Here is a 57,671-nt window from a genome sequence, read left to right on the forward strand (position 1 = left end):
GCTTTTTTCGGTACAGTTTCAAGTCCAGGATCTTCGAAACATCGTTCGATCTAGTAGGCATACACCCAGATGGAGGTAACTGCATACACTGCCGATAAGCAATCGCAGAAGATGTTGTTCTTCCATTCACGTCTGTGAAAAAAAGAATAACACATAATCCGGATTCGTCCACATAACCATTTACAGAATGGACATGAACGTCTTGTCCGATCACCGGAATGGGTCCGGTTATTAACGAAAGGAGGAGGATCGGTTTGTCATCCACCCCAGAAGGGAAATGGACTGCGGAGCATGGAAAATGGGTCAAACGAAAGTTCAGATTTACGCGCAATGACTGGATGGGCTATCTATTCAGCGCCCCTCTGATTATCGGCGTCATCGTATTTGCCATCTATCCCATGTTCGCCGCACTGTTTATGAGTTTTCATCAGACATCCGGGCTCAATTTATCCGGCACCTGGGTGGGTCTGAGTAACTACCGTTACGCATTAGAGGATTCATTATTTTGGCAAGCGCTTACAAATACGTTTGTCATGGGGATTTGGTCTGTACTGCTTGGAATTGCACTATCGTTTATTCTGGCGAGCCTGATTAATAATCTGAAATGGCATCTGGGACGCAATTTTTTCAAAGCGGTATATTTTCTGCCCAATGTCGTGTCCGGCGTTGCTACAAGCCTGTTGTTCTCCTTCTTGTTTTTTCCGTCCAAGGAAGGGCTGATCAACTTTGTAATTGGTTTGTTTGGTATCGATCCTGTCGGCTGGTTCACGAACCCTGAAGTCGCGCGTTACAGTATTGTGCTCATGAGCTTGTGGGGTGCGCTTGGGTATAACACGATTATTTTTCTGGCTGGTTTGCAAAGCGTCCCTCGGGATCTCTATGAAGCTGCAGAGGTGGATGGGGCTGGCACCTACCGGAAATGGTGGTACATTACGATACCATACTTGCGTCCGATCTTTGTGTTCATGCTCATCATGGGTACCATCGGCGGAATGAAACGGTTTACGGATGTATGGTTAATCGGCGGAACCGCAGGTAATCCTGGGGGAAGCTTGATGACCGTGGTGCTGTATATTTACCGAAATGCGTTTCTCTCTTCGCAGATGGGGCTGGCTACGGCTGTATCCTATCTGTTATTCGTCATCATACTCATCCTAACCGTGTTCCTCATGCTGCTCAACCGCCGCAAAGACAGTTTGGACTAATGCCATTATCCATTTTTCGGGTCCGTAGGGGAACCTTATTCCAGAAGACAGGAGGGTAACTATGAGCAGTTCAGCCTTGCCCAAGGAGCCTGTGCGCCGTAAACGAATCACACTTCAACAGCTGATACTAACGCTGGTTCTGTTGGTAGGTTCATTCATCATGATTGTGCCATTCTTATGGATGCTGGTAACGAGCTTCGATTGGGCTGCACGATTAAATATTTCATTCCCACCGAAAATATGGCCGGAGGAGCCTTCGATCCGAACATATGAAGCCGCTTTCACCAACATTAATATGTTTCGATATATCGGCAACTCCACGCTTGTAAGTGCAGGGGTCATTATCATCAGCTCATTGTCCGCACTATTATCCGGTTATGCCTTATCCAAGCTCCGTTTCAAAGGAGCAAACTTCGTCCTGCTGCTAGCGCTAAGTACGATGATGATTCCGTTCGAAATGACAATGATTCCGCAGTATTTGCTGTTCAGTAAACTCGGACTGGTCGATAACTACCTGGCTTTTTATTTGCCGGCCATGAACTATGCGTTCGGTACTTTTTTAGCTAAAGCCTTCTTTGATCAATTGCCCAGCAGTCTAAGGGAAGCTGCCGTTCTGGATGGCGCCAAGGAAATCACCGTATTCAGCCGGGTATATCTGCCGCTGTGTACGCCCATTATCGCCACCATGGTCATTCTGCTGTTCTTAGGCGTATGGAATGATATGTTGTGGCCGCTGCTGATCTTAAAATCGGCTGCCAAATACACGATCCAGATTGGATTGGCCATGTTTACGTATAACAACGGAATCAATCAGCAGCCATCGATCATTATGGCAGCAACGACTACGAGCCTCATTCCGGTTATCGTCGTTTATATGTTCCTGCAGCGTTATATCATCGAGAGCATTGCGCTATCCGGTATCAAGCAGTAATTCAGAATGGAAGCTAAATTTATGCGGGGGTGTTTATGTGATGAAAAAAGCTGTGCTGCTTATTCTGTCATTCGTGCTGGTGTTTACATTGGCCGCTTGTTCAGGCAGTTCGGGAAAAGATGTGACAGGCGGCGTGAAGATTGAAAAAGTATCGGATATGAAAGGCACGGTTCGCGTTGCGCTGGCAGGCTGGCAGCTGGATAACGGGATCGATGCGCTGACAGGCAACCCGACCATCGGACTCAACGAATACTTGGATAAAACGTTCAAAAAAATGTATCCGAACATCAAACTGGAGGTTTATCAAATCCCCTGGGAGAACGTAAAAGCCAAACAAACGGCGATGCTGCTTTCCGGCGACGCAGACATCTTGTATACCGGCGGAGCCTTTGCATCGCAATGGTACCAGGAAGGGCTGCTGCGTGACCTGGACGACTTGATCGAAAAGGACACTACGTTTGACAAGGGCATCTACCTGGAAGGCATTATGAACAACTCCTACAGCACCAAGTCGCCCGACGGTAGCAAGCAGTTTGGAATTCCTGCTGTTCTTGGCCGCCGGATGACGATTTATGATAGGAAGCTGTTTGAAGACTGGGGCGTTGAAACCCTCTCGGCACAGCCAGGACCGGATGAAATTCTGGAGAAAGCCAAGCAAATGACCGGCAAAAACCCGAAAACCGGTGAAGACAATTTCGGTCTGTATTGGAGCGGCAACTCATTAAACGGATCTACCTTTGTTGCGTTAACCCTTGCTTATGGCGCCAAAGGAGCGGAAGGATCGCTGAAGGATATCAAAAGCATTAAATGGCATCTGAATTCACCGGAGATGGTCAAAGTGCTGGAATGGCTGAAAGAAGCCGCACAGCTGCCGCCAGCTGGTTTCGTGAATGCCCAGGGAGCTGAGAATTTCGGACTGGAGAAGAACAATATCGCTATTGCCCTCGATTCCACCGGCGGCTCAACGATGAGTGAATACCGGTCGAAGCAAAACAAAGAGCTGCTGGACCGTTATGAGCCTGTGCTGAACATGGGGCCTAAAGGCGAAGGCTGGGTTGCGGTTGACCCGTTCATCATGGCGAAGAATGCTAAAGATGTGGATGCATCATGGGAAGTATTAAAATTCTTGACCAACTACATGACGCAAAAATATATGTATGAGAACTTCTCCAGTACCCCGACACTTAAAAACGCTGATTTTGTAACACCGGAAGATAAGTTTGTGAAAAAAGCACTCGAAATCGCAGATGTTGGCCACTCGGAGCTCATGGATGAAGCCAATCCGTTTTATATGAGCGATATCGCTCCAGCTATTAACGGATTCATTAGCCAGGCTGCATCCGGAAATGCTCCGGATATTCAGAAGTTTCTGGATGATCTGCAGGCACGTGCTGAGAAATGGTCGGCAAATCTGAAGTAAATCAGGAGGGGACTGCACTAGAGACGGGCTTAATCATGATGATTATATGAGTCAAACAACTCAATATATTCCAATATTATGTAAAACGTGCTTTGTCCCGATGATACCTGGATAAAAAGCAGCTTTTATGGTGGCATTATCCCCTCAAAGTAGACACTCGAAAAAACTCATGTTTTCATGAGAAGCGAGCGAACTTGGAGGGGATCTTTTTATGGCTAAAAAAGGGACAGGTTTTTCAATCGTATAAAAATCTCATTATCATTAGATAATAGCAAGGATATTGAAATCCATTGGAGCGTGATATTTTGGGAAAATATGTGAAATCAATTACATCGCCAAAGAGATTTATCGTGGGGCACTATTTACTGAAGGAATTAGCTACCTATACTGGTACTTATGGTGACCATGCGTATGTTATTTGCGATGAATTTATTTTGGATCGTGCGCGTAGGGAAGCCGGTAAATCTTTTGAAGAGGCCGGACATCAAAGCGAATTTGTAAAATTCAACTATCAAATCACTCAAGATGAAATCGACAGACACCGCCAAGCGGTACAAAAATCAGGTGCCAATATCATAGTCGGTATTGGCGGCGGGAAAACATTGGATACAGCTAAGGCTACCGCATATTACACACATCTGCCTGTTGCGATTTTCCCGACAATTGCTTCAACAGATGCGCCGTGTACTGCACTTTCCGTCATTTACAATGCAGACGGTTCATTTGACCGTTACCTGTTTCTGCCGACAAATCCTGACATCGTGCTGGCAGATCCCAATATTCTGGTAAGCGCACCGACACGGTTTTTTGTGGCGGGGATAGGGGATGCTCTTGCGACTTATTTTGAAGCGCGAGCATGTTATCAGAAAAATGGAGATAATTTAGTGAATTTAAAGCCATCCCTAGCCGGCTTAGGTATTGCAAAAATGTGCTATGACACCATTCTAGAATATGGCCTGCAGGCTAAAATCGCCGTGGATCAGAACGTCTCGACCCCTGCCGTTGAAAAAACAATTGAAGCCACGATTTATTTAAGCGGTGTTGGCGCTGAATCCGGCGGCTTGGCCGCTGCCCACGCAATCCATAATGGAATGACGGCCGTTCCATCGCTGCATCATGCGCAGCATGGCGAAAAAGTGGTCTTTGGTTTATTAACGCAGCTTGTTCTCGAAAGTGCCCCACGAGAGGAAATCGAAACGGTTATCCGTTTTATCAAGGAAGTAGGGCTGCCGCTAACCTTAAAAGACCTGGGTCTGGATGAATTCATAGAGGAGGAATGGCGAAAAGTAGCAGAAGATGCGTGTGCCGAAGGAGACACGATGGGCAATATGCCGCACCCGGTAACGCCTGAAGATGTGTACCAGGCCATCATTGCTGCAAATGCATTGGCAGAACATTATTATAACTAACAAGGCAGGAAATCAGAGACAGTAAGCTAAAATCATAACAGCCAGTCAGCCGGAATGAATCGGATGACTGGCTGTTTTATATTTACAATGTAAACTATGAGTATTAGGAAATGAGCCTTTTTTTTCTCTGAGTTGTTAACTTTATATATTAGAGTACAAGAAAGGTGGAGAGCCAAGTAGAGTCTACAGAATTGGATGGAGTTGATGTCGGGTGACAAAAACATAGTAACATTAGAAGCCGCTGATTATGCGGCTTTTTATTTTATGTTATCAAGTTCTGTATAGAGGGGATTGTGGCAGGCATTAGACCCGGTTCGTTTTCCGGTAAGCGGAAGGACTGACTTTCATCAGCTTCGTGAACACGCGGCTGAGGTAGAAGCCATTGTTGAAGCCGCAAGCTAATGCGATCTGCTCTAAATTCAGATGGGTATCGACGAGCAAGGACTTTGCTTGCTCCAGCCTAATATGGCTTAAATAGCGCGAAGGAGTCATCCCCACGCTTCGTGTGAATCTGCGGGTAAGCTGAACAGGACTGATGCCCAGCTCGTCCGCAAGCACCAGCATGCTCATGTCCTTATAGGCGTTCTGCTGGATATAGAGCCGTGCCTGTTCCATCAGAGGATCGGCAGGTTCTTTGTCTTCGCCAACCACGCCGGCCGCTATCGACTGCAAACAAAACAGCCAAATATCGTTCAGCGCATGGTTTTGCCAATAGCTTCGCTGATCGATCTCCGCGGCAGCTTCGTCCTGCCTCTTGAAATATCTCAAATTATCGGCAAACCTCTCCTTATGCGTGACGGCGGGCTTGTAGGCAGAAGCCGCCAAACGAAGGTGGACGTTTTGCTCTGCCTCTTGCCCTGCAACCGCCTCTCCCGAAATAGAGCCTAACGAAAATCCGATGAAATGAAAGGACGGCGCATGGATAACGTCGCGATGAAAATCGACGCCCGGCGGGCAAACGATGACGTCGCCCATCTGCGCCATTCCCTCGATATCGCCGATCCCATAACGGAAGCTGCCGCCCTCCACCGCAAATAGAACCCAATGTCCGTAGGTGTCCACGCTGTATTGAAATTTCTTCTTATGATTCCAAAAGACATGATGCATTAGACTGGGATATAGGATGGAGCTTCGATTCGACATCGTCACCGCAATCAGCCTCCAGAATGAAATAAAGTATATGCCAATATGATAGCGCAGTGCATGTTAAATAACGACCCCCTCGATTAAGATGATAGTAATTCTAGATTAGGGGGGATACGATTGAAGTTTGAATTAGTAAAATCCGACATTACCGTTATTGGCGGAGGCTTGGCCGGCGTATGCGCTGCCGTTGCAGCCGCACGTCTCGGCCAAACCGTGTCGCTCGTGAACAACAGACCCGTACTCGGAGGCAATTCTAGCAGCGAGGTACGGGTGTGGGTATGCGGCGCTACGGCGCATGGCACGCAGCGTTATGCGAGAGAAACCGGCATCATGGGAGAAATGTTCGTCGAGAATCAATTCCGGAACCCGGATGGAAATCCTTATTTATGGGATCTCGTAGTACTCGAGACAGTCCGAGCAGAGCCGAACATTGCCTTGTTTCTCAATACGGATGTGCACGAGGTCGAAGCGGAAGGCGCGGAGGAGGAGCGCATCATTAAGTCGGTCACGGGCTGGATGATGGGCTCCGAGCGGAAAATCCGGTTTGAAAGCGATATGTACATAGATTGTACAGGGGATGGCCTTGCGGGTTTTCTGGCAGGCGCTAAATACCGGATCGGCCGCGAGGCAGCAAAGGAATACAACGAGGACTGGGCGCCGGAGACGGCGGACGATATTACGCTTGGCAGCACGCTCCTGTTCTATACGAAGGAGGCAGATCGGCCGGTCAAGTACATTCCGCCGAGCTTTGCGAAGGACATTACCCAAACGGCGATCCCGATGAAGCGGGTCATTCGCAGCGGCGACTCAGGCTGCCACTATTGGTGGATCGAATGGGGCGGCGAGCTGGATACGGTGCATGATAATGAACGAATACGCGATGAGCTCTGGTCGGTCATTTACGGGGTATGGGATTATATCAAAAACTCAGGCAATTTCGATGCCGATCGCATGACGCTGGAATGGGTCGGATCGATCCCTGGCAAACGGGAGTACCGCCGATTCACAGGAGATTATATGTTGAACCAAAACGATATTATCGCGCAGGAGCCCTTCACCGATCGCATCGCCTTCGGAGGCTGGTCTATAGATCTTCATCCGCCGCAAGGCATGTATTCGACGGAAAGCGGTTCGAAGCATTTATTTTCGGACGGCATCTATCATATTCCATTTCGGTGTCTGTACTCCAGCAACGTCAGCAATCTGATGTTCGCAGGCCGCGATATCAGTGCAACTCACGTCGCATTCGGCACGACGAGGGTAATGGCAACCTGTGCCGTCATCGGCGAAGCAGCGGGTAGCGGCGCAGCACTGTGCGTGCAGAAAGGGATATCGCCGCGTGCGCTGCACCGTGACCATATGAACGACCTGCAACAGACGATGCTCCGGCAGGATGCGTCGATTATCGGGATTGCGGCAGACGATCCTTACGATCACGCCAAGTCGGCCCGTATTACGGCATCCAGCACAATGACCAAAGTTTCGCTGACGGACTCAACCTATACGCACCCGTTGGACAAAGAACTGGGTATCCTGTTTCCAGTGAATCCCTCGCTTGAATCAGTGGCACTGCTGATCGATGCGGTAAAGGCTGCTACTCTTGAAGTGGAGCTGTGGCATACTGATAAAGGTGAAAACTACGTGCCAAAGCAGATGGTGGCTGAAGCATCGGTGTCAGTAGCCGAAGGTACCGGGCAGTGGGTTAAGCTGGACCTAGTTTGGCAGCCCAATACAGCCTGCAATGCATTCCTTATTATTAAGGCGAACGAAGCGATTCAGCTTCACGGATCGGATCGTCCGATGACCGGCGTGCTGTGCTTTGAGAAGGGGCCAAAGCCGATCGTCTCTACTCTTTTAGAGGATCGTCAGCCGGATCAGCCGGTCGTACAGTGGAGCATGCGCCGTTGGAACCGCAAGCCGCTATGTCTGCAGGTTACGCCAAATACGGAAGCGTACGCTGCCGCAGCGGTGACGGACGGGTATATTCGGCCGTTCGCCGGTCCGCATTTGTGGATGTCCGAGCCGATGTCTCCAGGCAATCCGGAATGGCTGCAGCTGGAGTGGGCTGAAATGCAATCGATCGCCGAGGTCCACGTCACCTTTAACGACGACGTTAATGAAGACTTAATAAATTTGCACCATCATCGCACCGCTTTCGAAGCGATTCCCGAGCTCGTCCGAGCTTATCGGATAGAGGCGCTCATCGGTGAGGAATGGGTCACGCTGGCTGAAGAGAAGCACAACCATAAGCGCAAAAAAGTGCATAAGCTCAGCCGTTCCATCACGTCACATACGATTAGACTATGGATCGACGAAACGAACGGAGGACCACGCGCGGAGGTTGCCGAAATAAGAGTCTATGCTCTATAATGGAATAAAATAAATGACAGCGCTTTCATTTTATGGGCATTAAGGGAGAGGATATCATGGCCATAGAGCCGCTTGGCGTATTGATCGTCGAAGATGAAATTCCTCTGCGGCAAGAGCTTCGGATATTTCCATGGGAGGCATGCGGAGCCGAATGGATAGGGGAAGCGAGCAACGGCTCGGAAGCGATGCAGCTATGTGCTGAACGCACGCCAGATGTCGTGATAACGGATATTACGATGCCGGTTATGGACGGCATTGCTCTCATTCGGGAACTCCGGAAGCGGCACCCGAGCGTACAGATCATATTGTTAACCTGTCACAGCGATTTTCATTACGTACAAGAAGCGCTCCGTCTTGGAGCGCTTGAATATATTTTGAAGGTGTCACTAGAGGAAGAAGAGCTTAAGCAGGCGATGGACAAAGCGAGAGCTGCGGTCGTCAAGGAGCGCATGGTGCAGGAGCATGCGAGAAGGGAACAGAGGCAGCTGCAAGCCGCCTTATTCGGCAAGCTGCTTCACGGGCAAGAGCCAGCCGGCTCCGATTGGCAGCTGATGACGCTAAGTGTAGATCGTCCGATTCGACTGGTACGGCTTATGCTAGACATTCCTCCATTAGCCTATCTAGCTGTGAAGGAAACGGTTCAGCAGAGGCTGACCGAGCAGGAAAAAAGGGATTCAAACTGGCTGACTTGGCTGACGGTAAGGGAGCGGGAATATTTTGTTCTGCTTGAAGGCAGAACTCCTCCCAATGCTGTTCTTGAGTCACTCCGCACGGTTGTTCAACATTTGACGGAGCTGTTGAATCGGGAAGAGACCAAGCAGGAGCGGTGGGCGACAGCATATGCCCTTTTTAGCAAACCGGTCACATCGAAGGAAGAAGTTGCATCAGCGCTCGCCTATTCGAACGAGTGGAAAGATGCGCTGTTTTACGACCGATGTCCCGAGGAAAGCGCTGTGTACGCTCAGCATTCGTTGCCTCTATCGGATCTGACGGAAAAGAAAACGAAGGAATTAAACGAGCTGCTGAGAAAAGCATCATTGTCTCCTGCGAGCTTGAAGGAATACTTGCTTGGCGAGTTCAGAGACTGGTGCATCGCAGAGCGAGTGAAGCCAAGTCAACTAAAGGAGCGGATACTCAATTGGCAGGTTAATTGGCACAGGCAGCAAGAGGGCGATGAGCTGAGCGCAGCCCGTATGGGGCTATTAATGGACGCAGGAACGTTAGCTGAGATGATCGTCAATATTGTTCAGGATATGGAAGCTGCCGAGCTTGGGAAGTCGCGTTCGCGCTTTGAGATCCGCTTGGCCGTGCAATGGATCAAAGACCATCTCAAGGAGCCGATCTCGCTGCCCGTTATTGCGGAGCAGGTAGGGCTGAGCCCACATTATATCAGCAAATTGTTTCGCGAGGAAACGGGGAGTACGGTCAATCAGTATATTACCCGTCTTCGTATGGAGAAGGCGATTGAGCTTCTTAGGCATTCGAATAAGAAGGTATATGAGGTCGCGGAAGAGGTCGGCATTCCGAGCTACCGCTATTTTACCGTTACGTTTCGAAATTGGACCGGGGTATCGCCGACGGACTATAAACGGAATGGCTGAAAGCACGGAAGAGTGAGAACGAGCGCGAAGGAAGAGTGGAAATGACGAAACTGTTTCATTGGTATGCCAGCCTTGGTCTCGCTTCCAAGCAGTTTATTTATTTGTTCATCGTGACGCTGCTGCTCGTTCAAGTGCTTGCATGGCGCAACCTCCACGAGGCGGAGAATCTGCTTCAGAATCAAGTCATTCGCGATGCAGTGCTGCTCGTCAGCCGTACGAATCAATATATCGATGCAAGTTTGGACAATGTGGAAAATATGCTGCTACTACTCTCGACCCGCGCCGATTTGCTGGAGGAAGGGAATGAGGAAGCAGCCGTCGAGACGCTTCGCAAGTTCGCGGGGATTAACAACTCCATTGCCAGAACGTTGTACATGATACGAGCAGACGGCCAAGTATTTGCAAGCTCGCAGGTCGCTTATGACATCATCGGCAATCCGAAGCTGAATCAGCTCTATGAGCTGGCGCTTATTAACTACGGGGCTATTAACGTGAGCGAACCTTATGATTCGCCAATGTCGGGGCGAACGCTTGCTTACGTATTGCCTATTGCGGATGCAGGCAATAAGGTGAAGGGTGTCGTGGTCGTAGAACTTAATCTCGATTTGCTCACGGAGCGTATTGCGCCGATGATCTATCAATCTTATATACTGTTCACGAAGGAAGGCAACGTCATTAATCGGCTGGATTCCCGTGATAAGCTGCTCCCCTTTCAAGCGTCCTCGTATCCGCCGAAGCTGGAGGAGAGCTTTCGCGGGCAGCTCGCCTTGCTCAAAGTCGGAGTCAGCGGCATAGAAGGGGATTCCTTGAATCCGCTCGTTGCCGTGAAGTCGACCAAAAACCGTCTAGGCTGGTCGCTTGCGGCGTTCATCGAAGAGGATTATTTCTATCAGGACCTGCAGAAGCTGAACAATAACTACCGGACCGCGAGTATCGTATGGATCATTATGCTACTGATCAGCGCGTATGTGCTCAGCCGATCGTTCACGCTTCCGATTCGCCGATTTGTCGAGAAGATGGACCGTCTTAACAACTTTCAGGTCGTGGCGAAGCTGCCTGTCACGAGAATGGACGAAATCGGCAGGCTAACGCAGAGCTACAACGCCATGCTCGAGAGGATTCAGAGCCTGCTCCAGAAGACGAAAAATGCGGAGGAGCAGAAGAAGGAATACGAGCTGAAGATGCTGCGAAGCCAAATTGCGCCCCATTTTCTGTATAATACCCTTGCCTGCATAAGCAGCTTGGCAAAGCAGCAGCGGATCGACGAGCTGCGCGATACGATTCGTTCGCTGGTCAAGCTGTTAAGCTTCAGCTTCGACAAGCAATCGGAATACGTATCGCTTGAGGAGGAGCTGGAAGGGCTGCGAATGTACATGCATATTCAGCAGGTACGCTATGGGGAACAATATCAGTTTATGATTGATATCAATCCTGACCTTCTGCAGTATCGCATACTTAAGCTTACGCTGCAGCCACTCGTAGAAAATGCACTCTTCCATGGACTAACGCCGAATCACGGCGGGCTTATCGTCGTGAAAGGCGGGCTGAGGAAGGGGATTCTGAGACTCTATGTGCGCGATAACGGGATAGGCATCAAACGGGAGAAGCGCAGCAGGCTGCTGTTGGAAAATCAGGACGGTGGGCAGCGCTCCATGTACCGGTTTACTGGCATCGGGCTGCGGAACGTGCATGAGCGGATTCGGATCCATCACGGCGAGACGTACGGCTTGCGGATCGGAAGCGCGGAGGGGGCAGGAACTGTTGTCCGCGTCGATATGCCCATCCTGACGGAAAGCGACGAACGATTAGGTGTTTGGCGTTAACCAAAAACGATACCAAGGCTGTCACGTGGTTTCTTCAGACCATTCGTGACAGCCTTTACTCATTAATCGTTGATAGATTCGTTTACCGCGTGGCGACATTTGTCCCTGAGCAGATCAAGTCGCCGTCGGCCGCAAGCTTTCAGGAAATTGCTGAGATTCGGCGTGACCGTTGTTCCAGGACGTATTATTCGTCATGACGATCGAGCCCTGATTGCTGTTGTAAGTGAAACCGTGCTTCTTGTTCTTGAACGCGATGCTGTTCTCGGCGATATGGTTGACGGCGATTTTCTCGCCGCAAAGCTTGCCGTTGCCGCCGCTTTCGTCGCGGACGTGCCATCGGACGGTTGGCCGAACGGAAAGCTTCACCTCCTCATGCCTCGAATTATAAAAACCGGAAGCGATTACAACAATAATCATCAACTCATATCAATTTCAAAATATGGATATTGATGCAGATGGATCCATATTCGAGGCTAATGATTATGAAGGAAATGCGTACATTTTTTACGTTTTTGTGTATATCGAGAAGATGTCAGGACCTTTATACTTGCCTTATTGGAAGCGCATTCAAACTATGGAGGGATACGATGGAAGCCAATCAAAGCCTAACGCCAGCCCCTCGGATACGGCCTTCTCCGCGGACAAAGCTGCTCATGATTTTAAAATTGGCATGGCGGTTTAAAGCCTTTTACGTCATGCTGCTGCCCGGCATTATTTATTTTGTCATATTTCGGTACTTCCCGATGTACGGAGTCATTATCGCCTTCAAAGATTTTGCGATCCTGGACGGCATAACGGGCAGCTCGTGGGTCGATCCGTGGTATAAGCATTTTCAGAGCTTTTACGAGTCGCCTTACTTCAGCCAGCTGCTGACCAATACGCTGTTGATCAGCCTCTACAAGCTGTTATGGGGGACGCTGCCGCCGATCATGCTGGCCGTACTGCTGAACGAATGCCGCGTTCGCTGGCTGAAGTCGATCGTACAAACGCTGACTTACATGCCGCACTTCTTGTCTTGGGTCATTATTTTCGGTATTCTTTTGACGCTCTTCTCCCAGAACGGCGGTCTCATAAACCGCTGGATTGTAGAAGCGGGGGGAAGCTCGATCCCGTTTCTGACCTCGACGGAATATTTCCGCAGCATACTGGTCGGATCGGAGGTATGGCAAAATCTCGGCTGGGGAGCGATTATCTATTTAGCCGCGATGGCAGGCATCGATCCGACCCTCTACGAAGCGGCGAAGGTGGACGGTGCGAGCCGAATGCGAATGATCTGGCATATTACGCTTCCTGGCATTAGAAGCATTATCGTCCTGCTGTTCGTTCTGAAGCTTGGTCATCTGCTTGACGCAGGCTTTGATCAAATTTACATTCTGTACAATATTCAGGTGTACCCGGTTGCGGACATCATCGACACATGGGTTTACCGAACCGGTCTGCAGCAGCTTAATTTCAGCTTGGCGTCGGCAGTCGGATTGTTCAAATCGGTCATCGGACTCATCCTTGTGCTTGGTGCTAACCGCGTGGCGAAGAAATGGGGTGAGGGCATATGGTAAGAGGCCTCGATGATAAAATTTTTAACACAATCATATACGTTATTCTCGGACTATGCGGACTTATCGCCATTCTGCCGATCCTTTATGTTGTATCCGTATCCATCACTCCGTTCGGAGAAGTGCTGCGTAACGGCGGATTCATATTGTTTCCGAAGGAAATTACGTTTTCCGCTTACCGCACGCTGCTGACGGAGTCCAATATTCCGAAGGCGTTCCAAATAACCGTTCTCATTACGGTGATCGGAACAGCGGTCAATCTCGTCTTGACGGGACTGATGGCGTACCCGCTCAGCCGTCGGAATTTGCCGGGAAGAAACTTTTTTCTGCTCATGATCGTGTTCACCTTGTTGTTCAGCGGAGGGCTTATTCCGACCTATCTGGTCGTTAAGTCGATGGGGCTGCTCGATTCTATCTGGGCGATGATTCTGCCAAATGCAGTCTGGAGCTTTAACGTTCTTATTATGAAAAGCTTTTTTGAAGGACTGCCGGAGGAGCTGTTCGAGTCGGCCCGAATGGATGGAGCCAAAGAGTTCCGCATCCTGCTGCAAATCGTTACGCCGCTTTCCCTTCCTGTATTGCTGACGGTTGGATTGTTTTACCTGGTCGGCCATTGGAACGAGTTTTTTCAAGCGATTTTTTATGTGACCGATCGCACACTCTATCCGCTTCAGGTCGTCGTCCGGGAAATTCTGATGCAAAGCCAGCAGCCGCTTGAGAACGCGGAAAATATGATGCCGACGCAGACGATGCAGATGGCATCCGTCATGATTGCGAGCTTGCCGGTCATCGTGATCTATCCGTTTCTTCAAAAGCATTTTACAAAAGGGATGCTGCTTGGTTCGATTAAAGGTTAACCGATGAAACCATTCAGAGAGGGGTTAAGATCATGAAGAAATTAGGGACTTTGCTAGTAGCCGTTTCATTAGCGGGGGCTTTGCTTACGGCATGTTCGGGGGGGAATGGCAATGATAACCCGGAAAATAATTCGGGCGCTACCGCCAAGCCCGGAGCGGAAACGACGGAGCAGCCTAGCGGCAAACCGGTTAAGCTCGACATTATCGAGACGGGGAACAATCTTCCATCGCCCGATAAAGACATGATTAAGCAGGAATTGGATAAGGCACTGAATATCGACCTGAACTTGACAGTGTATCCAGCAGCGGACGATTACAACAATCAACTAAACGTTCGGATGTCCTCGGGGAACTTTCCCGACCTGTTCATGGTCGACCGGCAGCAGCTAATTCAATTTTCCAAGCAAGGGCTGCTGCTTGATCTGACGCCGTATATGGATAAGCTGGAGCAAACGGTAGCGTTCATCGGGGAGGACAGCGTCAAGAAGGGGATGGTCGACGGGAAAGTATATGGCATCTCCAAATCTCCGCAAATCCCTTACAACACCTTATGGATCCGCAAGGATTGGCTCGACAAGCTGAAGCTGGAAGTGCCGACGACCGTGGAGCAGTTGGCTTCCGTAGCGGAAGCGTTCACTAAGAACGATCCGGATGGAAATGGCAAGCCGGACACCTTTGGTCTAACGGGCGGCAAGCTGAGCGCATTCTCGACCGTTTTCGGAGCCTTCGGCGTCGGAATGCCAGGCAACTTCTACGAGAAGGACGGCAAAGTCGTCAATGCGCTGCATGAACCGGCAATGAAGGATGCTTTGGTCTTTATTAAGGACATGATTGGATCAGGATCGGTTGATCCGGAGCTGCTCGCCAATAGCGGATTGCAGCATCAAGAGAAGGCGATCAAAGGGCAGGCGGGCATCGTCTATATTGATTGGCCGAACATGACGAAGGAGCAGTTCGTGGAACAAATCAAAACCGTTAATCCGAATGCGGAATGGCTGCAAATCGCCGCTCCTTCGGGTACAGGAGGACAATTCGACGGTTCATGGGATATCGGCGCGGCGCCTGGGAGATATGCCATTCCGAAAGCGCTTGAGAAAGACCCGGAGAAACTGCAGCGGGTGTTCGATCTGCTCAACTATATTTCGAATCCGGACGGAGGCTCGCTGCTCGTGCAGTTTGGGGTGAAGGATACGCACTTCACACTTGAGGACGGCAAGCCGAAGATGACGGACAAAGCGGGCGAGGTCGGCCATTCTTGGCTGTACCAATTCACCGGCAGACCGGAAATGGAGTATTTGCAAGCGAAGTTCGCCGGACAATCGGCTGCAATCGAATTCGCGAACGATCAACCCCGTATTGAAGCATTGAACGGATTTATCGATAATCCAGAGGGATATAACCCAGCCGATGCGAACCGGTACATGGAAGAGGAGATCGCGAAGTTTATTTACGATAAACGTCCATTGACCGAATATGATGACTTTATCAAGACGCTGGAAACGTCTATGAACTACAAAGCGTTAGTGGACAGCGCCATGGAACAGCTTAAGACGCTCGGTTACGGGAACTAAATAACGGGAACGAAAGGCCGACCTCATTCGATGCAGGTCGGCTTGTTCTATCATACGCTATGTGTTTTTCGGTACGACGAAGGATTGACGCCGCACAGTTTTTTGAAGCTTTTGCTTAAATGATGTTCGTCGGTAAATCCGCAATGCTCGGCGATTTGGGCAAGGGTAAGCGAAGAATATATAAGGAGTTGCTTCACCTTGTCCATTCTAAGATTAGTCGCGTAGGCGCTTGGCGTTATGCGGAGCTCGCGTGTAAACAGTCTTGTCAGTTGCACCTGGGTTAGACCAAGCTCCACAGCGATCGACTTCAACGATAGGCCGAATTCTGCTTGCTGCTGAAGCAGATGCAGGGCTCGCCCAAGGGTCGGATCCTCACTGAACAAGGTCATCGTATGCTGCTCGGATTGCTCGATCTGAAGCAAATAGAGCAGATCCCTGAGAAGATGTTTCTTGTACATATGACCAATCCCTGCATGCAAGTATTGGGCGTCGCGAAATTGAGAGAGGGTGGATTGGAAGCGTTTGTTGTTCAATAGCCGAAGCTTGCCGAAAGTCGGGAAATTCGCCGCACGCGGCGGCTCCTCTAGGGAATGGATCCATTGAAACCCCATGAGATGGAACGATAAACCGTCCGTTTGCCGGTAGAAGGTTAGATCGGGCGGGCATAATACGATGTCATCCTTGACCGCTCTTCCGCTTTGGCTGCCCATTCTGTAATTAAAAGCGCCTTCTTCGACGATGAACAACGCCCAATGATCATACGTATCATGCGTTTTCTGAAATTGAGGGGTATTCTTCACGTAGACATGGTAATGCAGATCGGGATCCAGAAATCGGCTGAACTCCATTGCATGACAACACCTTTTCATAGAATGAAATTATTTACAAGGGAAATCGATTTTTCTTACATTATAACATGATGGTTCGCCAAATATAATTAAATTAAATACAAGTAGGAGGTATAAAGGATGAAGACAGCCAATTTGGAAATACCGAAATTAATGGAGCAATTTCATGAACAGGGGTATTTGGTTATACCAGATATTTTGTCGCAGAAACAGGTGAGCCGGCTGAATGCCGCGATCGACGAAATTGTTTTGACGGAACCAGAAGCGCTTTCGCATAATATTTATAACAGCGTAGAACGCCATGCCGAGATCGCTGCATTAATCGATCAGCCTGCCATTCTTCCGTTAATCGTTAATTTGCTTGGCCACAACATTCAGCTTCACATCTCCCACCTCACGATCAGACAACCGAATCCAAGCGAAGCCCAAACGTCCACGCACAGCTTTATCGATTGGCATCAAGACGGTCCGCATCCGCAGTTTCCTGTCATTAACGGCTTGACGGCAACCTATTATATTAAAGTTTGCTATATTTTGAGCGATATGTCGGAGCCGGATCGCGGCAATACGAAAGTGATTCCGGGCAGTCACAAGCAGCCGTACAATCCGAATCACAAGGATGTGCGCCAGCAGCTTGACGGAGAGGTACAAGTGTGCGGAAAACCAGGTGACGTCTTCGTGTTCGCCCAAAACTTGTGGCATGCTGGCTCGCCGAATCGCTCCGCATTCACAAGAAGGCAGCTGTTCCTCGGCTACAGCCCGATCTGGATGCGTCCTATCGACTATCATTCGGCGTCTGTGAGCCTGCTGAAGGACGCCGATCCGATACGCCGCCAGCTGCTTGGGCAGATCAGCGACAACAAATTCAATTATTACGTTCCGGAGGATTCGATGGTGCCTCTCAAATCCATGCTGATCCATCCATCCTCGCAGTAGCTATCACTATCCATTCGAATGGGAAGAATGAACGAGGAGGCATTGGCGGAGGAGGAGATAATGTCACCGTTGTTATCAAGTTCTTGTCCCCGATGTCGAGGGACAAGAACATAGTCCCCATTGAAAGTCGCTATTTTAGCGACTTTTTTGTTTATCGGCACAAGTTCTTGTCCCGAGCCAAGGAACAGATTGATGAAAAGCAGCAATGATGGTTTTTGAGGCCAAAGATTCTAGTTAGGATCCTGAATACCACACGCAATAATTACGTAAAATAATAATTTGACGAATAATTATAAATAAGTTACTCTGGAAACAAGGGAGGTTGGCAATAAGTGGATAAAATTGCGAAGCTGCATTATATGAAACGCGTGGAAGCCAAGAGTGCTGAGCTCCCGTGGTACGTGACCGAATACATCGATGGCCGAAAACGCAAACTGTCGCATACGACGCTGCTGAACTACTGTCACGATTACCTCATCTTTTTTGATTGGCTTGTATCAGTTAAATCGAACATCCATGATCGCAAAAACATTGAAATGTCCGTACTCGAATCGCTGACCGTCCGTGAAGTCGAAAATTTTCTGTATTATTTGGAATATCAATTGGATAACAACAAATATACGATCAACCGGAAGTTGTCCGCATTAAAATCGCTGTTTGATTATCTTCAAAACAAGGCCGAAACTCCGGAGCTTAAGCCATATATTCAGCGTAATGTCATGGCCAAAATCGACTTTAATCCAATTAAGGAAAGCCAGGAAACGATCGCTTACCGAATTGAAGGCAAAATTTTGCGGGAAGACGATCTCGAGAAGTTCCGTCAGTTTGTGGCTCATGATTTTGGGGAACTCCATAAAACCAATAAACGTTTACAGCGCTTTCATGAATTTAACCGGGAACGGGATACGGCGATCGTTTCGCTAATTCTCGGCTCCGGACTGCGTTTATCCGAAGTAGCGGGAATTAACATCGAGGATTTGGATATGAACAAAGGCCAAGTGCGTGTGCTGCGTAAAGGCAATAAAGAGCAATATGTATACTTTAGCCAGCAAGCATTGTTGGACCTGGAGAGCTATTTGAAGATCCGTGAAGCTAGGTATAAACCGGAAAAATCGGAAAATTACCTGTTTATAGCAGCGCCGATCGGACGCAAAGGCCAAAGCCGGCGGTTGACGCCAAGGTCGATCGAAAAGCTGATTGAAAAATACGCTGCAGCGTTTGGTAAGCCGGCATTGACGGTGCATTCCTTGAGACACTCATTTGCAACACGTTATCATCGTGAGAACAACGACGTGCCGAAGTTGAAGAATCAGCTGGGACATTCGTCGATTCAGACAACGATGATTTACACGCATTTAACAGATGAAGAGATGAGAAAAGCCGTCAATAATATGGATAAGATGAAATTATACGATTGATGCAAAAATGGCCGTTGCACGGTCGTTTCTTTAACACTTTTACACAAAACTCGTATTTTGTACATATGTCAAAGAATCCGGAATCCGCCTTTTAATAAGTGCTTCTTTATGGATTGTGTCACAATTGGCGTGTTTGCTACGATCAATCGATTTATCACTCTCCTTCTCATTTAAACAAAAATTTAAACAAAAAAATAAAAAAGCCGCTGATAGCAGCTTTTTTATTATGGTTGAAGGCGAAGTAATCAAGTTCTTGTCAATTTCGGCAAAGTATATAAGTTCTTAGTCATGGAATTATGACAAGAACTTATATACTTAAAACAAAAAGACAGCAACTTATGCGGCTGCCTTCTCTTGTCTTCTATTGAACTAACGTTTCCCGTTAGTTCAATGAATGATTAACAACATGAAAACCACTCACTTTGTATCCGTCAAAATTAGCTTTAAAAGTAATTTGAACTATATCCGAGTAAGAATTTGTAGTAACTCGTCCCTCTAGTATGAACTCATGTTGAGGATAAGAGTTCGATTTCCTCAAAGGTAAGATATGCTGTCTATCGATGAGAAAGTTACTAGCATACTCTTTCCTAAGTACGTCCATGATCTTTGGACGAAGTTCAAAAATAAGAACTTCTTCCAAGCTCTTATGTTGAATGTCGACATTATTCATAGTTGGCGACTCATCGCTGTATGCATCAACACTATCCAATATTGTAAAGTTGATTACCCCTATGAGCCAAATCAAAATAATACATCTCCACCACATGAGAAATATCCTCCATTATTTTTGGCTATTTTGCCCATACAGTTATCAAACTATACTGCCCGTTAGTGTAACAAGGAAGAAATTGCTTTTGGGTTTTATGTTTTTGCGCTGATTTCTTATAACGTTCCAGCATTCACAAACCCTCACTGGCTTAAGCCCCAAAGGGGCAGCCGCGATGCGGTTAGCCAGTGCAGGGTTGTCGCCTGAATCCTCTTCTACAAAATCCCTCTGGACAGCTTGCTGGCCCGCCGCGTGAATGCACTGTTATCTGATGGCATGGCCTTCTCCGAACTACCTTCAAAATCATATTTTTATATTTCCTTCTCGAAGAACACGACATTCATGTCACCGAATTTCTTTTGGGTATACTCTCGATATCCATTCTTCTTGAAAAGTAATATTGCTGGCTCCTGATTAGTGGTTGTATCCAAAATAATTCTTCCAAATCCCTTTTGCTTGGCCGACTTCTCTAACGCAGTCAATATATCTTGACCATATCCTCGCCTTTGATAAGCACTATCTACTCTTATTCTCTTAACTTCTGCGGTCAAATAATCTCGTTTACGGTATGCGCCCATGCATACGATCATGCTATCATGTATTCCAACTAAGAAATCACCATCATTGTCAATATATGTTGTCAAAATGTTTTGCATATCCTTATCCATACACGGGTCACCGATGCTTGCATTGTGCTGTCTAAGTCCTTCAATGTGCAAATGCATTACTCGTTCATGATCGGTTTCTCGATATTTTCGAATTGCTAACTCCATCACTTCACCGCCCAAATTGGTTTTGCCATGCTTTCAGATAACGTTCTTGTATTCACGACGCCCCACCACCCTAAAGGAGCGAAGTGACTGGCCGCGATGCGGTTGGGTGGTGCGGGTGTGTCCGGCAGATTCCGCTTCCTTGCTACTGTAATTGCCTCCTTGAAACCTCTTCTAACTTCGGTACGGACCGAGGCAGCTTGTCTGCCGAAGCGTGAATACGGTGTTATATGATGGATCGGCCCACTTCCTCGAATTAAGACACGATGTCGACCCACATAAAAATATTAAGCAGCTACATTCTAACTGTAGCTGCTCTGTTCTATGGCTTATGCTTCTGGAAAGAGAGCATTTATTGAGAGATATCGCTCGCCTGTATCTGGAAGTAGTATAACAATTTTTTTATCTTTATTTTCTGGTCTTCTAGCAATTTGTAATGCAACAAATGCGGCAGCACCCGAGGAAATCCCTACCAGTAATCCTTCGCTTTTCGCTAACTGCCTTGTAGTTTCAAAGGCATCTTCATTTTTTACTTGAATAATCTCATCTACTACTGATCTATTAAAATTATCTGGTACGAATCCTGCTCCGATTCCTTGGATCTTATGTACTCCTTTGTTTCCTCCAGAGAGAACCGGCGAATCAAAGGGTTCAACTGCAATAATCCTTACTGTAGGCTTTCTTGCCTTTAGTACTTCTCCAACTCCAGAAATTGTTCCTCCTGTGCCAACACCACCGATGAATATATCAATGTCTCCATCTGTATCTCTCCAGATTTCTTCAGCAGTTGTTTTCTTATGTATTTCTGGGTTAGCTGGATTATTAAATTGCTGAGGTATATATGAATTAGGAATTGTAGCAGCTATCTCTTCGGCCTTCTTGATTGCACCGGACATGCCTTCCTGGGCAGGGGTTAGAATTAATTCTGCACCTAAAGCAGTTAAAAGCTTTCTACGTTCGACACTAAAACTCTCAGGAAGAGTAATCATTAATCTATATCCTAAAGCTGCTGCAGCAAAGGCAAGACCCACGCCAGTGTTCCCACTGGTAGGTTCTATTATTACTGAATCCTTATTTATATATCCTTTTTCTTCAGCGTCTTTAATCATAGCGAATCCAATTCTGTCTTTAACACTTCCAGCAGGATTAAAGTACTCCAATTTAGCAATGATTTTTCTCTCAAGTTGATGCTTCAGCGAAAAGTTGGTTAGCTCTAATAATGGGGTATTACCTATAAGATCTGTAAGGTTCTTTGCAATTCTAGACAAAGTTATCCCTCCGCCAATGTCAATTCCAACTGAATTAGTTGGCTTTATGTTTTTAACATAACACTTATGGAAAATAAATACAACAATAACTTCAGCCCCATGGACGGGGCGATTGATTAGCTTCCACAATGGTATTCTGGGCCGATCTTTCATATAACGTCTTATCTACGAACTTCGTAAATAATTCCATATGTAGAGTATTCGTGAATTTATTGAACTAAACTGCCCGTTAGCTTAATGAAAATGCATGGGAACATAGTTAGATACTTATCTAATCGGTAATCGGCTCATGTTCTTGTCCATTACGGCAATCGGTACAAGTTCTTGTCCTCGACTCGGGACAAGAACTTGTACCGATAAAACAAACAAAGCCGCTATTTTAGCGACTTTATATGGGACCATGTTTTTGTCCCTCGACATGTGATACGGTTCTCCAATCTGACTCAAACCGCCCCTCGTCGCTCATACGGCACTTCGTCAGTTTAACCATTTCCGTAAAATATGTATCCACGCGGCTGCTCATTTGATTCGTAATTTGTCGGCTCATTTCATTGTGTTGTCCTGAATCGTCAGCGTGGTCATGCGATACCAGTAAAATCCCACCCCTGTCAGTAGTATGCATAGAATGACAAACATAACGATAATCTTTTTGCTTATCGAAAAGGATCTCATGGTTCCACCCACTTGTCGGTTGTTCACAACCTCATTGTATTGGCTTCCCTGCCGGTTAGCAATAACTCTCGTGAACCATTTATTCGTTTTAGATTGTAGGGCTCCTATCGCGTTCTAAAATATTAAACATTTATTTGTCTATCGCATTACCGATCTTGCATGCATAAGCTAAGTATTATTAATAGAGGAGGTGAAGACGCTATGTCTAAGTTTCTTAGCTATCTCGGCGGAGTCATTGGTGGTTTCGGCCTAATTTACGTCCCAGTTTCGGAATTACTGTCAAGCCTGGAACCTGTACTTGACACAGTAGGCATCATATCTGTGATTGTGTTCTCCATCGCCTTAATCGTCAATGGTGTGCGTTCCTTGATAAGCAAAGCGTAACGGATTATCTCGCTACTAAGATAGAGATATATTGACATTTGGGAATAGGGTGCCCAGAGAATCTATGAAAACAGGGAGCAGCCTGCCGCGCGGCGTTCTGCTCCCTAGTTATTGCACTTTCGTTTCCCGATAGCTTATATATCGTGCATCACAACTTATGTCCATTACAGCAACATGACAGAATATTGTAAGTTCCACATAATTGGTAAATTACACCTATTGGGAGGGCTATTAGATGTACCAATTGTTCATATCAATCAATCGGTTAAGATTCATAATCATAGTCTCCTTTATACAATAATTAGGCTTCCAATTGCCTCATTAAAATCTTTAATTGGTGCAATGACTGACTATTGTATGGATGACCTTGATGATGCTGACAATGCGCCTTTATTATAGTACAATCTCTACATCCAATTTTGTAGGTGATTGATAATGCTAGTGCTTGAGCTGAAAGTGCCCCCATTCCCCCTGCTAGCCACGGTCGGCCATACCTTATGGCCGCCGGGAATTGTCCATGCAAGGCGTCAATTTGATGTTTTTGACATTATTATTTGCGTCAGTGGCACACTCTATATGGAGGAAAACGGCATTCAATATGAAATCAAAAAAGGCATGGTATTGGTGCTTGAGCCTGGAAAAATGCATCGCGGCTATCGCCCAACCGATACCAATACGGAGGTGTATTGGATTCATTTTGAATATCCGCTATTGTCGAAGCCTGTGCTAGTCGATAAAAACAATTGGCAGCAGCCTCTGCTGAACAGGACGGACCAGGATACCGAGGCTCCTCCAGGCATGGTGTACATCCCCAAATTTACCGGGATAGATTTGCGTACGGTCGTCCCCCTTCTGAAGGAAATGATAAAAGTGCACAGCATCCTTTCAGCATACCGCTCCTACGAGCTGCAAATTTTATTTGGCCGATTCCTCATTGAAATTCAAAGCAGCATGAAAAAAAGCAGCCCACAGGCCCGATCCCTTTTACTTGGGGAGAAAGTTGCCTCCTATTTGGCAGATTGCTTAGAAGATCCTTTTGATTCCGTACAGATGGAGAACGACCTGCATTACCACTTCGATTATTTGGCGCGCTGTCTGAAACAGTATTTGGGAATGAGTCCTCTGCAATACAGGCATCGTCTCCAGATCGAACGTGCTAAACAGCTACTAGCGAATTCAGAAATACCTTTAATCCAAGTCGGTGAACAATGCGGATTCCGTGACAACAATTATTTTACGCGCCTATTCAAACGCCAAACTTCGTTTACACCTGGAGAGTACCGGAAGCGGTATCAGGTATTTCGAGTGGATTAACACAAGAATAAACGTCCTCCCAATTGAAAAAAGCGCTGCTACCATTCAATGGTCAAGCGCTTTTTTAAGCTGTGTGCTTCGTTAATAATGATCAAGTTATTTTCTAATCAGCCAGTTTGCTGGAATACTTTGGAGTTCCACCGGATGACGATATCGTTTTCCGATTTCTTTAAAACGTTCTAACACATTCGCATCAAACAAGCCGCGCTGATCTGGAGCTCCATTTAATAAAAATGACACGTTATGGTTGTTCGCATCCTGTACTTTATCCAATACCCAATCAGTGGTTTTGAGTTCCATTTTCGTATCCGAAGCTCTCCAAAACCACGTTTCAGTTAAGATATTGCAGCTCGCACCAGGACCTACAAAGGATTCTTCAATTTCTTGCCCAGCAGCATTTTCATAAAAAACGATATCTGTATGATCCAAAGTCGATTCACAGCTAATATTCATCAATAAGCACTGAGGCTGCAAACTTTTCACGAGTTCATTAATTTCTTCAAACGGAAGGTCCTCATAATTAGGGCCTCCCCAATGGGCGTTCCATCCGTCAATGATCAAAAACGGAAGTTCGCCATAGTTTGTCAGCAATTCTTCGATTTGATTTTTAATGAACCGCTTATCTTCCGCTGTGCATTTTTTTCGACCGATTTGATGATGCAAGTCTAGCATAGAGAAATAAAGACCCGCATTAATACCTTCCTCCCTAAATGCATCAAGATATTCTTTGACGACATCTCTTTTGTCGGTTGCATTACGGATGCAATGCTCCGTATATCGGGTAGGCCACAAGCTGAATCCTTCATGATGCTTTGCTGTCAGTGCAGCGAATTTCATCCCCGCGGATCTAGCCGCTTTCGCCCATTGCGCACAGTCCAACTGCTCAGGATTCCAGAGTTTTGGATCAAATGGGAATCTGCGAGGTTCATCATGATTCTCATGCCCGTATTCCCAATCCTTAATTTCCGTTTCAGCAAACTGAAATGTAGCACTATTAAAGTGAATAAACATCCCAAGTCTCTGATTCACAAACCATAGTTGTCGTTGTACCAAATCATGATTATCCAAATGATAACCTCCTCTAATTGTCCGGTGAATACTCACCATCATATGATATCTACCACTTTAATGGATTATCATCCTTGATACATCAATCAAAAACGACATTTTACCATACAATTTCTACTTTTCTTTAGGATTTTAACGATTTATTTATTCTCGCGGCGAGGTAACGAACCCACTGAAACTCAGCAGTAATCAGATGCTTATCTAATCGAAAATCGGCCTATTATTTTGTCCTTTAAGGCAATCGGTACAAGTTCTTATACTTGGCACTGGACAAGAACTTGTACCGATACAACAAAAAAAGCCGCTAAAATAGCGACTTTCAATGGGACTATGTTTTTGTCGCCCAACATTCTCTGGGTTTAAGAAGGATAATTAATTTGTCTGTTTGGATATCGTCCCGAAATATTCCACAACTACCTCACGGAATTCGAGAGCAGCCCGCGAAATGTACCGACTCCTATGCCATAACAAAGCTATCTCCCGTACCAATTCATGATTCTCTACTTTGAGATATTTGATATGTTCCCCAGAATACCTTGCCGTACTTGGTATAAAGGCTATGCCAATTCCCGCTTCTACTAGAGAACTTAGCCTTGCAGGTTCGTCACCCTCATACACATATGTAGGTACAAATCCAACCGATTTGCATATAGAATCCACCAGATCACGAGTACCGTAGCCTCTTTTTACACCAACAAAACATTCATCCCTTAGCTCAGTCAAAGATATGCTGTTTCGGTTAGCAAGCCGATGCCCTGTGGGAACAGCTACAAGAATCGGGTCGATGAACATGATTTGACATTCAATGTCTTCCCCTTTTATAGGAGGTGAGGACAAGCAAAAATCAACCTCTCCTCTATGAAGAAGCGTAACCATTTCCTGCGTGGTGAGCATTTGCACATGAAATTGGATATCGGGACGCTTGTTCCGAAACTCTCGAAGGATCTGAGGCAATGTGCTTGCGGTGGTCACCGCCAATTCGAGTGTGCTATGTTCTTGGCTGGACACATCGCTAATCTCCTGCTTCCCCTGTTCCAATTCAAACAACGCCCTTTCAGCACGGCGATAGAATCTGCTTCCAAACTCATTCAATCGCAGTTTCCTCCCTATTCGATCGAATAACGGGACCCCCAAATCCTCCTCCAAGCGCCCAATCGTTTTGCTTAGTGACGATTGAGTGACATGCAGACTTCGTGCTGCTTCAGTCATATGTTCCAAACGAGCTACCTCGAGAAAATATTTCAGTTGAAGAAGTTCCATTTCACACTCTCCTTTCATTCCCTTGAGTCAATGAAATCATAACATAAAATGCATTGGAATAAATAAATGATTTCAAGTACGATGATGACACTAACATACAGATCGGAGGGATAAAAATGAGTATTCGCAATAGGTGGTTGATGATCTCCGTTGGACTAGGGATTCTATTGAACCCATTGAATTCTTCAATGGTTTCAGTTGCTATTCCAAGGCTACAAAATGTGTTCCATCTCGACTTTACAGTGGTATCCTGGATTATTTTTTCGTTCTACATTGCGAGTGCTATCGCTCAACCGATCATGGGAAAAGCCAGCGATTTATTCGGTCGGAGGAGGATATTTCTTAGCGGACTTGTTGTATCCTTCGTTGCATCATTATTAGCTCCACTATCGCTAAACTTTGGTTGGCTCATCGTGTTCCGCATTGTACAATCCATCGGAACAAGCATGATGGTTGCAGTTGGAATGGCCATTGTGCGAATTCATATTAGGGAGAAACAAGCAACTGCACTGTCAGTCTTGTCCATATTCCTATCCGGAGCGGCAGCGGTTGGCCCCTTCATTGGCGGGGTCATCATTCACTGGTGGAGCTGGCCTGCTATTTTTTTGGTTAATATTCCGTTCGTGGTGACAAGCTTTCTATTAGCTTGGAGGCATATTCCTAAGGATGATCCGTCTACGACATCCGTTGCTCGCAACATGTCCTTTCGCAAATGGTCTGATTTGATTGATGCGCCAGGAGTTCTGCTATTCACCGTGGGTCTGGTTGCTCTGCTCGTTGGAGTATTGTCCGCAAAATCATCTGGTCAAATTTCATTTAGTAACGTTATTGTCGGGCTGATTGGCTTCGTTGGACTGGGAGCTTTCGTGCGACATGAGTTAAAAGCGAAGGCCCCCTTTATTCCTTTACGCACATTCGCTAAATATCCTGCAATGACTTGGGTCAATGTCGAATTCATGGTCGTTAACTTGCTTTTTTACTCTCTCTTTTTCGGGCTTCCGTCCTACTTGCAAATCGTACGTCATGTCAGCGAGTTCCATACCGGGATGCTCATGCTAAGCTTAGGCTTGTGCTCGCTCGTTGCTTCTCCAATGGCAGGACGATGGATCGATAAATCAGGACATCGACCAGCATTGCTTATGTCCGGAATGCTGATGACATTTGGGTCCGTATGGATCGTGATCATGACACTGGATCAGACTTCACCGGTTATCAGTGTGTGTCTGGCTTTAGCTGCATTCGGCATTAGCAACGGGTTAAACAGTGTCGCTATGCAAGCGGCCTTATTCAAAAGTTCACCAAAAGAAATTATAGGTGTAGCATCTGGAATATTTAATACCTCAAGATACCTGGGAACCATTCTCTCTTCATTACTCATTAGCAGCGTAATGGGAGATAACTTCAGCTTCGAGGGATTTCGAGTACTTGGGATTATCCTCACGTTATTTGCATTGTCCTTGTTATTCGTTAATTTGCGTCACAAGGAGTCCGGGCAGTTGCATGAGTCCTAGTTATCTGACAGATGTAGCTTACCCTTCGTTACCTCAACAGAAAGCGGTAGCTGATCGTGAGAATCGGCTAAGCAGAATACTAATTAGATATATACCTAATCGTAAATGAGAACATGTTCTTGTCCATTTCGGCAATCGGTACAAGTTCTTGTCCTCAACAGTTAGTTTCAGTCCGATATTTCGCTTTTTTAATACATAGCTTCCGGTGTCTAACCTCTCATCGTGTCAGTTGGTCTAAAACAATTTGAACATTTTCATGTGTTAAGGTACTTAATGGCGGGAGTTAAGTAATATGCTCAACGTTTAGATATACATCTAATCGGCAATCGGACTATGTTATTGTCCATTCCGGTAATCGGTATAAGTTCTTGTCCTTGGCTTGGGACAAGAACTTGTACCGATAAAATAAAAAAGTCGCTAAAATAGCGACTTCAATGGGACCATGTTCTTGTCCCTCGACAGCTTTTAGCCGTATCTATTATGAACTCTCTGTTAGACGAAGTTATTGCTTCTAAGGATTATCATATAGTTTTTTATTCGATTTGTCATAAGCACGAATCCCAAAAATCTCACCGGTATTAGTCTTAATATGAACATACCATAACTTCTTACCTTTGATTTCTTTACTTTGGATATAAAAATCTAAAGGTATTAATATTGCCTGAATGTTATTAACTTCAATTCTATCAACTTGTTCAGTTGCTAATCCAAATACGAGATCACCAGCTCTAGTATATCCATTGATTGGTTCTGAAATCTTATGGTTTATATTTAATCCACCAGTAATAAAGGAATCAAATCTCCAACCAAACAATCCTTTAGATAATTGAACAGCCACAATATTATCCGACTTAGTTATATAAAAATAATCCGCATGATTATTTACTTTCGAACTGGAAAATACTTCTTTAACAGCGATCCATTCCTTATCTTCCGTTTCATGATAAATAGCTTCTAATGGAGTCGGAAAAGATCTTTGATTATCTCCATATAAATAAATAATACCTACCAAAGCAATAAGAACTGCTATTCGGATTATTCTACTTCTCATGATCTCTCCCTCAGTTAGATAGGATTTCCAAAAATTTCGTATAACGTCTTGTCTACCAACTTCATAAATAATTCCATATTTAGAGTATTCGTAAATTATAGAACTACCCTGCCCGTTAGTTTAACACTGGGCATACTTTATTATTATTTTCCTCCAACATGAAACACACCAATTACGGTTGCACCTTCAACATCATACAGAGGGATAGCGCGACCACCTGGTGATCTACTGTTCTGTATCGCAATGGCATCCTGAGGTGACTTTGGTTGTTCACCGTCTAAATCTTTTTTCAACACATATCCTGCAGTGCCATCTACACCTATTGCGCTGATTAATTCAGGTTCTGTTTCTGGAGAAGCAGCATCTGCGGAAGAACCGTATGTCTGTCCGTTTTTATTTTTAGGATAGTTCATATTCTTAGCTCCAATATGAAAAGAACCAATTATGTTTACTCCATCAACATCATACAGTGGAACATTACGACTAAGTTCACCGAGATAATCTTTTTTCAGCACATATCCCGCAATGTCATTTATACTTCCCATATGGATTAAGTCAGGTAGCAATTCAACGGAGGTGGCTTCTTTAACAGAACCGTATGTCTGCCCATTTTCATTTTCAGGATAGTTAGGAAAAATTGCGGGGCTTTGATTATTCGTGCTTTTAGCAAATGTGCTTTGGTACCCCAGTACACCTCCTACTACACAAACGATAATAACCAGACCAATCAATTTTCTCATGCCTTTAGAATACACCCTCACATTTTTCACTCCTTTCTAACTCTTCACTCTGTAAACGTTCGTCCCGTCCTTTTCACTTCCAGGGATAAGAACTTGTTCCGATAAACAAAACCTTTTCACTTTCTAGTCCTTCATCTTTGAATGTTAGACCGGAGAAAGAAAACCGTATAGGATGAGTAATTTAACCATGTGTACGTTCACTTCTCAATATGATTTACGATCCTCTTCTTGCATGAAAGTTATTTCCTACACTTTAGTAAACACCAATAAAGCAAACAAAGTTACAAAAAAATTGAATGTACTGACTAATTGCTCGGAAATACTGATTTTTTCTGAAAAAAACATTAAATCATATTCATCAGTCTTTTTCGTTTATTTATCTAATCGGTAATCGGCTCATGTTCTTGTCCATTACGGCAATCGGTACAAGTTCTTGTCCTTGGCTCGGGACAAGAACTTGTACCGATAAAACAAAAAAGCCGCTAAATTAGCGACTTTCTATGGGATCATGTTCTTGTCCCCCGACAGATGACAAGAACTTGATAACATTAATGACAAGAACTTGATAACATTCCCCACCCACCTCCGTATTACTCCAGGCGTACATAGTTCGTGTTACTGTGTAGCGATGCAAGAATATGATTGTAGTAAAGTTATTCGTTATAAAAAGAAACGGCCATCCGGGGAAGGATGGCCTTAAAACTTGCCGTTGATATCGGTGACTCTTATCATAAATATAATGCATTGTTACACTATCCTACCTGTTCGTATAATGAGGTCACCAGAACTTACTGGTCGACCTCCTTTTTGTGTGGTCATAAGATTGAGATGGCCGGAGATCGAACGTTTCTGCCCATGGGATTTGATCCCGAGAGCGAACCCAGGTGCAGTTCACTGTTGGGTGGCTGCCTTCGGCTATCGTGTCCCGTTAGCGTAATCACGATGGTTAGGTCCCTGCAAAGAAATGGTCAATACGTAGTTGTTAAGTCTAATGCTATCATTACGAAACAGTGACTACATCCAATTCGCCCAGATCTGGCGGACGACGAAAAAGTGTTGCCTGCTCAAAACTATAGGCGATACTGATTAACGTGGGCTCACTGAAAGCCCTACCGGAAAAGACAACACCAAACGGACCCTGCGTCGAATCGCCATCCGCATCAATTGTTCCTTTTGCTGAATAACCGGCGGGCACCGTAATAAGGGGATATCCTAACCTGGCAGCAATGTACATACCATCAATGTCACCGGGTAGCATTAATGCATCTAAGCCGTGTTGATCGAGTGCATAGTCAATCCCTTGCGCTACAGCCGGATGGTTGGATTCTTGACGTTTAAGTTGATAGGTTGTCTCGTTTAGCGCATTTTGTTCCGAGCGAATCAGATTATCTTGGCCAAACTTCAATGAGGAAGCAGCGTGCTTCTGATTATAAGCAATCAGTTCTTGAAGAGAATGCACGGGCATATCCGAGTTCAACTTCGATAAATAGTGATTCAGGCCTGTTTTAAATTCGTAGCAGATAACATCATTGTTCCATGGATGCTGTTCCAGATAGAGATCCACAGGATCGATAACTGTAGCACCTTGCTCACGTAGAACATTGATGGCGGATTCCATGATTGAAAGTCTTTCTTCATCCAATGACCGATAGTAATGTCTGGGTATCCCAATTCGAGCTTTACGCAGAAAGTCTCGATCGAGATAAGTTGTATAGTCATGAAAAGTACGATGGGAGCTAGTCCATGTTGCCTTATCGTTTTCGTCAAAACCGACGATTGCCCCGAGTAGAATCGCTGCATCAGTGACTGTCTTGGAAATTGGCCCTGGTGTATCCTGACTTATGGAGATTGGGATTATGCCGCTGCGGCTCGTAAGCCCTACAGTAGGTTTTATTCCGACAAGAAGATGTTGGCTGGCCGGTCCAATAATCGAACCTGCGGTTTCTGTTCCTATCGCTGCTGCTGCCAGGTCCGCCGCTAGGGCTGCAGCCGATCCTGAACTTGACCCGCTGACGAAGAGCTTACCAGGTCCATATGGATTCAACACATATCCACCCCTAGAACTGTAACCAGCAGGCATACGGCTGGACATAAAATTCGACCACTCGGTCATATTTGCCTTACCTAGAAGAACTGCGCCGGCAGCGCGGAGTTTTGCGGCTATAAACGAATCTTCAGGAGCAAACGACTCAGCCAATGCAATTGAACCAGCGCTCGTATGCATTCGGTCGTGCGTATTGATGTTATCCTTGAGCAGGATTGGAATTCCGTGAAGGGGCCCCCGACTACCTGTTGTTTTTAGCTGAAAGTCAAGATTCCTTGCGATTTCAAGCGCATCTGGATTAATCTCTAATACGGCATTGATCAAAGGATTATACCTATGAATTCTTTCGATATATGCAAGAACGAGGGCTTCGGAGGTACATTCGCCCGTAGTCATCGCCTTTTGAATGCTGACCAAATCGGCGCCCTGAATCCAATCTTGCAAGTTGATGTTCATATATTAAGATACCTCCGGTTCTGGTAAATTTTAGGACGGTATTAATATGGTAACATGCGGTCTTATTACGTGTATAGGTAAAGTTTCGATATAAATAAAAAAGTATCGTTGGGCATTGTAGGAGAGCTTATACATATCGAACATCAATATTGTAATTAAAAGAAATCTGCCAGTTTGTTGAGCAAAGGCAGCTGATCTTGGTGATCGCTGCCTTTATTGTTGCATATTGCACTATCTTGTCCCGTTACTTCAATAATGCAAATGGAGCCGGCGTAAAGCAGCTCCATTCAAACGTATCCTGCTAGTTAAAGATAAGAAAGAACTTCGGGATATTTACGAATTTATTGTGGTGGTTGATGAACGTCAAACATATTTCCAAAAGGATCGTAAAACGTAAAGAAGCTTCCATGTCCTTCAACAACAATAGGACTTACTTTCGTATCGAGTTGTGATAGAAAATTATGAAATCCTTGAATGTCCTTAACACGAAATCCGATTGTGTAATGGTCTTGACCATTTACCATGAATGTGGCTGAAGTGTCATCATTTGTCTTGACTAAAAATAAACTAGGACCCATAGAGAAATCTACGAATGCAAGTTCATTGTTAAGTAGTCCAAGTTTTGCACCCAGTTTTCCACAATACCAATCAACCGCCTTTTCCAAATCGAAAACAGGGATCTCTGTATACTGAATGCCTTCAATGTATACGTTATTAGCGGTCTGAAGATGTTGATTGTTCATATTCTGCATATTTAGCTCCTACCTTCTTTTTAAGGTTACCGTGAATTCTTCTATACAGAATTATCATTATCCTGCCCGTTAGCTTAATGATATTGCATTGAACATAGTTAGATACTTATCTAATCGGTAATCGGTTCATGTTCTTGTCCTTTACGGCAATCGGTACAATAGCGACTTTCAATGGGACCATGTTCTTGTCCCCCGACAATTGGACAGTTTAGAAACAATCAATGCAACAACTCTCGGTTTTACAGCGCACAGCTTTTTCGGGTCTATATGAGTTAATGCGGTTGGCTTTCTACGGTTTTAAGGATAGGTGAACAAAGGCAATAGGTTTGTGTTATTGTTTGGCCGTTAAACATAAAGAAAAAGCACAATTCTTGCTGAAGAATTGCGCCCTTTTCTTGAACAATAAATATCACTTCAATTATCTGAAATTTTGAAATACCAAAAGTAAATGAATTTTAGGCGATCAAATTTTCCTATCATCAAAAATACTTTTATTAAGGGGTGCCTTCACATGAAAAATACCAGAAATCTGTATTCTGAATAAACCCACCTCCATTCCACCTATAAGTCCATCCATTATCTAACATATTTCCATGTACGAATATGTCTTCTCCGGGCAAATACACATCAATGACATTTCCCCCAGGCCAATCATAAGCCTCAGTGAACTCATTTACAAAACCGTGTCCATTACAGGCAGCAGAAGCCTGGTTTGGTGATATTCCTATTACAAGCAATAAACCAAGTACCAATGCCATAACAATTCCTTTTAGCCTTCTCATTTTTTTACCTCCTGTGGGATTGGTGACTGTTCATGTTTAATCATAATTTTTTCCACGCTATTAACGTGTTTAAACATGGTTACCTGTTTCTATTAATACAGGGTATTATCAATCGTTATTTCAAATCTACTGTACAAACTGTGATCAAAAGTCATGAGATTGATCTGTCGAATATATCCAGATTCATTGTGCAACCAATAAACTTTAGATGCCATTAACCTTTATCGTTAAGTACCAGCTTGGAGCATTCGAAATGTAGGCTTACCTTCACCATCCACCATCTTGTGACCACCAGGGTCCAAAGCTCCAGGTATTATTTGCATGCCGGATAGAAATCCTCATTGCTTCTACCCTCGGAGCACTTGCATTCGTTACATGTGCCCAAGTATAACCATCATTATCTATTTTAGAGTGTTCGTCCCAATGTCCATCGCCATTTGTATCAATATCAAGCCACACAGTGGCTCCTGGCTCTGATGTTGTAAATCTTCCCCATGCATAATATACAGTTCGATAATAGCCGACTCTTAACTCTGCGTTATCGACTGTATAGATCGTCTTTCTGCTTTCTGCTACGGTGCAATTCGGGTGAATCCATAGAGCAAGATCACATTCATTCGCATTCACATTGCCAGGTGATACTCCTGCTACAAGCAGTAAACCAAGTACCAAAGCCATGACAACCACGCTTGCCTTTTTCATTTTTGATATCTCCTTCAAAAATACTTACTATTGAAAATATCGGGTCGTTAATCCAGCAGTATATTTCGGAAGATTCAGTGTTACTCTTTTCTATTACCCTTTTCTGAATGAACATAATCTTTAGCGTGTTTTTAGGGAATTATCTACTGGTATGAAAGCAATCTACGGACCTCGTAGATCAAGCCGATATTCCCTTCATGCCGTTCAATTCTGTGAAATCCATAATTATCAATCTTTGCATGAAGGAGATCTTCCGCCTTTTGTTCTTTCTCGCTAATCTTTAGATCGATAGATTTCTCTTGCTCCGAGTATCGCAATTTCAAATGCTTATCCTTGCTTATTCACATAATAATGATTCAATGTTTTGGCTAATGAACGTATAACCTCTTCATGAGTCCAAGATATCGAAAAAGGCAGCCGGCTTTGGAGTCGGCTGCCTTCAATGTCTTCACTGATCGTGTCCCGTTAGCGTAATCTACTTTTGGAGACAAGGTCATCTAACCGTCTGGTAAACGAGGCCTATGGCTCCAGAATCAAATATGAAAATATAGTTAGATACTTATCTAATCGGTAATCGGCTCATGTTCTTGTCCTTTTCGGCAATCGGTACAAGTTCTTGTCCTCGACTCGGGACAAGAACTTGTACCGATAAAACAAAAAAGCCGCTAAATTAGCGACTTTCTATGGGATCAGGTTCTTGTCCCCCGACAATTTTACATTCCGACAACATCGGTCGCCCATTCCATCGCATAATGCTGAGACCTTGATTAGGGTAACAATTGTCAACTGCTGCTGCTCCTGCCTCGTGAGCAAAAACTGCTATTCCGACTTACCACTTTAGCCTCTGCTACTTGTGATTGAGCCAATGTCTCAACGTGAAACATATCATTGTCGATCTTCATGGGACCTCCCTTTTCAGCAATTATGTTAGAAACCGGCTCGCAAATAGCCTCACAACTTAATGTCACCCATTTTGGCAATCGCCGTTCCCCCACATATGACTTCTTCATAAATTATGATTAATTTTATTTCTGAGGAGATGTGAAGATGAAAAAAGGAAAGCACTCACTCAAGAAAGCACACCTTTCACAAACCACCGATCGTTTTCAGCATCGGATGTCTGGCAACACTTCCATTAATGTTGGACATCGACATCGCTTTCGCAATTTAACCGATCGCTTTATTCCTGGTATTGGCACACATCGACATTCGTTTAATGGGATTACTCAAGTAGCTGACGGACATCGACATCGCTATTCGGGTATAACTGGAGCAGCAATCAATGGTCAAGGACCTCGTCACTTCCATCGGTTCCGTCAAATGACTCAATTCGCGGATGGTCATAGACATCTTCTTTCTGGCAGAACGAGTGTGCCGATTCGAGTAAGCGGTTCTACACTTCATCGTCACGGGATTATTATTGAAAACATTAAGCGCATGTAAATATCCTGCCCTTTAGCTATTGAGATTGCATGGAAACATAGTTAGATACTTATCTAATCGGTAATCGGACTATGTTCTTGTCCATTACGGCAATGGGTACACGTTCTTGTCCTGAGCCAAGGACAAGAACGTGTACCGATAAAATAAAAAAGCCGCATTTTTAGCGACATTCAATGGGACTATGTTTTTATCCACCGACATCTATATATCCTCTGACGGATGACAAGAACTTGATAACATTCCCCACCCTTCTTGACTTTCATAGGATACTGTTGGTACAAGCCTGAGTAATTGAGTTAATCTATCCTACCGGTTAGCTTAAAAAGGGAACTGATCACTCTGATCAGCTGCCTACTTTACTTTATTTAACTATCGTTCCCCGTTAGTTGATCCAGTACCTTATCTGGCATCGATAAAAATATAGCTTGTTCACCATGAACATTCAATATCATGATATACACTCGAAGATATTTCAATCTAAATTACGAGACAAAGAACAAAATTCAAACCATAAAAAATCCGCGTAAAACGCGGACTTAAATGGATATGTATGATCTTTCCTCCTCTAACAAAAATACTATGCAAGTGGCAATAAACTTTCCTATCTATTATTGAGCCCGCTATCGTCCTTAGTCGTGCGATTGTAGACGACGGTTTCTTTGGTGCCGTCCGCGTATTCCAGGTCAACTTCGTCGATACGTATTGAATCCAAAGCACCTTGATACGTGAAGAGCTCAAACACACCGAGTTCTAACCCCGGTATGACCGGACCGACATATTGAAGATTGAATGAGTTCTTTCCGGAGTGCTCATCATACGAAGGGTCTCCTACGGGATTAAATGTGCTGACCTTCACGGTATAGTAGTTGATCGTTTTGCCGGTCAAATTATCGACGAGCCACGTCAGCGTGATACCGTTCGCTGAATTGACACTGTATCTGAACTCTCTTGGGTCGCTGAAACGATTCTCCGCTGTCACTCGGGTAGCTTCGGGTTCGTCGTTGGCCGTTTCGTTACCTCCTTGATTCTGAGCCGTGGAAATCGTTGCGCCTTTTTCGCCATCTCCGTTGGAAGGTTCGTTTTCGGCATCCACTGTTTGCCCAGCTTTAACTATAGTTGGTTCACTCCGACTATAACCCAAGTCTTCCGCGAAATACAAACCGCAGCTGAACGCGATGATAATAGATATTAGAAAAGATAAAAAGATATTCAATTTTTTAGCCATGCTGATGTCCTCGCCTTTTCCGTTATTTGTTTTATAATAACAGATCTAGGTCCAATAGGACAGACGGAAAGTAGTAATATAGAACTATGATTATATAGTAAGACCTAACTCGCAACTCCTTGTTCCTTCTTCTTACATGGAATTCCTGCGAATCGTGAATTGTCCTCTTCCATATCTCCATAATGCCCATGTGTATAAAGAAGCATGGCATTTGCAGGGCTCTCTACTTGTAGGGTTGGTTTATCCTGCTATTTTCCGCCTACACTTCGAATTTCCAGCACTCTAGTGATTTGATTAAAGTTCAAAACAAACCTCCTGCCGGATGTGAAGCCAAAAAATGCGGCAGTTCTACGACTCGTTTCAAATCCATCACTAAATTCCGCTTTACCCTCTGTGAAAAGTCGAGCCTTCATTTTCTTTTCTAGGCCGGCCCTTCTTACCGTTAGTACAGTATTGTCTGCAGGCAAATTGAGTGCGTTGCTAATGAGCCCAGCAGCCCAAAATACATTGTCTCTATTAACATCGACTTGTTCAATGCCGAACGGCGCGGTGGTCTGAGTTCTTCTAAGACTTATGGTTAAAACATTCGTATTTGGGTCAAATTCCAATGTATACAAAAATCAGCGATTAACCAGTCCAAACATTCTTGCGGTTGACGGACTGACATCCAAAAAATTGTTAAACTGTTCTCCTGGACAGTTTTGTCCGGCTTCGGCATTTATGGTGACACGTTTTCTTACTGATCTTCTTTGGAATATCGCAGAGATTCCATTAGGAATTTGAAGTAGTGAACTACCGCCTTGAGCACATCCGTCTACAAAAACTACGTTATTCGGAACCGATCTGTTAATCCTTACGATAACTGTTCCCCTGACCAATATAATCATCCTTTCCCGTTGATCCTTTTGAATGAAAATTGGTTGGATAACCACCATGGCATATTATGCAAATCAAACAGCGTGTGTTCTAGTTGACAAGAGCTTGATATCATAAATGACAAGAACTTGAAATCCATTCCCTCCATCCCTCGAATCCGGGATTAAGTAATTGTCATCGGCGCTGACGTCAGCAACTCCCGAGAACCGGAATGTTTGTAACACAAAACTACCTTAACTGCCCGTTAGCGCAACGCGGCTGCCGAACTAAGCTTGGCAGCCGCGTTTTAGTTATTTATTAAACTATAGTTTCCCGTTAGTTCAATGGAAAAAGGTCACCCTACCCCACTGTAGACAGTATCTGTAGCAAAGTTCCGTAGTCTTGTTCGATTCGTGGCATCTACTTGTAAATCGTATATGGTTCACTACGGACGGACTCCCCAGTGTAAATTAATTGTTAATCACTCATCAAATGTCTGGAATAATAACGGCTCTCCGTTTATGTATGCTCTCAATATGGACTGAGCATACGACTGCTCTTCGATCAGACCTTCCGTCTCCAACTCGTTCTCCGCATGGAAACTGTAGGCTTCGATGATTGCCATGATGAAGAAGCACTCCAGCATCGAAATCGTATTTTCGCTCAATTGTCTGACCTTCACATAGCCTTCGATAAAAAGTTTTCTTTGATGTGGCCGAAGTCCCATGACCGCTTGCGCTATATCATAAATATGGTAGCCAAAGCCGCATCTACCGAAATCAATAGCAAACGGTCGATCGCACAAAACACGATATTCCCATTATGCAGGTCTGCATGAATAATCCCGTAATTTTGTGCATGAGGTGTGAAGGTGTGGATTTGATCTGCAACTTTAGCAGAAGCTTCTGTATACAACTGGAAAGCTTCTTCTGTTATGAAATGATTATGATGCTGCTGTAAATGCACCCAATCCCGGTTAAAGCTCTCTCTTCCCCAAGTTGTACGAGTAAAAGTGTTACTGGGAACAAAATCAACGCTCGCCCCGTGAAGGTCCGCCATCAATTTCCCCATCGCTCGAATATTATCCTCGGTAAGTACTTTTTTATCTAAACGATCCCCTTCGATCCATCTCATCAAGGTCGCATAATACTCCGCATTCCCATCCGTTGTAGCAACGGTAATAAACTCACCATTTCGATTTAGTACACCATCAGGTACAATAAGCCCCTTACTTCTTAAATGGGCTAACCACTCCAGTTCTGAAATCACTTCAGCATAAGATTTATTCCATGTATGAATTCGCAGTAAATAGGATTCTCCCTCACTACTCTGAATACGAAAAGTCACATGTTCAGAAACTTGGATGAAATGGATTAAACTCCAGTCAACATCATAGTTTTGCAAAGCATATAGCGCTGCTTGTTTCGTTTGATTAAGTGTAAGTCGGCGATTGATATCTGTATCCATCTGAAAACCGCTGTTCATGTCGTTTCCCCTTAATAGTTAAATGAGTTTTAGTTATTACATCGATATGGCATTGTTCTTTCTTGTTCTGGTGAATAAATTTCGTAAGTACCTTTAATCATTTCGTCCTTCGTCCAGTCTGTAGTGATTTTTGATAAGCTTTATATCACAGCGCTCTTTTTCAAGGCTTAGTTATCCAAAGAGATTTCATTTTTTTTATAACTATCCACATGTTACCACATATTGGAACTATCCTGCCCGTTAGCTTAATGAACTTGAGCAGTCAAATATAGTTAAATGCTTATCTAATCGGTAATCGGAACATGTTCTTGTTCACCGACAATTGAAGATCAAAGCTTGCAATACCCCTTCTCCTGAATTCAGGAAAAACGCTTAAATCATTAATCTCGGGGATGTTCTTATCTCTGAAGAATGGATAACTAGAATTAAGCAGTAGATGACAACAACCCGCTAATATCCCATCAAAGAAAACCATCAAGGTTATTCGGTCTCCTGCTTTATTCTCTGCCAATCAGTTAAAAAATAATCGCTGGAGGTATACCATGGATAATTACGCGCAAATTCTGTATCTAATAATATAGCTTTTTTATCATCTGAGAGTTGTTTTATGGTAATCTGATTAGTCATCTTGATACCTCTTTCGTGTGATTTCAGCTAACGACTTACAGGTTTTAAACTTGAATTACGCTTTACAACTAAGCCTTAGCAATGAAATATTCGTGAAACAGATGAAAATTCCTTTTTTATCCTGCTGTAAGCCCAACGCTTATAGCCAGTCTACAACTTTATTTTCACGGTGCGTCCCCCCTAAACCGGTTAAGATATCATTTTTAACCTGCTCTATAAATTCACGGCCACATAAATTTTCAATTGTGCTTGAAGCCACTTCTAGAAGGAGAGTTAGACTAGCATCGTCTATTGGACTTTGAAAAAACGATCTAGCTGTTTGCAGATTGGTCAACATCTGAATCGCCACACTCTTTTTCATCATCTTTTTGCTCAAGCGAAGCTAAGTATTCTTGGTAAGCTTTCTCAGCATTCTTTTTTCCCTGAACATGTTCGCCGTTAGGGAGCCGATATACGCTTTTTGATACAAGTTCGATACCTTCGATAATTTCCGCATTCTCATTTTCTGCGTGGATGAGCGCGGCTATCCCGGACGATGCATCGCTTTCCGTTCCATTCGTTAATAAGATGATTGGGTCAGATGGCAGCGTGATGGACGCCAATACCTTGTAATCGCTGCAGATTCTGGTCCGGGCGCTGACGCAGGCCATTCCGGAGAAATACTGAGCCTTGTCGATCTCAACATTGTTCAATCGACGGTTGAATTAGTATTGGCAGATGCATATATATTATGGTAATATCTAGTAAATACGAGATTGGGGGGAAATGATTGAGATTAGGGGGCCAGCTTTTTATCTTATTTACCATTCTCATTTTATGCGGATGCAGCAGCGGACAGGATTTGGTGAAAATAGCGAAGGAGGATCTTGGAATTGTAAGCATCGCTGACGGTCGGAAGGTTTACTACGGAATGAAACGCGCCGACGTGGAAAGCGTACTAGGGCAAGGGAAAGAAGCTGAAAGAGGCGTGATCAAATACGATTCCGGTGTGGAACTGTTTTATCGGGATGACGAGGTAGCGGCCATCATCATGGAGGAAGAAGCGAAAGGAATTTATAAAACGGCCCAAAATGCAGAGATCGGGATGTCGAAAGACGAAATCGAGCAAATCTATGGAACCATTCATATGCCGTCAAAGAAGGAATTACCTCTGACTTATGTCTATGATATGAAAAAGGGCGTTTTTCTGGAAGAGATCTCCCACAGCACCGAAGAAGAGGCGAAAAATTTGCTACTGATCATTGCATCCGTCGATAAAAACAGCTTACGCACTGATATGTTCTTCATATACGACAGTTATTATCTGGGATATGCTAAGTGAGGAAATAGTGAAATACGAGGGGACATTCCTCATGATCAATGATAATGATTTTGACCAAGGACGATACACCACATAGTTAAGCAGGCTGCAAAGGCCTGCTTACTTTTATTTTTACATTGCTTTACATGAATTGATGACGCAGCTGAAGGAGCAGCCACCAGTAGGGAAATGTGGCGCCCGCGCGCCGAACGTCTGCTGTCCAGTGAAAATAAAGTATTTTCTTAGTGTTTAGGTTAAAGTAAGTCCCCTGGTTAAGAACTACATGCTACCCGCGTAGGTTCTTTAATTAGTAATTGGAAATGGAATATAATGAGGAGGACGTAGCCCAAGCGAAGGCGCGGGAGTGTCCTTTTTATTGAACTAACGGGCAGTTTTCTTGAGCAAGTTGTTGACTAAGGTGACGGGAAAGAGTAATATTTAACCAATATCCGTAAATCAATGATGGAACAAAAGTAAATCATTAAACTCTTCACAGGAAAGGGTTTCATGACTGAGAAAACCCTAGAGTACTGATTGAAAATGCCAGTTCCAGAGTATGACTAATACCCATCGGTTTGACCCGTTATAGTCAATTAAGGTGGCTGTGTGAAAATACAGCAACCTGGGTGGTACCGCGATTAATATCGTCCCAGAGCATTTTGCTTTGGGGCGTTTTTTATTTTGGGAGGAGTCTATATGATATTAGAAAAAGTTATAAATAGAATTGTAATACAAAGTGAATATAAGGATTTTGTTGATAAGTATATAGATAATATACTTACCGAATTTAAAGGTAAGATTCATAGCATTTATATGTGTGGCTCGATTCCAAAAGGAACTGCTAAACCTTTTAAGTCAGATGCAGACTTTACTATTGTATGTGTAAATCCCAAAGATATTGATTACGAAAGATTGTCAAATATTAAAGACAGGCTTTTGGAAGAATATCCAGTAGTAACTAAGATTGATACGACAATTTGCTCGATTGACGATGTATTAAGTAAACCAAATGATTGGGGTTTTTGGGTAAAGATCATTTGTGTTTGTATATATGGTGATGACGTTGGTGAAAAAGTACCACCGATAATTATTTCTCCAGAGTTCATTTTAGACTTAAATGCAGAGACCAAGAAGGAAGTAGATCGTAGACATCGTTTACTTTCTAATGCTAGTGATAACACAATGAAAACTAGATTAATTAAAGGTTACTCTAAGAGATTAATTCGTGCATTATACTCTTTGGTTTTAGAAGATACAGGTGTATGGCAAGATGACATTATTAAGATGAAGAATGACATATTAAACTATTGTGAGATTGACACCGCTTTAGTTGATAATCTGTATGCTTGTTACTTGGATAGTAATGTACTTGTTGAAGAGTTTCTGGGAATTGCAGATGAAGTATATAGCTATTTTGAGAACTCCTTAAATGCAATGGCTGTCCGGGTCACTCAGAGAAGCGAGTGACCACATCCAGCCCCCTAAGCCCGTCGGGACGTCACTGGTAGCATGTTTTGAAACAAGAGACAGCTTCGAGGTTTCGTCAAGTATTTTTATTAGTACACTATGTCGCATTAACTCAACTGCTTGTAATCCCATATTAATCGCCTTGCTTTCAATGCTTAAAACTTCTGCTTTAGGATCTATAAATTTCTTCACAGTCTCTTGTACCAATTTTAGGACATTATTATTTATTAACGTCAAGTTACTCGCCCACTCATTTAATACTTTACCGAATTATACCGCAGTTCTAAGCTTTAGTGTGAATAAGAGTTCTATACACTTGTTCCACTAACCTGCCCGTTAGCTTAATGAATTGCATGGAAACATAGTTAGATACTTATCTAATCGGTAATCGGCTCATGTTCTTGTCCATTACGGTAATCGGTACAAGTTCTTGTCCTCGACTCGGGACATGAACTTGTACCGATAAAACAAAAAAGCCGTTAAATTAGCGACTTTCAATGGGATTATGTTCTTGTCCCCCGACATTTCCCGTTAGTTGAATACATCTTTATTACTTTTCTGCTAATTGCTTTATTTTGTCTAAAGTCCTCGACACCGAGGACCACTGCCAGACCCCAAAGAACCACCATTCTAAAGAAACCTTTTTTATTTCTTAACCTTCATCTTTGAATGTCAGACCAGGGAAAACCGTGTACGATGATAGCCCCTTTGCTGTTCGATCAATTTTTTTAATAAGATATTCATCCACATTCGATGGTTTCGGGGTTACATCAATATCCCATGTGTTTTCAACAGGTGACGAGAGCCCAACATAAGATACGAATTTAACGCGTACTTTATACTCGCCTCTACCGTCCACTGTGCCCGTCTTTTTCGCATCGATGATGTCATGATCTAATAATGAAGGAAAATTTCCGCCTACAGGAACATAGACTCCTGGGGCAATGAATGTCTTATCAAAACCTTCAACGACAAGCCTCTTAACCAATTCTTCATCTTGGCCATCGAACCCCACGATAAACAGGTCAATCACTCTCTTGACCGCAGCCCACTCTTCGCCGTACGTATCATTAAGCGATTGATTCCAAACATCGTTTGTTGTTGGAGCATTGGAAGTTCCTTGTTTGATGGAGACTGTCTGTGTTATGGGATCCCATGAAACGTTGGCCCCAAGCGCCTTAGAAATGGTACTGATTGGTACCATCACTCGGCCATTTACATTCTTAGGAGCAACATCACTCGCGATGCTCTCCCCATTCATAACGATTTTAATTTTCCCAGACCCAAAAGCGTAAGCCCCGCCCATTACCAACGAAATACTAAGGACTACAACTGGGACCGAGAATAACTTTTTTTTATTCACTACTAATACCTCCTCTAATGGTCTGCATTAAGATATAAACGCAATCAATGTTCAATTAGTTACTGAAAATCACATTAACAGTCTAAATACTAGCAGAAGAATCGTAAAAAAGAGTAGTATGAATGCTAATATAAATGATACTTTATGTCGTTTTGTTTCTTTAACATACTTCCACTCCATGTAACCACGATAAAAAAAGGGTATTGCCAACAGAAGTGCTAACAAGGGTTGTGGTTGGCTTCGATCTAAAAGCCAAATTACCAGTAAAACTGGTGTAAGTAAGATCAACGAAATGACAATATACTGCTTATGCTTTGGTGTATCATTCATATCTTCTTCCCCAACAACTAACATTTTGCCTAGAACAAATTGACCAATAAGCACCAAAACAATAATAAATGAATACAAGCCCTCCATTATAACCTCCAAGATTTTCATTCAAATAGGGAAAATTCATCCACTACTTATTGCTTTACTTAAATACCCCACAATTGGGGATTTCTTTTTCAATTTTACCGGTTAGCTGACTCTTGTTGCCAATGCAAAAACACCTCCTAGGCTGTCTCCTACACATCTTACGACCTGTTACATCCCTTGAAGGTGTTTTTGTTTACGCTATAGGGTCAGTCCCAAAACCTTTTTCATTTTCTAGCTCTTCATCTTTGAATGTTTGACCGCGAAAAGCCATATACGATGATTTAATTATTTTTTTCGTAATAAAAACCCTTTATTATTACCTGGTTTGTATCTTCTGTCACTTCCTCATCAATATCTCGGTTAGCGATTTCATCTCTTGGAAATTCTTTTGGAAAAGGAGCATAATAAAAAACTCCATGTTCAGTTACTACTTTTTCCGCTGGTTCCGATCGAACTTTTCTGTCGTATTCAATTTGCCAATCTTCTAATGTTTCTTTTGGTGGAGTAGTGTCATTATTAGTCGAGTCTACAACTTGCTTATTATCTATAAGTTCTCTGATTAAAAAAAAATGCGCTCATTATTACAAGACAACATGATGCAATGATTATAGATCTTTTTAAATACTTCTTATTCATGAACACTCAACCCCTTCTAAGATGTTATTTGTTGCTGAGGAAATACTTAGAAGATCGCATCAATATATCCATACCCTGAAATTGCAAAATCGTTCAAATTTGTCACCATTACTTGGTATGTACCAGGAGATACGTTCCATATCTCTGCTGTGGTATTCGTGTGTATAATTCTCCCAGAGATGAGGACTGGCTTTCCACGATAATTTCTGTTAACCAGTGAATAATGCACGTCGGGGGTTTTGTTACTATTAGTAGGTATTGTACGTAATCGCTGCTGAAGACCAAAGCGTACCACTCGAGGTAAACAACCGAGCATGGCCCCCCATGTATCCAGCCGGAACATTGCCGCTATTTAATTTTATATTAGCGACTGCCTCCGCAGTAGCATTAGGCGAACCTCCCCATCTATCCCATACATCAGATGTGAACGAGTATCTTTTTTCCGTTAATCCTAGGTGTGTCATAGACATTGGACTTCGTACTTGCAAAGACAGTTGCGGCCATCATCGCGCTTATTACCATGCAGAGCATGAGGGCTTTAATTATTTCCCTATTCAAGTTACATTCCTCCAATTCATAAAAAAGAAGGAAGCTTGACCATGGATATTACGTCATCATGGTGTAGTTCTTGATGGATAGAGTCTATACTCCCCAATTACTGTCGTGCCATCTGATTCATAAAGCGGAACCGATTGATAGCCTTGTTTCTCCACTTCTATTTGGTGAATAAGGGCTTCCTCTGGAGAAGAAAAAGAGGGGGTTACGTCTGAATTTTTGATGTATCCCTCAACGCCATTTTCTCCTATAGCTTTTATTAAATTCGGTTCTTGGTTTTTGCCAGCAGGAAACGGACCTTCACCATACGTTTGGTCCTTTTCATTGACCGCATACGGAGGGGGAGCTACGCCGGCTTTCGTCTCTGTGTTGGAAACAATCATGAAAAAAATTGCTGTTCCAACAAGTGCTCCCCCGATCCCTGCTGCTATGATTAGCTTTTTCACAACACATCTCCTCCTTTGGAAGTGGACGGTGTGTCCGTATCTATATAAACGGTTCTAAGACTAGAGAGGTTATTGAAATCACACAAAAAAATCCATATATTTATTATGATGTAAATTTTCACATCTTGGAATTGATTTGTATTTTCATTCATAGTAAGTGAAGTAATCCATTTGTGCTCTTCGTCCCCTAATGATTTCCTATGGAATATCTGATGGGAATTTATTATGGAAGAGTAAAAGCGAAAAAGACCCTGCCAGCTAATGCCAAGCAGAGTCATGGTTTTTCCTCAAACTTTATTCCTGCCCTTTCGGCTTTTGCGATCAAATAGTTAATAAAGCAGTAAATTTTTAATCACTAACGCTATAAGAATTAAACCCACCTCGGAATCCACAAGATAAGATTAAATTTTTGAACCGTTCACGAGCTTCTAGACTATCATCATCATTCAAATACCAGCTTGCGTTTTGATTTCGAAGGCTACGTGAACGGCTGGAATTTAAGTGCTCAATAAAAAAAGAAAGTAGGGATTTTACATGAAAAAAAGAACTTTTATTTATGTGCTTACAGCTCCATTAATCGGTGTGGCTATCGCAGGATATCTGTTTATTAATAAAGACAGCGTAGTAAGTGCACAAAGTGATGTTATAGCAGCTGCAGACAAAGCGACAAAAACCAATATTGAGTATATTAAGGAAACACAATCCGAAGGGAACTATGTTATCCGGATTCGTGATAAGGAAAAGCTCACAGAGATCACAGAGGAATATCTTAACGATGAGCTACAAAGTAAACTTATTATCTCCGAGAATGGAAAACGAGTAACATCAATCGGGAGAGATTATACAGGAAAACTAATTGGGACTACATGGACTCTGCCTGACAACTTAGCATTAGAGAACAAAAGGTTACTTGAAATCTCGTTATTCGAAAAACAAAAGGAAGAACTCACGGATCAAAGTTGGACTCAATCAAGCAAAGCCTTGACTGATAACTCACATGTTAAAACAGTTACATCAGAAACAGAGGATCGTAAGGAGATAGTATCCATTGATGAAAATACTGGGCTTCCGATTAAAAGAGAAATACTAATAAAAGATGATGATGGTAACTGGAATACTGACACTATAAAAATTGAGGAATACCGGTACTTAGATTCCATTCCCATGGAGCTCCAAAATATTGAAGATCAAATTGATATCAAAGAACACCCCGCTCCTATTATTGAAGATAAACCACTAGAAGGTTAAACTTAATAACCAAGTTCATAAAGACGGTTATATTAAAAACAAAAGCGGTGGGAGTCCCTTCCTTCCGCTTTTGTTTTGTTTTTGTCGTAATGTTTTTTTCATTCCCAAACGTTCATCATCCCTTTCTATTTTTTGGGAATGAACAACGTGTCACAATACCCAAAAAAGATCACCGCCTCCCTCCATAAATAGAATTCAGCGGTGACATTTTTAAATTCCTGATGTTGCCTTATACGTAAAATTTACTTCGAAATAAATGTTTGGTGTTTGATTATGAACTCAGGTTTCGTTAAATACGCCATGTAATTTACCGCTCCATTAAAGTCCAAATATGCCTGATAGCGGGTGCGAATAGCGGGGTGTTCAATGAAATCAAGAACTTTATCCTTCGCCACCCAGCGACTATCGGTTGTTTCCTCAGTAACAGCTAATAACTCCCCACCAACAGGTTTACATACGAAATCAAACCCAACTTGCGTAGGAACATCAGTCACACCATCATACCATTTAAAAATCCCTGTATTAGAATAGACACCAATTAAGTAGCTAACCGTAGTGTCAATTCCACTTTCCTCTTTGATTTCGCGAATCAAACCATCTATCAGATTTTCTCCAACTTCCACTTGTCCACCAGGGTATACCCAACCACCGTCACGAGTTTTTACTAAAAGTATATTTCCTTGCCCATCTTCTACAAATCCACCTGTGGCAACGATATGCGTTGGAAATGGCATATTACGACCTCCTTATGCAGTAATGTTTGTATATTTATTCCACAGCCTTCTCGCACTACCCTGCCCGTTAGCTTAATGAAATTGCATGGAAACATAGTTAGATACTTATCTAATCGGTAATCGGCTCATGTTCTTGTCCATTACGGCAATCGGTACAAGTTCTTATCCTGGGCTCGGGACAAGAACTTGTACCGATAAAACAAAAAAGACGCTAAAATAGCGACTATCAATGGGACCATGATCTTGGCCCTCGACAGGGACTCATCCTGAGTACCTGACCATTTGATGTTAATAGTCAAAATCCTTGTCAAAGATTACTGCCCTTATCCGTTAGCTGATGCCATTATGCTAACCTGCCCGTTAGCTTAATGAAATTGCATGGAAACATAGTTAGATACTTTTCTAATCGGTAATCGGCTCATGTTCTTGTCCATTACGGTAATCGGTACAAGTTCTTGTCCTCGACTCGAGACAAGAACTTGTACCGATAAAACAAAAAAGTCGCTAATTTAGCGACTTCTATGGGACTATGTTCTTGTCTCTCGACAGTTTTGTTACGATAATAGTAACGTAATAAATAACTGAGAGTTGCGAAGCAGTTGCTGGTCCCCGAATGTAGATTCTCGGAAATCTCAGCGATATAACAGCATTCATATGTACATGCTATTTATTGTCATGATTCGTACGAACCTTACGTTAGCTGAACTCCGATTTAGACTTCACCACAAAAAATCCTTATACGTCAGTTCTCTGTCTAGTGACTCCATTTTTAGTAATAACATAACCCACTGGTAAGCAATTTGTGCCCGGATGATTTTTGCAACGTGAAAAAAGCTCTTTTAGATCTCGTTGAAAATCACTACGCGGACTCTTTGGTTTTGCAATTCCCCATTTAGCCATGCACTCCAGAATCAAACATTGAGTCTCCGGGTATCTCATTGAAGTTTCAAGAAGACAGCCGACGGCCACCGAGCGGGTAGTATCCTCGTATTTTTTCTTCAGTTTATGAACACAGCTTGTAACCAAATGCCAAAGCCATACTCTGTACGTTTGATTACTATTAGGGATAGTTGTATCAAAAAATCCCCCGCGAATGCATACCCATAAAGCTAGTATACTATTATTAGTGAGAGTAGGAGATTCATCGTTCTTCACATAGCTGTGCAGAGTATTTATATGACAGGATATATTAATGCCTCTTTCAGCCAATCTCCACCATATACTGCTATTGAACTCTTCTGTAGGTAGATCATTGAAAAAATAATCCGATAACATCAGCTCTACTGCTTCTGATGGCAACGTAACGTTTAAGGAAATTAATTCATCCAACATCGCAGCTGCACGGTACTGAACATATCGTTCCGATTCTAATTTGTCTCGTTCCTTTTTGTCAATATACAATAATCGTGCTATTGGGATAACGTATGGTTGCAGATCAACGTCCCTATTCAGACTTTCATAAGCTACTTCTAATAAATCAGCAATTAGCTCCGGGTTGTTCACTAAAGTGAAAAAGCCCTTATTTTGCTTGTCATGACATAAGCTCGCGATATAGCTAACTATCCAATTCGCAGCTATCAAAGTTTCACCAGACGACAGTATATAATTGGCAAGGCTAGTCTTCATGCTTTGGCGTTGAACCGAGTCCCCAGAAACAAATTGTTGCAGTTTATCCAAAATAATATCATCTGTTAACATATCAGATCCCCTTCACTTGCCAGTAAAAATAGGTTTTTCAGATACTAAGCTTATCGCTTGTCTCTCCATCCCCATCCAATTTAACATATTATAGTATTATTAATAGAACGACTCTATAGTAACACATATTGGAAGCGTCCTGCCCGTTAGCTTAATGAGTTATCGAATTTTAATTAGATATGTGTCAAATCGCTAATATGACCAAGTTCTTGTCTATTACGGTAATAGGTACAAGTTGTTGTCCTCGGCTCGGACAACAACTTGTACCATTAAGGGAAAAACCGCTAAAATAGCGACTTTCAACGGGACCATGTTCTTGTCCCTCGACAGGTCTTTAAAACTGTCGGAGGACAAGACCTCTGTGTTTTAACAACCGTTCGGGTATAGCCGACACTACAATTGATTTTCCCATAGAAAGGATTTCGAAATAACGTGCCTTCCTTGGAAATGTTCTGCATCCAGAATTTTCTTTAGCTTCAACAAAAATAGTGCTATCTTTTTCGCCGTTCAGGTCATCGGTAGAGTGATTGCACAGTGAACAGCATTACTTTTTGTGTCATAATCATCGTTACCTTCCTTTCGCTTCTGCAACGCTATCCTTATTTAAAGATTCAGATTCATTTATCGATACTTCGGCTTATGGCCACACTGTTGGAAAATCTTTTTTTTGTACCCTCTGTACTATTCTTTCAACACAATTTTCTAGTCCATTGGTAAAGGTATCAACTTCAATATCGTAAGTCTCTTCCTTATGCACAAACTCCAATTGTGATTTGGATAACCCTATTCTCCGGTCCCCTCTTTCTTTTTCTCGACGTTCAAGCTCTGTTGCTGGACAATGAACACCCACGAACAATATGGGATACCCGGATAGAATTGCTTTGCAATCCGTTCTTGTAAATTCGTCATGAATAACATGGTCAATAATAAGATTAACTGCTTTATCAGAAAACATGGCAATCGTTCGATGGAAAAAATACTCGGTTTCAACCGAAATGAGCCGAAGGTTGTCCCTGTCTTCCATTCGTTCAATGACAAGATCAAAATCGTCGATACTGTAATGGTAATAATCAGGTAGCCGTTTAAGTAATTGTTTGGCTAGTGTTGTCTTCCCCGAGCTTGACACTCCATTCAGGAAAATAATATTTCCTCTTTTCATATGTCCCCCTCCGCTTACGTCATACTAAATGAATTACAAGATAAACGATAGCACTATCTCCTCCAGAAAATCACAGATTAAAGACTCGTTGAAGTACTGCACTCTCGTACCAGATGCGTGATCTTTGATAAAAAACAGACCTCTCCAGATTGTTGAATTATTTTTGCATACTATTTGCCCATAGTTGAAATATAAAGACAGCCGATCGCGTCGCCGGCTGCCTACGTGTCTATTTCGTTATCGTTTCCCGTTAGTTGAACGAGGGACGAGAGTGCTTCCAAAAAGGGAGAAGCTTATAACTTGATCTTTTTCCTTAGGTGTCCATCCGGCCATTTGCATGTTTTATTGAATACGGATCGTTGCAATGGCCCTAGCTTGAAGTTGCAACTTCGCTATGCCCTTTGAAATTTCTAGCGCAGCTACATTTTTCTCAAGTAGATCGTTTACATAAGCACCTTTCACCTCTTGATTTGGTAAAGATATCGATACATGCGAAGGGCTATCAGACATATTTCCAAGCCTGATTATGATACCTTGCTTATCTTCTGCCCGCTTAACATGCAACGTCACAATCTGTTCTCCCTGAACTTCAAGTAACGATCCAGACGATTCCGAAGAACAATACACTACTGGATGAATTTGCACCGGCGCCGACGCCTCGATGCCATGCGCGGCAGCCCTTACAGCATTGAACTCCTTAAATGTATGCAGGACATATTTCACCGTAATCAAGCCAGGCTGAGAGGCACGGAAGTTGGTGTCCCAATAATTATTCACCGGCCATGCCAGAAGCAGCGGATTGCGTGTTCTCGGAATGGCACCTTGCTCCTTGCCGAAGTTGAAATCTCCGACTTGCACGAGCGGCGCATCTGGACATGCCAGTGTAACGCCGGAATTTCCATCGAATACGGAAACAGTCTGATCTACCGTTACCCAATCGCGGCACACGCCTGGAATTTGTTCATCGTCCAACTCGACAAATGTGCCGGCGCTATCGAACTTCGCGCGCCATCCGGCGTTTAATTGCAGCGGGAACGTAAAATAGATCGATTCCGGCTTGCGGATGTCCTGCTTGTGGAAAGACGCGATCAGCTCGATGCCCGGACGGTCTGCAAAGAACGTGATTTTTTGCTCCAATCCGTTTACGCTCGGCGCTTCCCACTTGAGCAAGAGAGTAACACCGGAATCATGACGAATGATCTCGCAGGTTACAAGCTTATCCGCGCCCGTTCTTCGTGCAGGCCACTGGTGATTCCAACAGCTAATGCTATTATTGCATTTCTCCAATTCGCGCGGGAATAGCGTACTTCGGTGCTGTGCCTGCTTCATCGGATCGATGCTTTCGTGCACGAATTGGAAAAAGCTCCATTCGCTGCTGGAGTCGAGAACGTGTGTACTGTTAATTTTATCGAAAAGTTCTTGAATCCTACCTGTTGACGGATCGAACGAACATTTGTAAAAGCACGATTCAATCGTAGTTTCGGTTGTCACTATATCATTAGATACCTTTTGGCCGAACCTGTTGAAAGGTACGATCTTCCATCCGAACGCTGGAACCTCTACAACGCCGGCTGACGGCTTCGTCCAGTCCGTATCGTAATTGTTCAGGTTGACCTTGTAGCGGTTAGCGGCGGTATGTCGGCCGCGCTCGTAATTGAAGTCTATCGGGATTCTGGCATCATATTGGATCGGAATGTGCGTCGGATTGACAAGAAGCAACCCATCGGGCGTTCCGGACTGATACGGGTTTCCCGTGAATGATTCAAGCTGCTTCGTCGATATATATTGACTAAGACTATTCGCTTGATATGCATAGTGCGACTTGTGAGCCCATGAAGTTCTGGTATATACGGAATCCGGATCCCAAATCGATTCGTCCGCGCCCCACGTATGTTCATCATAAAGGTTTAAGTTTTCCCAAGCCGCACTCAGCAATTCCGAGTATCGTTTACCATGGTCCTGCGGCTGGAATGCCTCCATAAATTCAGCATTCCTTAATCCTGCTTTTGTTCTTCTGTTCAGTTTAGTTTCAAAAGCCGAGCTGGCTGCCCCGAAGTTCCAGTAATCCGTCCAATCACCTGCATGGACAGGTATGCTTTCTTTGGGGATTGACTTCAGCTTCTCTAGCAACATTTCCGGCGTCACCAAACGGATTTTTTGCTCATGGCCCTCTTCGTTCCATCTTGCGACCATTTCCATTAAATCATAGTCAGGCTGCGAGTTGTCCATCATTGGCGTATTTGTGGCGGATATATAAATGAAATCTTGTTTGTATCCTTCTTCAAGGATACGATTCATGTAATTGTCCAGCCCCTCTTTCATCATCCGGGTATCCTTCTTCCACAACAGACCAATTTGCGTAAGCATCGAATAATGCTCACCATTAAACGTCAACAGCTCTCTGCCGTCAGGCGTCTGCCAACGAAATATACCGGGTCTGCGGAACGGAATACCGCCGAAATGAGTGTTAATTCCGGTCGTATAGAGCTCAATTCCCGCATCTATCATCATTTGTGATAACGCCCATGGTTGGCCGTTAATATCATGGTTAATCGCCGTATTTAACGAGATTCCAAAACGCTCGCGAAGATATCGGACAGGATACAGCATGCGGGCGAGCTGTTCTGCGTTGCATAAAGGCGTCGTGTGCAAACTCATTGCCGCAATGCAGATTTGGCCGTTTTTCAGATACCTTTCAAACCGTTCCACTTGATGCTCCGAGGTTGATTCCAGCCATTTCATCACCGGATACGTTGCTTCGAGAGTCCAACGGAATCTCTCCGTTTCCGGCAAATGCTCCGTCTGTTCGCATAGATCGATCGCTTGATCGATATAATCTCGATGAAGCTCAAGAGCAACAGGTTGAGTATGCGTATAACCGATATCTAAATGGCTATGGTGCAGAACTAGTATTTCTTTAATCATGGCAACGGCAACCACCTTTCATACATAATATAACGTAAGAGTACCCCCCCTAGAGTAAGAATGTCTTTATCGCATTACGCCATATTTTTATAAATTCAGGACAACTTATTTCGTATTAGTAATTCCTCCTTACCGTGCATGAAAAAAGCTAGTGATCCCATCAAAATAGAACCGCTGGCTTCATCAAACATTATTGCAAAATCGCTGTCGTAGCGATTACCAAGTCTCCTACCATGACGCCGTCTTTTTCGCTGACAAATATATATTTATTTGCTATTAATTTCTAACGACCCACTGAATAAAGGTCAGTATGGAACTTCATGTTAATCCATCCATTTAACGGATGTTTCAGATAACATCTTATTTGCAGTCTTTATAAATAAATCCATATGTAGAGTATTCTCGAAAATATTAAAACTATCCTGCCCGTTAGTTTAACAAAGGCAGCCGATCACAATGATCAGCTGCCTTCTTATTTTGAATAAGCTATCGTTTCCCGTTAGCTCAATAATGGCCTCTTGATTTGATTAATTACATAGTCCCTTAGGTTATCTAAATCAGACGCTAAAAAGTCTTTTAACTTAGCCTTATCGTTATAGGTCTCAACTACATTTTCAATGATGTGACGGTATCGTATGGGGACTAATCCAATAGCCCACTCACCAGCTTGTGCTTTTGAATATATCGCTTTGTTTTCTTTATATGACCAAATTCTAAGAAGAGTGAGGATTCCTGTAACGAGAGGCTCTCCATCTAATTTGCTAAAATAATCAATGCCCCAGATTATGGAGTCCCAAAAATCTTTTTCAGGTACTAAAGGGAATGTCTCACTTATGGCTCGGCCGTAGATACAAATACCGCTTTGGTTTATCAAAGTTACGTGACATGCTATATCTCCGTCTGTATACATATCCTTAAAATCCCAGAATGCCAAATCATTCTCGCTGGCTATTACCTCGAATTTGGGCCTCCAGTAATCACTAAAGTGAAACTCATATGGAGTAGGGTGTCTCCATGGATTAAGGTCTGAGTAGCACAGAATACTTAACTCGATTGGTGAAGGCTTTTTATGTAATGTCAGGAACCCATTCATTAAATCTAACCGTAGAGAAGCAGTTAATGGTTGTTGGGTGATCACTATCATGTCTAAATCGCTATGAGAAGGCTGAAAGCTACCTAAACACATTGAGCCGTGAAGGTAAGTTCCAATCAAGTTTTCGCCCAAGGTGTGATGTAAAAATTCCGTTATATTTGTAATCTGTTCCTTTATTTCTAGAGGGCAATTATCCCAGTTATATCCACTCAAGAGAAATCACTTCCTTGTTCTATAACTAAAACACTACGAAACCTTTCTCGTTAGTTTGATGGCAGGGCTGTCAGAATATTGCCCGCTGCGCGTACCATTGATTCAAATCGACAGACCCTTGTACTCCTAGCAAACGGTAGAAGTAGCGGTACACCTTGCGATATTTAGATAAATCGGGGGGATCCAGGATTGTCGAATAACCATTAAGGAAAGAAGCTGCAGATATCTCATCCAGCACATACTCTAATCCGACAAAATCAAATTCGCGTGGGCCTATCGCATAGGCTTCAACATCGACGACCGCAGACAGCATCCCGTCTTGAATTAAGAACTGAGACGGATCTAGATCAATAAATACAGGACAGAAGTGATCCGGAACTGGCAGAACAAAAAGCTGACTGATAATAGCATCGACCTGCATCTTGATATTACTATCATTCTTATAATCGCGCTCGACAAGATGCCGAATGGTTTGGGACATACGAGCATGGAAGGATTCTTTTCGATCAATTTGGCCGGAGGAAAGGTTTCCGAAGTAATCGTAACGATTTAAATGCACTTGTGCCAGCCAGACACCTAACTGATGAAGAAGCTCATCAGATTGCCCGATGAATGACCGAAGTGCCTTGCCATTCATTTTTTCAACAACGAGATATTCCTTATTTTCGAGAACTGCACGCGCATGCACCCGCGGTGCCGGAATTCCCAAAATAGCACTGAGCATGGTAACGTTTGCTTCGAAATATCGCATTCGTCTGGGATCGATCCCGAATAGATCAAGACACCCCCACCAAAACTCTCGGGCTGGTGCTTCGGTCAATCTGGACGAACGCACGACACGTTCCTCTCGAGTTGTTTTGACCAACCACACATCGCTGGCATGCCCGGAATAACCAGGATCAAGATATGTGATCCGTTCGATCGGTTCGCGAAAGAGTTGCTGGAGTTTAGACTCGATAGCCATAGATGGAACTCTCCTCGTTATAATAATTTTGTACCTTCATTCTTTGTACCCACTTATAGTCCGTAGAAAATAATGTATTCTACAAATTTCCATTTTAACCTGCCCGTTAGTTAAACAAAAGCATCCGATCCACGTGGATCGGCTACCTTCTTGTTCTTATTGAGTATCGTGTCCCGTTAGCTTAATTCGTTAACGTTTTTTGTTGTACTATTATGCCATTTCATTACATATCAAATATCTCATCGAGATTCTCCCATTCGTCGCCAATCCATATCATTTCATCTATAAATCGACTCATGGCTTTATCTTTTCTAAATTTCTCATGCACCCATTTGAACTCTTTATACCAAGTTAATTTAACCGAACCAACTAGCTGTTCCGGAAGTAATGTGCGATGAATTCGGTAGCCCTCGATGTATGATTTTGTAGTCTCAATATTTATTTGATTTGCTCGCAATGCTCCTGAAAGGATAGCGCGAGAAATATCAAAATCCATATAAACGTAATGAAGTCTATCGAAATCCAGAATGTCCGCTAGGCTATCACTATGAAACAATAGGTTATCCATGTGCATGTCCCAGTGTGCCCAACCTTGAAAACTATTATTTTTTAGTTTTTCAAGATCGAACCTTTTAAGAATTTCTATTTGCTTTTCAATAGCAGCTAGATACTTTTCGTTACCTGCCTGTTGGGTCTCAAGATAGTTTATTCTTAGCTCTTCAATTTTTTTTTCCTTTGAAGGTAATTCCCACTGTAAAAACTGTAACAGAGGCATGTTAACTTGCATCCATTTATGCATTCGTCCAGTAGCTTCACCAAGACTATACATTTGTTCATTATTGGTTTCACCAGCTTCAACAGGCATACCCGTACTGACTCCTGAAATCATATAAGATTCTCCGGTAGGTGTTGCATGAATATATTCACCTTTGAAATCGATAACTGGCTGGCAGGGGATTCCGTCTGCATGCATCATGTTTTGGTATTTTAATGCTTGCTTCACTCCATCCAAACCACGTCTGTATCGAACCTTATCATATTGCTTAATAAAAACAGGTCCATGATTTGCTTCCATTATCCATTTCAAATTACCGTAACCAAGATTGTTTGGTATAGCATTTTGAATCTTCCACCCAAACTTATACTCTACATCTTTTATTATTTCATCTCTAATCTTTTCATTTTTATTC

General features: G+C 43.6%; 48 protein-coding genes and 1 pseudogene (1 of these 49 cut by a window edge). 19 read left to right on the top strand and 30 right to left on the bottom strand.

All coding sequences use genetic code 11. The features are described 5' to 3' along the window. The first annotated feature begins 254 nt into the window (after nt 1–254). The 4 genes from MHH48_RS17165 (at nt 255) to MHH48_RS17180 (ending at nt 4,965) form a co-directional block, all read left to right on the top strand. Nucleotides 255–1,205, top strand: a complete 951-nt coding sequence (locus MHH48_RS17165) for a sugar ABC transporter permease (RefSeq protein ID WP_076323461.1) — start codon at nt 255–257, stop codon at nt 1,203–1,205. A 61-nt stretch (nt 1,206–1,266) separates the two neighbouring features. After that, on the top strand, nt 1,267–2,136 hold the full coding sequence (locus MHH48_RS17170; protein WP_071220686.1) for a carbohydrate ABC transporter permease: 870 nt from the start codon (nt 1,267–1,269) through the stop codon (nt 2,134–2,136). A 40-nt stretch (nt 2,137–2,176) separates the two neighbouring features. Further along, entirely contained in the window at nt 2,177–3,556 is a 1,380-nt protein-coding gene (locus MHH48_RS17175; protein WP_076323462.1) for an extracellular solute-binding protein, read from the top strand. 305 nt (nt 3,557–3,861) lie between these two features. Next, the gene (locus MHH48_RS17180) at nt 3,862–4,965 is read left to right on the top strand and encodes a glycerol dehydrogenase (RefSeq protein WP_076323624.1); all 1,104 of its coding nucleotides are present in this window, start codon (nt 3,862–3,864) and stop codon (nt 4,963–4,965) included. A 303-nt stretch (nt 4,966–5,268) separates the two neighbouring features. Here MHH48_RS17180 and MHH48_RS17185 read toward each other — a convergent pair whose 3' ends face one another. Next, nucleotides 5,269–6,108 (bottom strand): AraC family transcriptional regulator, encoded by an 840-nt coding sequence (locus tag MHH48_RS17185; protein WP_256720628.1) that lies wholly within the window; start codon nt 6,106–6,108, stop codon nt 5,269–5,271. A 120-nt stretch (nt 6,109–6,228) separates the two neighbouring features. Between MHH48_RS17185 and MHH48_RS17190 the strand changes: the two genes are divergently transcribed. The 3 genes from MHH48_RS17190 to MHH48_RS17200 are packed head-to-tail and all read left to right on the top strand — an operon-like array spanning nt 6,229 to nt 11,905. Next, nucleotides 6,229–8,481: an FAD-dependent oxidoreductase gene (locus MHH48_RS17190; RefSeq protein WP_076323464.1), complete on the top strand. Its 2,253-nt coding sequence runs from the start codon at nt 6,229–6,231 to the stop codon at nt 8,479–8,481. 56 nt (nt 8,482–8,537) lie between these two features. Further along, a complete protein-coding gene (locus MHH48_RS17195; RefSeq protein ID WP_076323465.1) occupies nt 8,538–10,082 on the top strand; it encodes a response regulator in 1,545 nt (514 codons plus the stop codon). Nucleotides 10,083–10,123: 41 nt separating this feature from the next. Beyond that, nucleotides 10,124–11,905, top strand: a complete 1,782-nt coding sequence (locus MHH48_RS17200) for a sensor histidine kinase (protein WP_076323466.1) — start codon at nt 10,124–10,126, stop codon at nt 11,903–11,905. 159 nt (nt 11,906–12,064) lie between these two features. Here the strand turns inward: MHH48_RS17200 and MHH48_RS17205 are convergent. Further along, nucleotides 12,065–12,255 (bottom strand): annotated as a pseudogene (locus MHH48_RS17205) (right-handed parallel beta-helix repeat-containing protein); the annotation flags it as partial. Nucleotides 12,256–12,492: 237 nt separating this feature from the next. Here MHH48_RS17205 and MHH48_RS17210 point away from each other — a divergent pair. From MHH48_RS17210 to MHH48_RS17220, 3 genes are read left to right on the top strand one after another with little or no spacing between them, the layout of a single operon-like run. Next, on the top strand, nt 12,493–13,461 hold the full coding sequence (locus tag MHH48_RS17210) for an ABC transporter permease subunit (RefSeq protein ID WP_076323467.1): 969 nt from the start codon (nt 12,493–12,495) through the stop codon (nt 13,459–13,461). Then, on the top strand, nt 13,455–14,315 hold the full coding sequence (locus MHH48_RS17215) for a carbohydrate ABC transporter permease (RefSeq protein WP_076323468.1): 861 nt from the start codon (nt 13,455–13,457) through the stop codon (nt 14,313–14,315). Before MHH48_RS17210 ends, MHH48_RS17215 begins: the two co-directional genes overlap by 7 nt. Before the next feature lie 32 nt (nt 14,316–14,347). Beyond that, nucleotides 14,348–15,886 carry an extracellular solute-binding protein gene (locus MHH48_RS17220; protein ID WP_076323469.1) on the top strand — a complete coding sequence of 513 codons (1,539 nt, stop codon included), beginning with the start codon at nt 14,348–14,350 and terminating at the stop codon, nt 15,884–15,886. 50 nt (nt 15,887–15,936) lie between these two features. On the opposite strand, the gene MHH48_RS17225 is transcribed toward MHH48_RS17220, so the two are convergent. Next, nucleotides 15,937–16,734: a helix-turn-helix domain-containing protein gene (locus tag MHH48_RS17225; protein WP_076323470.1), complete on the bottom strand. Its 798-nt coding sequence runs from the start codon at nt 16,732–16,734 to the stop codon at nt 15,937–15,939. A gap of 120 nt (nt 16,735–16,854) precedes the next feature. Between MHH48_RS17225 and MHH48_RS17230 the strand changes: the two genes are divergently transcribed. Then, nucleotides 16,855–17,670: a phytanoyl-CoA dioxygenase family protein gene (locus tag MHH48_RS17230; RefSeq protein ID WP_076323471.1), complete on the top strand. Its 816-nt coding sequence runs from the start codon at nt 16,855–16,857 to the stop codon at nt 17,668–17,670. Nucleotides 17,671–18,002: 332 nt separating this feature from the next. After that, entirely contained in the window at nt 18,003–19,088 is a 1,086-nt protein-coding gene (xerS, locus tag MHH48_RS17235; protein ID WP_083659709.1) for a tyrosine recombinase XerS, read from the top strand. Nucleotides 19,089–20,165: 1,077 nt separating this feature from the next. On the opposite strand, the gene MHH48_RS17240 is transcribed toward xerS, so the two are convergent. Together MHH48_RS17240 and cysK are read right to left on the bottom strand one after the other, a co-directional pair. Next, nucleotides 20,166–20,627 (bottom strand): GNAT family N-acetyltransferase, encoded by a 462-nt coding sequence (locus MHH48_RS17240; protein WP_076323473.1) that lies wholly within the window; start codon nt 20,625–20,627, stop codon nt 20,166–20,168. 326 nt (nt 20,628–20,953) lie between these two features. After that, on the bottom strand, nt 20,954–21,892 hold the full coding sequence (gene cysK, locus MHH48_RS17245; RefSeq protein ID WP_076323474.1) for a cysteine synthase A: 939 nt from the start codon (nt 21,890–21,892) through the stop codon (nt 20,954–20,956). Between the two features lie 873 nt (nt 21,893–22,765). On the opposite strand from cysK, the gene MHH48_RS17250 reads away from it, so the two are divergent. Next, nucleotides 22,766–22,948, top strand: coding sequence for a hypothetical protein (locus MHH48_RS17250; protein ID WP_015735329.1), 183 nt, complete (start codon nt 22,766–22,768; stop codon nt 22,946–22,948). Between the two features lie 435 nt (nt 22,949–23,383). Then, nucleotides 23,384–24,262, top strand: coding sequence for an AraC family transcriptional regulator (locus MHH48_RS17255; RefSeq protein WP_076323475.1), 879 nt, complete (start codon nt 23,384–23,386; stop codon nt 24,260–24,262). Between the two features lie 96 nt (nt 24,263–24,358). Here the strand turns inward: MHH48_RS17255 and MHH48_RS17260 are convergent, their stop codons facing one another. Next, a complete protein-coding gene (locus MHH48_RS17260; protein ID WP_015735330.1) occupies nt 24,359–25,330 on the bottom strand; it encodes an alpha-L-fucosidase in 972 nt (323 codons plus the stop codon). Between the two features lie 372 nt (nt 25,331–25,702). After that, a complete protein-coding gene (locus MHH48_RS17265; protein ID WP_076323476.1) occupies nt 25,703–26,590 on the bottom strand; it encodes a LysR family transcriptional regulator in 888 nt (295 codons plus the stop codon). Between the two features lie 116 nt (nt 26,591–26,706). On the opposite strand from MHH48_RS17265, the gene MHH48_RS17270 reads away from it, so the two are divergent. Then, nucleotides 26,707–28,101, top strand: coding sequence for an MFS transporter (locus MHH48_RS17270; RefSeq protein WP_076323477.1), 1,395 nt, complete (start codon nt 26,707–26,709; stop codon nt 28,099–28,101). 511 nt (nt 28,102–28,612) lie between these two features. Here MHH48_RS17270 and MHH48_RS17275 read toward each other — a convergent pair. The 7 genes from MHH48_RS17275 to MHH48_RS17305 form a co-directional block, all read right to left on the bottom strand. Next, complete coding sequence (locus tag MHH48_RS17275; RefSeq protein WP_076323478.1) at nt 28,613–29,152, bottom strand: hypothetical protein; 540 nt, start codon at nt 29,150–29,152, stop codon at nt 28,613–28,615. A 143-nt stretch (nt 29,153–29,295) separates the two neighbouring features. Continuing rightward, on the bottom strand, nt 29,296–29,892 hold the full coding sequence (locus MHH48_RS17280; RefSeq protein WP_144023470.1) for a hypothetical protein: 597 nt from the start codon (nt 29,890–29,892) through the stop codon (nt 29,296–29,298). Nucleotides 29,893–30,892: 1,000 nt separating this feature from the next. Continuing rightward, nucleotides 30,893–32,392, bottom strand: a complete 1,500-nt coding sequence (locus tag MHH48_RS17285) for an amidase family protein (protein WP_076323480.1) — start codon at nt 32,390–32,392, stop codon at nt 30,893–30,895. A 155-nt stretch (nt 32,393–32,547) separates the two neighbouring features. Further along, nucleotides 32,548–32,679 (bottom strand): hypothetical protein, encoded by a 132-nt coding sequence (locus MHH48_RS17290; RefSeq protein ID WP_256720600.1) that lies wholly within the window; start codon nt 32,677–32,679, stop codon nt 32,548–32,550. Between the two features lie 54 nt (nt 32,680–32,733). Further along, nucleotides 32,734–33,144: a VOC family protein gene (locus MHH48_RS17295; RefSeq protein ID WP_083659710.1), complete on the bottom strand. Its 411-nt coding sequence runs from the start codon at nt 33,142–33,144 to the stop codon at nt 32,734–32,736. 494 nt (nt 33,145–33,638) lie between these two features. Beyond that, nucleotides 33,639–33,926 (bottom strand): hypothetical protein, encoded by a 288-nt coding sequence (locus MHH48_RS17300; protein WP_076323481.1) that lies wholly within the window; start codon nt 33,924–33,926, stop codon nt 33,639–33,641. Nucleotides 33,927–34,193: 267 nt separating this feature from the next. Then, on the bottom strand, nt 34,194–34,628 hold the full coding sequence (locus MHH48_RS17305; protein WP_076323482.1) for a hypothetical protein: 435 nt from the start codon (nt 34,626–34,628) through the stop codon (nt 34,194–34,196). 1,047 nt (nt 34,629–35,675) lie between these two features. On the opposite strand from MHH48_RS17305, the gene MHH48_RS17310 reads away from it, so the two are divergent. Continuing rightward, the gene (locus MHH48_RS17310) at nt 35,676–36,071 is read left to right on the top strand and encodes a YmaF family protein (protein WP_076323484.1); all 396 of its coding nucleotides are present in this window, start codon (nt 35,676–35,678) and stop codon (nt 36,069–36,071) included. 601 nt (nt 36,072–36,672) lie between these two features. Here the strand turns inward: MHH48_RS17310 and MHH48_RS17315 are convergent. The 6 genes from MHH48_RS17315 to MHH48_RS17340 form a co-directional block, all read right to left on the bottom strand. Continuing rightward, the gene (locus MHH48_RS17315; RefSeq protein ID WP_076323485.1) at nt 36,673–37,296 is read right to left on the bottom strand and encodes a hypothetical protein; all 624 of its coding nucleotides are present in this window, start codon (nt 37,294–37,296) and stop codon (nt 36,673–36,675) included. A 1,336-nt stretch (nt 37,297–38,632) separates the two neighbouring features. After that, nucleotides 38,633–38,818 (bottom strand): hypothetical protein, encoded by a 186-nt coding sequence (locus MHH48_RS17320; protein ID WP_083659711.1) that lies wholly within the window; start codon nt 38,816–38,818, stop codon nt 38,633–38,635. A gap of 71 nt (nt 38,819–38,889) precedes the next feature. Beyond that, a complete protein-coding gene (locus MHH48_RS17325; protein WP_083659712.1) occupies nt 38,890–39,636 on the bottom strand; it encodes a phosphotransferase in 747 nt (248 codons plus the stop codon). Nucleotides 39,637–39,916: 280 nt separating this feature from the next. Continuing rightward, a complete protein-coding gene (locus MHH48_RS17330; protein WP_144023478.1) occupies nt 39,917–40,111 on the bottom strand; it encodes a GNAT family N-acetyltransferase in 195 nt (64 codons plus the stop codon). A gap of 5 nt (nt 40,112–40,116) precedes the next feature. Next, nucleotides 40,117–40,263 (bottom strand): hypothetical protein, encoded by a 147-nt coding sequence (locus MHH48_RS17335; protein WP_179090651.1) that lies wholly within the window; start codon nt 40,261–40,263, stop codon nt 40,117–40,119. 311 nt (nt 40,264–40,574) lie between these two features. Further along, nucleotides 40,575–40,955, bottom strand: a complete 381-nt coding sequence (locus tag MHH48_RS17340; RefSeq protein WP_179090652.1) for a hypothetical protein — start codon at nt 40,953–40,955, stop codon at nt 40,575–40,577. Nucleotides 40,956–41,032: 77 nt separating this feature from the next. Between MHH48_RS17340 and MHH48_RS17345 the strand changes: the two genes are divergently transcribed. Beyond that, nucleotides 41,033–41,584: a hypothetical protein gene (locus MHH48_RS17345; RefSeq protein ID WP_076323489.1), complete on the top strand. Its 552-nt coding sequence runs from the start codon at nt 41,033–41,035 to the stop codon at nt 41,582–41,584. 675 nt (nt 41,585–42,259) lie between these two features. Continuing rightward, on the top strand, nt 42,260–43,030 hold the full coding sequence (locus tag MHH48_RS17350; RefSeq protein ID WP_076323490.1) for a nucleotidyltransferase domain-containing protein: 771 nt from the start codon (nt 42,260–42,262) through the stop codon (nt 43,028–43,030). 652 nt (nt 43,031–43,682) lie between these two features. Here MHH48_RS17350 and MHH48_RS17355 read toward each other — a convergent pair. From MHH48_RS17355 to MHH48_RS17365, 3 genes are all read right to left on the bottom strand, one after another. Next, nucleotides 43,683–44,393 carry a copper amine oxidase N-terminal domain-containing protein gene (locus MHH48_RS17355; protein WP_076323491.1) on the bottom strand — a complete coding sequence of 237 codons (711 nt, stop codon included), beginning with the start codon at nt 44,391–44,393 and terminating at the stop codon, nt 43,683–43,685. A 69-nt stretch (nt 44,394–44,462) separates the two neighbouring features. Further along, the gene (locus MHH48_RS17360) at nt 44,463–44,810 is read right to left on the bottom strand and encodes a DUF4181 domain-containing protein (protein WP_076323492.1); all 348 of its coding nucleotides are present in this window, start codon (nt 44,808–44,810) and stop codon (nt 44,463–44,465) included. A 1,250-nt stretch (nt 44,811–46,060) separates the two neighbouring features. After that, nucleotides 46,061–46,447, bottom strand: a complete 387-nt coding sequence (locus MHH48_RS17365; RefSeq protein ID WP_076323493.1) for a hypothetical protein — start codon at nt 46,445–46,447, stop codon at nt 46,061–46,063. A 534-nt stretch (nt 46,448–46,981) separates the two neighbouring features. On the opposite strand from MHH48_RS17365, the gene MHH48_RS17370 reads away from it, so the two are divergent. Then, entirely contained in the window at nt 46,982–47,695 is a 714-nt protein-coding gene (locus MHH48_RS17370) for a hypothetical protein (RefSeq protein WP_076323495.1), read from the top strand. Between the two features lie 242 nt (nt 47,696–47,937). Here the strand turns inward: MHH48_RS17370 and MHH48_RS17375 are convergent, their stop codons facing one another. From MHH48_RS17375 to MHH48_RS17405, 7 genes are all read right to left on the bottom strand, one after another. Then, on the bottom strand, nt 47,938–48,429 hold the full coding sequence (locus MHH48_RS17375; RefSeq protein ID WP_076323496.1) for an NUDIX domain-containing protein: 492 nt from the start codon (nt 48,427–48,429) through the stop codon (nt 47,938–47,940). A 735-nt stretch (nt 48,430–49,164) separates the two neighbouring features. Beyond that, nucleotides 49,165–50,127 carry a hypothetical protein gene (locus MHH48_RS17380; protein WP_076323497.1) on the bottom strand — a complete coding sequence of 321 codons (963 nt, stop codon included), beginning with the start codon at nt 50,125–50,127 and terminating at the stop codon, nt 49,165–49,167. Nucleotides 50,128–50,764: 637 nt separating this feature from the next. After that, entirely contained in the window at nt 50,765–51,286 is a 522-nt protein-coding gene (locus tag MHH48_RS17385; RefSeq protein ID WP_076323498.1) for an AAA family ATPase, read from the bottom strand. A 342-nt stretch (nt 51,287–51,628) separates the two neighbouring features. Continuing rightward, on the bottom strand, nt 51,629–54,211 hold the full coding sequence (locus tag MHH48_RS17390) for a glycosyl hydrolase-related protein (RefSeq protein WP_076323499.1): 2,583 nt from the start codon (nt 54,209–54,211) through the stop codon (nt 51,629–51,631). 499 nt (nt 54,212–54,710) lie between these two features. After that, the gene (locus MHH48_RS17395) at nt 54,711–55,517 is read right to left on the bottom strand and encodes an aminoglycoside adenylyltransferase domain-containing protein (protein WP_076323500.1); all 807 of its coding nucleotides are present in this window, start codon (nt 55,515–55,517) and stop codon (nt 54,711–54,713) included. A 70-nt stretch (nt 55,518–55,587) separates the two neighbouring features. Continuing rightward, the gene (locus tag MHH48_RS17400; protein WP_076323501.1) at nt 55,588–56,481 is read right to left on the bottom strand and encodes an aminoglycoside phosphotransferase family protein; all 894 of its coding nucleotides are present in this window, start codon (nt 56,479–56,481) and stop codon (nt 55,588–55,590) included. A gap of 223 nt (nt 56,482–56,704) precedes the next feature. After that, nucleotides 56,705–57,671 carry the 3' portion of a phosphotransferase gene (locus tag MHH48_RS17405; protein ID WP_076323502.1) on the bottom strand. It continues 2 nt past the right edge of the window, so only the last 967 of its 969 coding nucleotides appear in the window; its start codon straddles the right edge of the window (only 1 of its three bases is visible, at nt 57,671); the stop codon is at nt 56,705–56,707.

Source organism: Paenibacillus sp. FSL F4-0100, assembly GCF_037993005.1.
GTDB lineage: Bacteria > Bacillota > Bacilli > Paenibacillales > Paenibacillaceae > Paenibacillus_AQ.

Excerpts from the sequence above, each read along its gene's own strand:
- MHH48_RS17330 (WP_144023478.1), bottom strand. The coding sequence starts at position 40,111 with ATGGTTTTCTTTGATGGGATATTAGCGGGTTGTTGTCATCTACTGCTT.
- MHH48_RS17285 (WP_076323480.1), bottom strand. The coding sequence starts at position 32,392 with ATGAACATCAACTTGCAAGATTGGATTCAGGGCGCCGATTTGGTCAGC.
- MHH48_RS17185 (WP_256720628.1), bottom strand. The coding sequence starts at position 6,108 with ATGTCGAATCGAAGCTCCATCCTATATCCCAGTCTAATGCATCATGTC.
- MHH48_RS17225 (WP_076323470.1), bottom strand. The coding sequence starts at position 16,734 with ATGGAGTTCAGCCGATTTCTGGATCCCGATCTGCATTACCATGTCTAC.
- MHH48_RS17265 (WP_076323476.1), bottom strand. The coding sequence starts at position 26,590 with ATGGAACTTCTTCAACTGAAATATTTTCTCGAGGTAGCTCGTTTGGAA.
- MHH48_RS17275 (WP_076323478.1), bottom strand. The coding sequence starts at position 29,152 with ATGAGAAGTAGAATAATCCGAATAGCAGTTCTTATTGCTTTGGTAGGT.
- MHH48_RS17210 (WP_076323467.1), top strand. The coding sequence starts at position 12,493 with ATGGAAGCCAATCAAAGCCTAACGCCAGCCCCTCGGATACGGCCTTCT.
- MHH48_RS17385 (WP_076323498.1), bottom strand. The coding sequence starts at position 51,286 with ATGAAAAGAGGAAATATTATTTTCCTGAATGGAGTGTCAAGCTCGGGG.
- MHH48_RS17230 (WP_076323471.1), top strand. The coding sequence starts at position 16,855 with ATGAAGACAGCCAATTTGGAAATACCGAAATTAATGGAGCAATTTCAT.
- MHH48_RS17315 (WP_076323485.1), bottom strand. The coding sequence starts at position 37,296 with ATGGCTAAAAAATTGAATATCTTTTTATCTTTTCTAATATCTATTATC.
- MHH48_RS17370 (WP_076323495.1), top strand. The coding sequence starts at position 46,982 with ATGAAAAAAAGAACTTTTATTTATGTGCTTACAGCTCCATTAATCGGT.
- MHH48_RS17390 (WP_076323499.1), bottom strand. The coding sequence starts at position 54,211 with ATGATTAAAGAAATACTAGTTCTGCACCATAGCCATTTAGATATCGGT.
- MHH48_RS17270 (WP_076323477.1), top strand. The coding sequence starts at position 26,707 with ATGAGTATTCGCAATAGGTGGTTGATGATCTCCGTTGGACTAGGGATT.
- MHH48_RS17295 (WP_083659710.1), bottom strand. The coding sequence starts at position 33,144 with ATGCAGAATATGAACAATCAACATCTTCAGACCGCTAATAACGTATAC.
- MHH48_RS17175 (WP_076323462.1), top strand. The coding sequence starts at position 2,177 with ATGAAAAAAGCTGTGCTGCTTATTCTGTCATTCGTGCTGGTGTTTACA.
- MHH48_RS17255 (WP_076323475.1), top strand. The coding sequence starts at position 23,384 with ATGCTAGTGCTTGAGCTGAAAGTGCCCCCATTCCCCCTGCTAGCCACG.
- MHH48_RS17240 (WP_076323473.1), bottom strand. The coding sequence starts at position 20,627 with ATGGAGTTAGCAATTCGAAAATATCGAGAAACCGATCATGAACGAGTA.
- MHH48_RS17350 (WP_076323490.1), top strand. The coding sequence starts at position 42,260 with ATGATATTAGAAAAAGTTATAAATAGAATTGTAATACAAAGTGAATAT.
- MHH48_RS17200 (WP_076323466.1), top strand. The coding sequence starts at position 10,124 with ATGACGAAACTGTTTCATTGGTATGCCAGCCTTGGTCTCGCTTCCAAG.
- MHH48_RS17400 (WP_076323501.1), bottom strand. The coding sequence starts at position 56,481 with ATGGCTATCGAGTCTAAACTCCAGCAACTCTTTCGCGAACCGATCGAA.
- MHH48_RS17325 (WP_083659712.1), bottom strand. The coding sequence starts at position 39,636 with ATGAACAGCGGTTTTCAGATGGATACAGATATCAATCGCCGACTTACA.
- MHH48_RS17280 (WP_144023470.1), bottom strand. The coding sequence starts at position 29,892 with ATGAGAAAATTGATTGGTCTGGTTATTATCGTTTGTGTAGTAGGAGGT.
- MHH48_RS17360 (WP_076323492.1), bottom strand. The coding sequence starts at position 44,810 with ATGGAGGGCTTGTATTCATTTATTATTGTTTTGGTGCTTATTGGTCAA.
- MHH48_RS17380 (WP_076323497.1), bottom strand. The coding sequence starts at position 50,127 with ATGTTAACAGATGATATTATTTTGGATAAACTGCAACAATTTGTTTCT.
- MHH48_RS17335 (WP_179090651.1), bottom strand. The coding sequence starts at position 40,263 with ATGACTAATCAGATTACCATAAAACAACTCTCAGATGATAAAAAAGCT.
- MHH48_RS17195 (WP_076323465.1), top strand. The coding sequence starts at position 8,538 with ATGGCCATAGAGCCGCTTGGCGTATTGATCGTCGAAGATGAAATTCCT.
- MHH48_RS17300 (WP_076323481.1), bottom strand. The coding sequence starts at position 33,926 with ATGAGAAGGCTAAAAGGAATTGTTATGGCATTGGTACTTGGTTTATTG.
- MHH48_RS17375 (WP_076323496.1), bottom strand. The coding sequence starts at position 48,429 with ATGCCATTTCCAACGCATATCGTTGCCACAGGTGGATTTGTAGAAGAT.
- MHH48_RS17290 (WP_256720600.1), bottom strand. The coding sequence starts at position 32,679 with ATGGAGCTGCTTTACGCCGGCTCCATTTGCATTATTGAAGTAACGGGA.
- MHH48_RS17305 (WP_076323482.1), bottom strand. The coding sequence starts at position 34,628 with ATGAAAAAGGCAAGCGTGGTTGTCATGGCTTTGGTACTTGGTTTACTG.
- MHH48_RS17220 (WP_076323469.1), top strand. The coding sequence starts at position 14,348 with ATGAAGAAATTAGGGACTTTGCTAGTAGCCGTTTCATTAGCGGGGGCT.
- MHH48_RS17215 (WP_076323468.1), top strand. The coding sequence starts at position 13,455 with ATGGTAAGAGGCCTCGATGATAAAATTTTTAACACAATCATATACGTT.
- MHH48_RS17170 (WP_071220686.1), top strand. The coding sequence starts at position 1,267 with ATGAGCAGTTCAGCCTTGCCCAAGGAGCCTGTGCGCCGTAAACGAATC.
- MHH48_RS17250 (WP_015735329.1), top strand. The coding sequence starts at position 22,766 with ATGTCTAAGTTTCTTAGCTATCTCGGCGGAGTCATTGGTGGTTTCGGC.
- MHH48_RS17310 (WP_076323484.1), top strand. The coding sequence starts at position 35,676 with ATGAAAAAAGGAAAGCACTCACTCAAGAAAGCACACCTTTCACAAACC.